Origin of the sequence: Phreatobacter sp. (assembly GCF_030691135.1) — a bacterium.
Classification (GTDB): domain Bacteria; phylum Pseudomonadota; class Alphaproteobacteria; order Rhizobiales; family Phreatobacteraceae; genus Phreatobacter.
The window spans coordinates 1-54,538 of sequence record NZ_JAUYFA010000107.1 but is presented as its reverse complement, the minus strand read 5'-3'; the positions used below and the strand labels follow the sequence as shown (position 1 = coordinate 54,538).

Sequence of the window (54,538 nt, the reverse complement as noted above, 5' to 3'; positions counted from 1 at the left end):
TTCGTCTCCCGGGCGGATCACGGCACGTTCGGTGTAGTCGCTGCGGATCTGGAGCATCGAAGCCTCCTCTTGTCGTGGATCAGTTGTATGCGTTGCGACCGGCCATCACGCCGCCGTCGACATCCCAGACAACACCGGTAACCCAACCGGCCTTGGACGAAAGCAGGAAGGCGATGACCTCAGCGACATCCGTAGCGGTGCCGATCCGCCCGATGGGGTGGAAGCCATTGAAACCCTGGAGTGCTGTATGGACTTGATCCTTCGGGATGAAACCTTCGTAGATCGGTGTTTCGACCACGGCCGGAGAAACCCCATTGACCCGAATGCCATGGCTCGCCAGCTCCATGGCGAGATGCTGCGTCAGCGAATGGAGGCCTGCCTTCGCCATCGAATAGGCCGAAGAGGGTGTTGCCTGAACCGCCTGCTTTGCCCACATCGAGCCGATATTGACGACCGCGCCGCCCTGACCACGCGCAGCCATGGCGCGTGCGACAGCCTGCGTAAGGAAGAACGTGCCGCGGTTGAGGTCGTGATAGAGGTCGTAATCCTCCTTGTTGTGTTCAAGGAACGGCTTGGGCAGGAACACTCCGGCACCGTTTACAAGGCCCGTTAAGTCCGCGAATTCCGTTGGGATGCGCGCTGCAAACGTTTGGACAACCGCCTCATCCGTGATGTCGAGCACTTCGATGTCCACGCGGCCAAGCGGCATTAGCTCCTTGCGGGCCTCCTCCAGCTTGGCTCTCTGCCGTCCGAGCAGCACGACCGCTCCGCCAGCGTCAAGCATGAGGTGGGCCGCCGACTTGCTCATGCCGCTCGCTCCGCCGATGAACAATGTCCGGGTCTGGTCTTGCGCTTTCATGGTGATTCATCCTTCTAGTTGGTAGTTTCGAGTTGCAAAAAAATGGTTCAGTTCTTGAGCGTCGCGATCATATCTGTTGCGGCTCGCGCCACGACGCCGGGATCGCTCATACCCCAAGCCACAAGGGTTGCCCCTTCCAATGCCGAGAGTATGCGTTCGGCAGCCGTTTCCGGCTTTCCGACCATCCTTAGTTCACCGCGCGCAGCACCTTCCGATAGCACCCGTGTAAGCCACGCCAATTGCTGGGCGAAGAAGCGACGGACACCGGCCCGTACCTCTTCAGGAAGAACTTGGATTTCCGTCACAAGCATTCCGCAAAGACACAGCATGCCATCCCGCACGCTCGCCTCATATATCGACGCATACGCCCCGATCCGCGCGAGCGCGTCTGGCTCGCCCTCGTCTATTCGATCAAGAAGCGCGTCAAAGCGGTTCATGTATTCGGCCGTCAAGGCCACCCCGAGATCGGCTTTCCCAGGAAAATGGTGATGTATGCTTGCCTTGCGGATGCCGACAGCTTCGGCGAGATCGGCATAGCTGATCGCACTATATCCGCGCGTCCGCACCAAGCGCTCGGCGGTCGCCATCAACTGTTCTCGGGTGGTTCCTTGGTTCATAGCACTAGTCTGCCTATCAGTTGGTAGATTGTCAAGGCTCGATTTCTAACCTGGAGAACATTCTGCGGCGGAGGAGAATCATTCTCAACCTTGATCATGTCCGTCAGTGCGCCACTGATCACAGACTGGCAGACACTGATCCCCGGTCAGGGACATGAACCCTTAAGCACCCACATAAGGTGCAAGTGGCCGAACGATAGCAGGCGTGTGAACGGCTGCTTTCGTCTCGTCGTGCATAATTCAAGACTTATGGGCTGCCCGCATGCGCCAACTGACCCAAGGGCTTGGCCGTTGCGCCAGTCCGGTGCCCTACCGCTTCACCACCATGCCCTGGCCCGTGGGCAGTTCCAGCACGCCATAGCCGCGGTCGGCGAAGAAGGCGTCCTCGGCGTCCTTCTGGGCGCGGTAGCCGAGCCAGCCGTAATCGTCCAGCAGGATGAGCCCGCCGGGCACCACGCGGTCGAAGAGCTTTTCCAGGCAGGCGATCTCGGGCTTCGGCGCGTTGAGGTCGAGATGCAGGAAGGCAATGCGCTGGGGCGGCTCCACGGCGTCGAAGGCCTCGGGCAGGAAGCCCTTGACGACGGTGACATAGGGCTTGTCGGCGAAGCGGGCGACGACGCCCTCGTAGAGCCCGGGCTTGCGGTAATGGGCGTTCGCCATGGCGATATAGCCGGGCATGGTGGGGAAGTCGGCCTCCGACGAGAGCTCGGGGTGGAAGCCCTCGAAACTGTCATAGGCGAAGTAGCGGCGGCGGGCGGCGGCGATGTCGGTCGCCTCGCAGATCACCGCGGCCATGTCGCCTTGGAAGACGCCGCATTCGACGAAATCGCCCTGGGGCAGGGAGAGGGCCTGTTTGGCCGCCCAGACCAGGGTGTGCAGGCGCCAGGCGATGCTGTGGGGCGTGACATACTGGTCATAGGTGTGGGCGCCGCGGATGCGGTCATAGGCGGCGCGGAAGCGCGGCTCGTCGAGGAAGCCGGCGCTCTTGTCGAGGGTGACCATGCGGTCGCCCCAGAAGACCGAGCGGTGGTCGCGGGCCATCAGCTTCGTCACGGTGAAGTCGACGAAGCGGGCCATGGGCTCGATGCCGACGAGACCATGCCAGGATTGCAGAAATCAATGCGCCAGCCCGCGGATGAGTGGGAAGGGGGCCAATGACCTTGTACGTAGGCGGCACCAATTCTAACCTGTCTCGACGTGAGCGGCGATGGAGGAAAGAGCATGGATTGCAAGGTTCTGGCCGGCGCTATCGCCTCCTCCATTCTGGCCACCGGGCTTGCCGTGGCCCAGCCCACCGAGCGTCAGGTGACGTTCCGACCGGGTGCCATCTCGGCTGAGCTGCGCGGCGTCATCCGGGGTGACGCCGATGTCACGTACCGTCTGACGACGGTTCCCGGTTAAATCATGCAGGTCTTGTTCAAGCCCTCCAACCGATCCTGCTATTTCAATGCGTTTGAGCCGGGGCGCGCTGACGCGGCGCATATGGGCTCTTCGCCTGGAAACGAATTCTCGCGAAGCTTGACGCTGGCGGGAGACTACCGCGTGCAGATTTATCTCATGCGCAATGCAGCCCGGCGCAACGAAGCCTGCCGCTATCGGATTTCCTTCGAGGTCACGGGCGTGCCCGGCGGCGTCAGCGCCGTAGTGTCTGATGTTCGGATGCGTGATCAATGCCGGGCGCGCGCTGCCGCGATGTACGCCGTTCGCAGTCCTCGCATCAGGATGGGTGCAATCCAGGCAGGACCGGACGGACTGCGCATCGATGGAACGGCGAACAAGGGGCCTGAAAGTCTCAAGAAATTCCGCTGCCTGTTAACGCCAGCCCGTCAGCTGCGCGACGTCATGGCGATGACCCCCGACGGCGGGTAGTACAAGCGGTCGCTATCCGCTGCCTCGTGAACTTTTGAGGCTCTCAACTATGCTGGCAAAGATGGTGCGCCTTTCCTCATGACACCCAGGCAGGCTTTTCGACAGAACGCCGATACACCGCTCTCTGAAGTCGTCGAGCGTTACGCAAGCCAGTGTCCGGGAGCGCCGAAGGGCCGAAACCTTTCGCCCCATCTGAGGCGCCTTGAAGCCGAGTCCATGGAGATCATGCGGGAAGTTGTCGCGGAATTCCGCAATCCGGTCTTCCTCTATTCGATGGGCAAGGACTCGACAACGATGCTCCATATCGCGCGGAAGGCGTTTTATCCTGCCCGTCCGCCGTTTCCTTTTCTGCATATTGCTACGACCTGGGATTTCCAGGACATGATCGTGTACCGCGATTTGCTGGTGCAGGCCCTCGGCATCGAATTGCGGGTCCATACAAATCAGGAAGGGCTGGCGCGGGGCATCAACCCCTTCGCCTCCGGCTCCTCAATGCATGCCCAAGTCATGAGCACGGAAGGCCTGAAGCAGGCTCTAGATAAATGGAAATTTGACGCGGCTTTCGGCGGCGGCCGGCGCGATGAAGAAAAAAGCCGGGCGAAGGAACGCATTTTCTCATTCCGGACACCGCAACACACCTGGGATCCGCGCAATCAGCGCCCCGAACTATGGAACCTCTACAACACGCGAGTCTCCCGCGGCGAATCCATACGCGTATTTCCGTTATCGAACTGGACGGAGGTCGACATTTGGTCATACATCCGGGCCGAGGAGATTCCGGTCGTACCGCTTTATTTCTCCAAGCCGAGGCCCGTGGTGGATCGCAACGGAGCGATCATACTCGTCGATGACGAGCGCATGCCGGTGGAGCCTACCGAAGTCCAGACTAAGCTTGTCCGCTTCAGGACGCTCGGCTGCTACCCTCTGACAGGCGGTATGGAATCATCTTCGAGAGACGTCGACGACATTGTGGCCGAGATGCTTTCTTCAAGAAAGTCAGAGCGACAGGGCCGGCTGATCGACCATGACGAAGCCGCGTCGATGGAACGTAAGAAGCGCGAAGGTTATTTCTGATGACGACCTCAGAGACGCTCGCCCCTTCCAGCGAACTGACGAAGAGCTTGCTGCGCTTCATCACCTGCGGATCGGTCGACGATGGAAAATCGACGCTGATCGGTAGGTTGCTCTACGACGCAAAGATGATTTTCGACGATCAGCTCTCGACCCTCGAACGCGACAGCCGAAAGCATGGGACCGTCGGCGACGAAATTGATCTAGCACTCTTGGTCGATGGCCTTGAGGCAGAGCGGGAGCAAGGCATAACAATCGATGTCGCCTACCGGTTCTTCACCACCGATCGGCGCTCCTTCATCGTCGCTGACACTCCCGGCCACGAGCAGTACACTCGCAACATGGCGACCGGTGCCTCGACTGCGGATGCCGCCATAATCCTCGTCGATGCAAGAAAGGGCATTCTGACGCAGACCAAGCGCCACACTTACATCTGTTCCCTGCTCGGCATCCAGAATATCGTCTTGGCTATCAACAAGATGGACTTGGTTGATTTCGCCGGTGAACGCTTCTTCAAAATCGTGTCGGAGTATATCGGATTCGCGCAGAGCCTCGGATTCGGCAACATCCGCCCGGTGCCGATCTCCGCCCGGTTCGGCGACAACGTAGCAAACAAATCGCAACGGATGTCATGGTACGACGGACCGTCAATCCTTGCGCATCTCGAAAAAATACCGATCGCCGACCGTGAAGGAACCGGACCGTTTCGCTTCCCGGTGCAATGGGTGAACCGGCCGAACCTCGATTTCCGCGGCTTGGCTGGAACCGTCGCGTCCGGCCGCATCGAGGTCGGCGAGGAAGTCCAGGTAGTGAGCTCATCCAAACGTTCGAGGGTTAGCCGCATCGTGACGTTCGACGGCGACCTAACCGTCGCTGAAGCGGGCCAAGCGGTGACGCTGATGCTTGAAAAGGACGTTGACGTGACCCGCGGCGACCTACTTTGCCGTCCAGACGCGACTCCGGACATTGCCGACCAGTTCCAGGGACACCTGCTCTGGATGGGCGATGATCCGATGCTGCAGGGCCGTTCGTATTTTTTACGTTTGGGTACGGCGACGGTTCCCGTCCGCGTAACCACGCTCAAGACGAAGATCGACATCAATACGCTGGAGGCGCGACCGGGGCGGACCCTAGCATTGAACGAAATCGGTGTCTGCACATTCGCGGCTGCGCATCCTCTGCCCATCGAGAGCTATGCGGACCACCGTCGGACCGGCTCTTTCATCCTGATCGACCGCGCGACAAACGCCACCGTCGGAGCAGGCATGGTCCAGTATGCCCTGCGGCGAGCGACCAATATCCAACGCCAGCTTCATACCATTGACAAAGGCGCGAGGGCGCGGCTGAGCGGCCAGAAACCCGTCATTCTATGGTTCACGGGCCTGTCTGGCTCCGGAAAGTCCACCATCGCCGACATGGTTGAGTCGGGCCTGCATCGACGCGGCGTGCAGACAATGCTGCTCGACGGCGACAATATGCGCCATGGCCTGAACAGCGATCTGGGCTTCACGACCGCTGATCGGGTCGAGAACATCCGGCGGGTCGGCGAGGTAGCGAAGCTTTTCGTCGACGCCGGCTTGGTGTTGCTTTGCTGCTTCATTTCGCCCTTCGCGCAAGATCGAGCTTCCATCCGCGAACTCGTTGGTGTTGACGAGTTCATTGAGATCTTCGTGGACGTACCAATCGAGGAATGCCGCAAGCGCGATCCCAAAGGGCTGTACAAAAAGGCCGACGCAGGCGAGATCACGAACTTCACCGGCATCGACAGCGCGTATGAACCGCCGATCGACCCCGAAATTCGGGTGGACGGCATGCGGGAGACCGCCAAAGCCGCATCGGACCGCATCATTTCTTGGCTGATGTCGCGCGGGGGGGGAGTCGACGATGGTGGCATCTAATGAAGCTGGTACTTGGATACCGAAGTCCACTTAGATATCCGACACTTGATCATTTGCGGGAGGTGCGATTGCCGCTGCACGATCAGCGGCGGTCGATTTCAATCATGCTGGCCTTTGGCTTAGGGCGTGGATTATCCCAGAGGGGCAACGTCATGCGGAAAGGATCGTGCTCAGCCGGGGAGGCTCGTCCCTAGATGGCAGGACGGGTCTGGTAGACGTTGAGGAAACTGTCGCGCCATGATATTCTTCAGCGGGAGCTAGTAGAAAAAATTCACGTGGACTGAGCATGATATCGGATAAGCGTATAGATACGACAAAGCCTCTTATTCACGTCGGCTTTGCCCATACAGGTACGACGTCCTTGCAGGAGAACATTTTTCAGAGACTCCCAAACGTGTTTTATGCCGGGATTCCCTACAGCACCCTTGGAGGAATTTTTTCTTATATCAAATATCTCGACTTTGACGATTATCGTTTTGATCTGACCCACAAACTCTGTTTCGATTACATCTTCGACAAGATGGTGCCCGGCCAACGTCTGGTATTGTCGGACGAGACATTCGTCGATCAGCCGGCAACCTATTTCACGCCAGCCATGATGCCTGTCCGAATGGTGGCAGAAAGGCTGAAGTATCATTTCGGCAATGCGACAATCCTCTTCACGATCCGATCGCAGTATGCCTCAGTTTTGTCGAATTATCAGGTCTATCGCAGTAGGAGCCGTAGTCTATCGGGTCTGGAAGTTGAGTCGTTTAATGCCTGGCTTGCGGGTAACACAACTCAGATGCGGAATCTGTATCTTCGGAATCTCGACATCAGTCATGCGATCCAAATCTATGCGGATGTTTTCGGCGTGGAATCGGTGAAGGTGCTGCCGCTGAAAATACTTATGGTCCATGGGTTCGATGTGTATCGCGATCGTCTGTCGGAGGCGACGGGACTGGAGCTGTCATCCTTCAGCGCAGACGCCTATGTCGCTCGCAACAAGTCCGATGATGCCTCTTTAAACCTGAACGATCATCAGCGGCAGGTGATTTGGGAGCGTGCCAAGGAAGGCAACAAGCGGATCGCCCGTGCCTTCGGCCTTCCGTTAGCCGAATTCGGCTATCCCTTTCCGTGACCGGAACGCCTTGAACGCGCTTGTTCGCCGGCGTCGGAGGCCGCGGCCATAACGCCTGCGCTAACAAGCCTGGTGCTTTGCACTTGGCGCCTTCCGCCCCGGTATGGTAGCGCAGACTTGGGAGCGATCGTGCTCGGGATTGTGAATAAATTTTTCAGGCGGTGACGACGATGGCGACCAAAGACCCGGTCAATCAGCATGGTTTCGAGACCCAGGCGCGGATTGGCGAGACCAAGCTCGGCGTCCTCAAGAACTGGGAATGGTACGACGACCCCAAGCGTCTCTTGTTCTCCATGTCGCGCTATAAATTCGTCTCCAAGATGCTGGACGGGCGCGAGAACGTGTTGGAACTGGGCTGCGGCGATGCCTTCAACGCGCCGATCGTGCGGCAGACGGTGAAGAAGCTGACGGTCACCGATTTCGATCCGGTGTTCATCGCCGACGCCAAGGCCCGCATGCGCGACCGCTGGGCCTATGACGCGGTCGTCGTCGATGCGATGGCCGACGACCTGCCCAATGCCGGCAGCTATGACGCGATCTATTCGCTCGACGTTCTGGAGCATATTCCCGCCTCGGAAGAGCACGGCGTCATCGCCAAGGTGGCGCGCGCCTTGACCGCGGACGGCGTCGCGATCTTCGGCATGCCCTCGCTGGAATCGCAGACCTATGCCAATGCCGCCAGCAAGGCCGGCCACGTCAACTGCAAGACCGCGCCGGATCTGAAGGCGCTGATGCAGACCTATTTCCACACCGTCTTCATGTTCTCGATGAACGACGAAGTGGTGCATACCGGCTACCACAAGATGGCGCACTACATCATCGCCATGGCGGCCCACAAGCGCTGAGGCGGCTTCAGGCCGGGATCATGACGGCGGCTCACGGGTCGCCGTGATGCGGAACGCCTGGCCGTCCTGCCAGGCGACGGGCCGTCCCGTCAGCACCGACATCGCCGACAGCAGCGCGCGTCCGACGACGCGCGGCGCCAGCGCCAGGAGCGGCCCCCAGGCCCGCGCCCAGACCAGCCGGCCGAGCCTTTCGAGATCGTCCCGGCGCGCCTCGTCGGCCCGGCGGCCGAGCGCCGTGACGGCGGCGATGCGCCAGTCCGGCAGTTCTGCGGCGAGTGCGGTCGCGAGGGCGGCGCGGTCCGGCGCGGCGGCGGTGCTGCTGGCGGTCAGGATCAGGTCGAGGCGTTGCAGCCCGGCGGGAAGGTTCGCGGTCAGGCCGGGATCGTTCACCGCTCCACAGCGAACAAGGTGGTCGTTGGTTCCGTCGACCGCGGGGCCGGTCAGTCCGGCGTGGCGGGCGAGCCAGAGACGGCTGTCGTCGACGGCGACCGGGTGCCGGCGGAGGTCGGTGAGATCGCGTTCGAGCCTCGCGTCGATCTGCCAGGGCCAGCGCCGCCCGGCCCGTCCGTAGAGCAGGCGCCGCAGGGCCTCGCGCAGGCGCTCGCCGCGGCGCAGGGGCGCTTCGGTCCAGCCGGCGAGTTCGGCGGGTGGCGGCAGGCGCGCCGCCTCCGCCGCCTCGCGCCAGCGCCTGAGCCCGGTGCGCCAGTAGGGATGCTGGCGGATCAGCAGGGGCGGCGGCAGCGGTCCGGTCACGGCGGCGATGAAACGGTCGAGGGCGGCGACGGCGCCAGCCTCGGGCTGTGTTTCCGCCGGGCCGCTGCGGATCGTCACCAAGGTGTCGGCCTGGGCCCGCTGTGGCGCTGTCGACCATTGGGCCAGACCGGCCGTGATGGCAGCGGGATCATGGGGGCCGGGCCGGATGAAGCTCGCCTGCTGCGCGGGGTCGCCGAGTTCCAGCGCGAACCAGTCGGCGCTGTCGGACAGGGTCACGATCCGGGCCGCAGGTGCCCAGAGGTCGAAGAGCCCATAGTCGCAGAAGGCCTCGGCCACCAGCGGCTCCGGCCCCGGCCGGACGGCAAGCGGGAAGAGCTGCATCGAGCGCGAGATCACCAGACCGGGGCCAGCATGGTGGTAGAACTCATAGGCGCCCTCGGAGGTCAGGGCGTCCTGGTCGACGAAACAGGCCTGGGCCGTCGGGTGCGGGTGGGCGAGGGCGAGGCCGGCCAGCCGGGGCGCGGCGAGGGGCATGGCGCCGTCGGGATCCGCCGCCGGCAGGCGCGCCAGCACCGCATCGCTGTCGGTCCTCAGGCTCGGGGCGAGGACTATGTCGGCTTCTGGTACGACGGCGGCCAGCGCCGCGAGCGAGCCGTCGGCCAGGATGAAATCGGCGTTCAGGAAGGCGGCCATGGTGCCGGGGCCGCGGGCCTGCGCCATGCGCGCGCCGCGCACGAAGGCGAGCGTCAGCGTCACCGCGCTCATCGTGCCGGTGACGAGATCTTCGATGGCGCCGATCGTCACGGCATGGCTGGCGATCAGCCTCGCGCCGGCGGGATGGGCGGCGATCTCCTCGGCATCGCAGCCCCGGGTCAGCAGCACGACCGCGAGATCGCAGCGCGCGGCCAGGGCAGGCAGGTTGCCGGGCGAGAACCACGAGGGCAGAACATGGTCGAGCCAGGTCGCGACATGGCTCCGGCCCCAGACCGGCACGCAGAGGCTGAGCTTCGGCCGCGTGCTCAATCCTGCTGTCCCGACATCTGGAGCCGCGACGGGTCACGCGCGGCCCGCAGCCGCTGCATGGCGCGGGTCAGGAAGAGGCGCGGCAGCGACATCGGGCGAAGCGACAGGGTCAGCGCGGCCATGGCGGCCTGGCGGCCGACAACCGGCAGGCGCCCCAGCGCGGCGAGCCGCGTCTCGGCAACACCGGACAGGCGGGCGGCGAGCCCGGCATCGGGCAAAGCTAGCCGCGCGGCATTGAAGCTCGCCCGGCGAGCGAACATGTCGCCGTAACCGTCCGGATAGAGCCCGCTGCGATCGGCCTCGATGCGTCGTCTCGCTTCGGCGATATAGGCGATGGTCAGGTCGGCGTCGCGCGCCAGCGAGCGGCTGATGCCTTGCATCGAACGGTGCCATTCGCCGAGCACTTCCGGCACGAAGACGACGCCGTGGGCGAGGGCGATCCGCCGGACCAGGAAACTGTCGCAATAGGGACCGAGAGCGAGGTCATAGCCGCCTTCGGCCAGCATCGGCTCGCGGCGGGCGAGGCAGGCCACGCCGACGCAGAGATTGTCCGAACCGCGCAGCCAGTCCCTGAAGCCGGTCGGGTCGAGATAGGTGGCGCGCAGCGGCGCGGCCGCAGGGCGGATCGCCCGGCCCGTGCCCTCGTCGTCGATCACCAGCGCCTCGGCGCAGAACACCCCCGCCTCGGGGTGCCGGTCGAAGGCGGCGAGGGCGGTGGAAAACAGGGCGGGTTTCGCTGCGTCGTCGGCTGCGGCGGCGTAGACCAGGTCTCCGGTCGCCTGCGCGAGGCCGAGATTGAGGGCGCCGACCACGCCGCGATGCTCGGCCAGCGCCGTCAGCTTGAGCCCCGGCAGCCGGTCACGCCAGCTCTCGATGACGGCGATGCTGTCGTCGCTCGAGGCGTCGTCGATGACGATGATCTCGTCTGCGAGGCGCGACTGGCGCGCCAGAGCACCGAGCGCGCGGGGAAGAAAGTGCGCATGGTTGCGGTTGGGCAGGATGACTGAGATCGTCCTCGCCGGCCGCAGCGCGCCTGAAATCGACATTGTCAGGAGTCCGGCAGGGATACAGGCGACTGCCTTAGACGCCGCCGGCCGGCCCGACAATCTATTTCCGCCAGTCGGGCATCGGCATCAGGTGGGAGGGAGTGCTCACAACGCCTTCTCGGACGTGGCGGCATCGGTCGGCGCCCGCGGCTCCCCATGATGGCCGGGCTCCTCGGCCCTGGCCTCGCCGCCGGTGGTCACCAGCGCCGCGACCGGCATTCCGACGGGGGGGCCTAGACCGAGTTCCTTCGGGCGGGCGATCGCCTGGTCGAGCGACACGTCATCGGCCAAGGGCTCCGGCGAGATGGCCGCCGAATCCACCGCGACGGCCATGTCGGACAATGTACGCCGATGCCGATCGATCTGCGCGGCCTCGGCCGTCTTCGGTCGTTCAGTGACGAGATCCGTCGCAATCGCCGTCGGCGCGACGCTCATCCGCCCGAGCAGTTCAGGATGCAATGCGGCGAAGCTCGTGCTCAGCATGCTGCCGACGTAGCCGCCGTTCTCCACGACGATGCTGGTGAAGAGGCGTGCGGTGTCGGGGGCAACGAGCTTCTGCTGCGCAGTCGAGGGCCGCTTGCCGCTCGGTTTCAGCTGCGCCGCCGCTTCCGGATGGACTTCCCGCAGCATTTCGACCACGGCCGCGGTTATCTCCGCGGGCTCATTGTCGCGGATTTCGTAGTGGGTGCCGTCGAAATCGCGCTGGAACTGCGACCAGCCGGTGAAGGAGCGGTACATCTCCTCGATCGACAAATAGCGCCCCGCCTTATGGTCCCAGATCCGCTTGGGCACGAGCTTGTCGTGGGTGATCCAGTTGGGCGTGCCGATCGGCGACCAGTTGGTGAGGAGGCAGCGGACGCCGAACAGCGAAGGGACGAGGCTGTAGCCGGAATTGGTGCCGATCACGAAACGCGCTGCCGCGCACAGGAAGATGTCGAGATCCGGCCGCCGCATGTCCGACGTGGCGTAGTCGATGACCTCGGGGCGCGGCTTGAACGGCTTCATCGACGGATCGCCAAGCCTGACGACATAGCCCCCAGCCTGGATGATGGCGTCGACCGCCTCTCCGTAGCTGTCGATGTCGGCATTGCGCGTTCCTGGCATGGCGTTGTGCCAGTTGCCGTGGAACCCTGGCTCGCGCACATGCAGCCCGACGAACCATGCATCGCGCGGTAGTCCGTAAAGGCGCTCGAGCAGGATGCGGCGCTGGCGGGTTTCCTCTTCGGTGTAGGAGAGAGCCGGTCCGAGGCCCTGCGCCCGCGCCGCCGCGTCGATGGCGGCGCCTGCGGGACCGTACCAGGAGATCGATCCATCCAGATCCGGGGCGTACCAGAAATCCTCGGTATGCCCGATCACCACCTCGACGGCGCGCTCATAGTCGTAATTCGCACCGCCGGAGATCATCTTCCACTTGTACTCGATGGCGTCGCCGTCGATCTCGTGGACCTCGATGATGTGGCTCAACAGGCGAATGATCTCCATGCCGGCCGGTGGCTTGCGCCGCTGGTAGACGAGGACGGGTCGGATGTCGCCGTAGAGCCCCATCCGCATGGCCTGGATGAAGGTCCCCAGTGTCGCGACATGGCCGATGGCCATCAGCCATGTGTCGCCGAGAAAGCGGATGCGGCGGTCGAGGCCGGAATACTTGTTGCGCACGAGATCGCGCTGGTGGGCCACCAGCATCCAGTGCTTGCGCGCCTCGTTGTAGCGCCCGCACAGGAATTCGGTATTGGCGATCTGGTTGCGCAACAGCACGTCGTCGGGGCGGGAGCGCGCCGCTTCCTGATAGAGCAGCGATGCCGGGTTCGAGATGCCGAGGCCCAGGCAGTCATTGGCAATGTTGACGAGATCGTCGGCCGGCAGTCGGGGCAGCAGCGGCTGCATCTCGCGGTAGTCGAAATCCTTGATGTACAGCGCGACATTGACGACATGCCTGTAGAGATCAGTCACGTCGATATCCGTTCGCCCGCAGAGCCAGCGGACGAGTTTGCTCAGGTCGGTCGGGGTGAAGGTCTTGTAGTTCAGGTAATCGACGATCGCCTGGGCGACATGGAACCGAGAGTCACCGCCATGACCGAGGGCATCGCCGCACAGGATCAGTGCATCCTCCAGGCGGTTCCTGCCGAAGAAACGCCTCGCGCCGGCGACCAACTGATCTTCATGAGCGGTCCGGCAGTGTCGCCGAATCTGCTCTCTCAACCGGGTGAACTCATCGGTCATCCCGGCTTCAATCTGGTCAAGGCGGGAAACCGCCTCCAAAGCGGCGGTGCGTGCGGCCAGTGCGGCTCTGTGTTCGGCGTCCGTGAACACCACGCGCGAGCGCAGCAGGGCAAACACCCGCTCTGGCAGTGGGCCAAGAGTGCGCCTGACCGTGCTTCTCAGAAAACCCCGCATTGGCCGGCGCCCTTACCTGTCCGCGCGGCAGTGCCGGCGAAGTGACCAACAGCCGCGCGCCGCCCCCCAAAAGCCGTTGGGCAAGTAGCGAACCTTAAAGACGCTGCATTGCACCAATCAAGCACGGTGACTAAGGGTAATGCAAGAATATACCGATAAATCAGTTAAAAAGGATCGTGAACTCCATGCTGACCCGCGTGAGGTTGCCCTTATTCACCGACCCCACGTGCAACGTGTGGTAGTTGAAGAAGACGGGCTGACCTGCTGGACCCGGAAAACGGACGATGTCCAGGTCATCGGGATTGAAGCGGGGATTGAAGGCGAGCTTGTTACCGACCTGCTCGGCGTCGAAATCGAAGGTTCCCGTGTGGGACTCGGGAACGAGGCCGAGGCCGTTGCGGCCGGCGTCGACCACCAGACCGACCCAGCACTTGGCGCGCTTCTTTCCGGCCGGTACCGGCCAGTTGTTGTACTGCCAGAACCAGTCGTCCTTGTGCAGGAAGCCTACATCCTGGGCGACGTTCGGGCGCACGAAGCGGAATGAGATCTGCTCCCAGCCCACACCCTCCTCGTCGGACAGCGTGTAGTCGCCGAACATGTCGCGCACGGTGTCAAAGAGCGAGGTCTCGCGGATCGCCTTGACGTCCGCATCGGACAGGATGCGCCCGGCCTTGGAGAACATCTTGGCATGTTCGATCCGGTCGGCGACGGTATGGTACTGCTCGATCGAGGTGCCCGAGACGAGCTTGCCATGCTCGGGATCGATGGCGGCCGCATTGGTGGCGACCTTGCGGTGGAGGATGGATTTCACGTGGGCGAGTTCGTCGGCGGCCAGCGCCTTCGCCGTGCCGTAGCCGAGCGTGCCACCGAAATTGGCCTCGGTCCGCTCCCTGCCCTCGAAGGCATTGGCGGCATTGAGCACCGGGAAGTCATGGCCTTCAGCATCGCTGAACTTGTAATTTGGCAGCGCGGACATGCGACCCTCATTTTGAATGATTCAAGACAACACCGCCTGTCCGACAGTGTTTATCGCGCACGCCGGCTCTATGCACTATTCCGGCCAAGCTGGCAATCCGCGGAATCTTCTGCCCTGGAGCCTTTACTCGGACCAGGCGGTACCGCGATAGCGGGCCATCGATGCAAATTGCCGCTATGGCGACTGGCCTCGATGATGACGTCACTTGGCCGGCTCAACGACTGTTTCGCAACGGTTTCACTTCTTTGCGGTGACCATGGGAGAGCCGGACCCACGCGGTTGCCGGCGCCGGTGCGGCGGGCGCCGGGGGGTCGCCGAGAGCGACGCCGTGAGCGAATCAGTATCGTGCCGACCGGATCGAGCATCGTGGCGGGGGCCCAGGGGTCGATGAGCATGGCCGAGCCGTGCTCCCACGCCTTCGCCGGCTCGCTCCGGGAGGTTCAGGTATTAGCGGGACGCCGGGCCGACAGGGACCGTTCCAGCGTCGCGGCGATCTGTGCCTGCGAGGCTTTTTCGGCGAAGCTGATGAGGGTCTGTGGAGGCAGCCGCGGTGCGAGGGCCGTGACGAGATCGACGAGGTCGGAGAGCGTCGCCTCAAAGTGGAGGCGGAGTTCGCCGTCCATGGCGGCCGGGAACTTAAAATAGAGATCCCGCGCCATCTGGACCGCCGCTTGGTCCAGCCGCATGCCCGACGCGACGACGCTGCTGACGCAGAGACGGACAAAGAAGGGCAGGCAGCGTTCGACTTCGTCGGCGACCGATCGCATGTTGAACCACACTCGATCTCAGGCTCAAATGGAGGATGGGGCTTGACGCCGCAGTCCGGCTGGCCGGTGTTGTCTCACCGGGGCGAGGCAAAGGCAAGGACGGGGATGGTCATCGATGCAGGCGGCGCGGCCGCAACGCCGGAGCCGCTGGCGGGTCGAGTACAGCCCGCCGCCGGCCATGTTCTCTGCCTGATCAACGAGGCCTGGTTCTTCCGATCGCATTTCCTGCCCTGGGCTCTGGCGGCCCGGGCTGCGGGCTTCGACGTCAGCGTTCTCGGTGCCCCCGAAGCGGGTGCCGGCGGTACGGATGACGGCGGCGTCAGCTTCCTGCCGAGCAGCGCCAGGCGGGCCGGCTGGCGCCCGCAGGGTCTATGGGCGGCGGCGCGCGAACTCCGTGACCTGGCGGACAGGCTCGACGTGTCGGTCGTCCATGTCTTCGGACTGCACGGCATGGCGATCGCCGCTCTGGCGCGACTGGCCGGGCTGCGCCTGCCGCTCGTCGTCAGCGTCACGGGAACCGGCTTCCTGGCGACGACACGCGGGCCGGTGCGCTTCGCCGCCCGCGCCGGCGCCGCGCTGACGGCGCGGCTGCTCGATGCCGGCGGTCCCGTCTGGCTCTGCGAGAACCGCGACGATGCCGCGGTCCTGAGGCTCGGCCGGGCGAATCGCGAGGGGCGCGTCACCATATTGACCGGCGCCGGCGTCGATACCGCCCGGTTCGTGCCGGCGCCGCTGCCCGAGCGCCCGCCGCTCAAGCTGATCCTCGTTGCCCGCATGGTGCGCTCCAAGGGCGTCGACCTCGCGGTGGCTGCGGTGACGCGCGCGCGGGGCGGGGGGCTCGACGTCACCCTGTCCCTCGTCGGATCGCCCGATCCGGCCAATCCGCGGGCGCTCGGGGCGGAGGAACTCGCCGCCTTCGCGCGGACCGAAGGCGTCAGCCATCTCGGCCGTCGCTCCGACATCGAGCAGCTGCTGGGGACGCATCACGCCTTCATCCTGCCTTCACGCGGCGGCGAGGGGCTGCCGAAGGCGCTGCTGGAAGCGGCGGCTGCCGGGCGCCCCGCCATCGTCACGGATGTGCCGGGGTGCCGTGATTTCGTCGTCGACGGCGAAGGCGGCTTCGTCGTTCCCGCCGAGGATGTCGAGGCGCTGGCGGTCGCGATCGAGCGCGCGGGCCGCTCCGATCTCGCCGCCATGGGGGCGAAGGCAAGGGCGGCGGTGGAACGCAGCGCCACGGTCGCCCAGGTCTCGGCGGCGGTGGTCGAGGTCTATCGCCGGCTCGCCGGACGGGCGGGCGCGCCGATCACCTAGGCCTGCTTCTCCGAGCCGCCTTCCGACGCTTCCTTCAGCGGGATGACCCTGGCCGGGACGCGGAGGTCCGGCACCAGTTCGGCGATGATCTCGCGCGAGCGGACGTCGTCGCCACCCATGGCAGCCGTCTGCAGGCGCTTGAAGATCGGCTGCAACTGGGACAGCGTCGGAGCGCGGGCTTCCGCCGCAACGATCCCGCGAATGCCGATGTCGAGGCGCGGCTCGGTTTCCTCGAAGAGGATCTCCGACATCCGCTCGCCGGGGCGGCTGCCGGTATAGACGATGTCGACGCCCTTGCCGGGTTCGAAGCCCGCCAGCTTGATCATCCGCTCGGCGAGGTCGGCGATCCGTACCGGCTGCCCCATGTTGAGGACGAGGATGGCGGAGCGGCCGATGGACGTCGCCTCGGCGGTGATGCGGGCGGCGGTCCACAACAGGTCGGTCGATTCCCGCCGCGTCATGAAATAGCGGACCATGGCGGGGTCGGTGACGGTGACCGGGCCGCCGGCCTCGATCTGCGCCCGGAATCGCGGGACCACCGAACCGGCCGTGCCGAGCACATTGCCGAACCGGACGGCCACCAGCCGGGTCCGCGCCTTGGCGCTGTCGACACTCAGAAGCTGGGCGGCGTCGAGGGCCTGGATATACATCTCGGCGAGCCGCTTGGTCGCGCCGAGGATGGAGACGGGCTCGGTCGCCTTGTCCGTCGAGATCAGCACGAAGGCCGCGGCGCCCGCCGCGACCGCGGCGTCGGCCGTGTTCACCGTGCCCAGCACGTTGGTGCGCACGGCGTCGGAGACTTCGCGCTCGAGGTGCGGAACATGCTTGAGCGCTGCCGCGTGGAAGACGACGTCGGGCGCGAATTCCGCCATGAGGTTCATCAGGCGGGCCCGGTCGCGGATGTCGCAGAGACGGCCTTCGACCGGTGCGTCGCCCGGTCGCTTTTCGAGCTCGATCCGGTCGAGGACCGCATGAAGGGCCGCCTCGGAATGTTCGAGAACGAGCACGCCGGCGGCGCCGAACTGCGCACTGCGCGACACGAGCTCCGAACCGATCGAGCCGCCGCCGCCGGTCACGACGACCCGCTTGCCGCTGACGAAGGCCTTCAACGGCCCTTCCGCCACCTCGACCAGCGGGCGGATGAGGAGATCGTCGTCGATCACGGCGTGCAGGCGCAGCGGCTTGGCGAGGTCCATGGAATGGGCGACGTCGAGACGGATGGTCGGGATGCCCATCCGGCGGAAGGCGCCGATGACGTCCTCCATCAGCGGCCCTGTATGCAGGGCTTCCGGCGCGATGATCGCCCTCTGCAGCGTGATGCCGCGTTCGGCGGCCGTGCGGACGATGGTTTCGAGCTGATCCGTGGTTCCCCAGACCGGAACACCGCGCACGGCCTGGCCGGATTCCTGGCTGACGGGAGAGATGATGCCGAAAACGCGGATCGGGCCGGCGACCCCCGCCTCGACGGCGCGGATGACGGAATCGGCATCGGCGGCGCGGCCGATGACGACGGCGGAGAGAGGGTCGCGGTTATGGGCGGTCTGCCGCCGCCAGGCGCGATAGGCCCGGTACGCGATGCGCGGACCGCCGAGCAGAATGATCTGCACGCACCAGTAGATCGCCAGCGTGCGCCCGCCGAGCAACTTTGCCCCCTCGCCCAGACGCGGCGAGAGCATGTAGTCGGCCAGCAGCAGAACGGCGGTCAGGATACAGACGGCCTTGAAGATGCCGAAGAGGTCGAACAACGAGGCGAACCGCCAGCGCGCCGCATAGAGTGAGCAGGCGACATAGATCAGAAGGGCAAATGCAGCAAAGCCCAAGGCAATAAGCCACGGGTTTGCCGCAAGGTTATCAGGGATCGCCGGCTCGCCGCGCAGGCCCAGGGCCAACACGAGAGCAAGGAACGTCATCGCGAAATCGTGCAACATCACGCTCGCTTGCTTGGAGCGTGCGATCATCGACTGTTTTCGGGATTCTGCCCGCACCGGGATTGCCTTCAATGTTCGACGCCTGAGCGCAGGCTAAACCAATCGCGCGTTCGTGTCATTTCACAGTTTGCAACGATTAAACGATGGCATTCGAGGGGGATGTCCGGCGGGATCGGCGCGGCATGCCACTTTCCCGCGTCCGCCGCCGAACTGCAACCCTCTTCCGTGGCCGTTGCTCCGACGGCAGCGCCTCGTGCGGCGGCCGCGGCCGCCTCAGCGGCGCCCGACATCGCCGTTTGCGAGGCGCCTTTCCCAGGCATAGGCGGCCTCGACGATTTCGGTGAGGTCGTCATGCGACGGCGTCCAGCCGAGGCGGGTGCGGGCGCGCGTCGCATCCGCGACGACGGCGGCGGCATCGCCCGGCCTGCGCGGGGCATAGTCGGCACGGAAATCGACCTTGGTGACGGCGCGGACCGTGTCGATGACCTCCTTGACACTGTAGCCGTGACCATAGCCGCAATTGGCCACCATGCTCTCGCCACCGGCGCGCAGATGGGCGAGGGCGGCGAGATGGGCGCGCACCAGATCGGTGACGTGGATGTAGTCGCGCAGGCAGGTGCCGTCCGGCGTCGGATAGTCGGTGCCGAAGACGTCCATCTTCGCCCTCAGGCCGAGGGCGGTCTGCACCGCCACCTTGATGAGATGGGTGGCGTTCGGCGTCGACTGGCCGGTGCGGCCTTGCGGGTCGGCGCCGGCTACGTTGAAGTAGCGCAGCACGACATAGGTCAGGTCGTGGGCGGCGGCGGCGTCGCGCAGCATCCATTCGGTGATCAGCTTGGATGTCCCGTAGGGGCTCTCCGGCAGGGTCGGGACTTCCTCCTTCACCGGCATGACCTCCGGCGAGCCGTAGACCGCGGCCGTGGAGGAGAAGATGAAGCGCCGGACGCCGGTGGCGACGGCCGCCGCCATGACGGCGCGGGTCTTCACGGTGTTGGCGAGATAATAACCGAGCGGATCGGCGACCGAATCCGGCACGACGATGCGGGCGGCGAAATGGATGACGGCGTCGACCCCGTGCAGCCGCATCAGCGTCTCGACGAGGCCCTGGTCGCCCATGTCGCCGACGATCAGGGTGGCGCGCTGGTCGACGGCCCAGGCGAAGCCGGTGGACAGGTTGTCGAGCACGACGACGCTTTCGCCGGCATCGAGAAGTTCGAGAACCATGTGGCTGCCGATATAGCCGGCGCCGCCGGTGACGAGAACGGTCATGGCATTTCCCCGTGGGCGCGCCTCCGGCACGCCTGATGTCCCACGAGAGCGTTAGCGCAAAGAGGTCAAGAAAATCCCAAGGCGGCGATGGCGCGCCTATTCGGCGGCCTGAGCGGCGAACAGGCCCCAGGCGGCGTCGCGGGCTGTGTCGTCGCGCACCGTCCGCCCGACCGATCGATAGGTGAAGCCGGCCTGTGCCGCCGCGGCGGGGTCGAGCAGGTTGCGCAGGTCGACGAGGACCGGCGCCCGCATGATCCGGGCGGCGCTCTCGATGTCGAGCGCGGCGAATTCCGGCCATTCGGTGAGGATGACGGCGAGGTCGGCGCCAGCGAGCGCGGCCATGGTGCTGTCCGCCATGGCGACGCCGGGCAGCAGCGCGGCGGCATGGGCCATGCCGGCGGGATCATGGGCGACGATGCGGGCGCCCTGTTTCTGCAGTTGCGGCAGGATGACGAGCGAGGCGGCGGAGCGCATGTCGTCGGTGCCGGCCTTGAAGGTGAGGCCGAGGACGGCGATGGTCTTGCCCGCCACCGAGCCGCCGGCGGCGCGGACGATCTTGCGCACCATCTCGCCCTTGCGAGCGTCGTTGACGGCGACAGCGGTCTCGACCGAGCGCAGCGGCACGCCGTGGTCCTGCCCGGTCTTCATCAGGGCCAGCATGTCTTTCGGGAAGCAGGAGCCGCCGAAGCCCGGGCCGGCCTTGAGGAATCTCTCGCCGATCCGCGGGTCGAGCCCGATGCCGCGGGCGACATCCTCGACATCGGCGCCGATCTCCTCGCAGAGATTGGCGATCTCGTTGATGTAGGTGATCTTCAGCGCAAGGAAGGCGTTGGCGGCGTATTTGATGAGCTCGGACGCCCGCCGGTTGGTGACGACGAGCGGCGCGCCGGCCTCGGTCAGCGGTCGGTAGATCGCCGCCATCAGGGCTGCGGCGCGGGCATCGTCCGTGCCGACGACGATGCGGTCGGGCCGCATGAAGTCGGCGATCGCGACGCCTTCGCGCAGGAATTCCGGGTTCGACACGACGGCGACGTCGGCCGCCGGATCGAGGGCACGCACCAGCGCCTCGACCTCGTCGCCGGTGCCGACCGGCACGGTCGACTTCACGACGATGACGGTGAAGGCGGAGAGGCTGGCGGCAATCTCGCCGGCCGCCGCCATGACCTGCGCCATGTCGGCATGGCCGTCGGAAGGGCGGGGCGGGGTGCCGACGCAGATGAAGACGGCCGAAGCTCCCGGCACCGCCGCGGCGAGATCGGTGGTGAAGGCGAGCCTGCCGGCGGCGATCTCGCCTGCGACGAGAGCGGCGAGACCCGCCTCGTAGATCGGCATGAGGCCGGCGCGGATGCCGTCGATGCGGCCCTGGTCGCGATCAACCACCACGATCTCGTGGCCGATGGCGGCGAGACAGGCTCCTGTGACGAGGCCGACATAGCCGGCGCCGACGACGGTGATGCGCTTCGGGCGGTGCTGCATGGCGGGTGCCTCGCCGTGCGGAGACGGTGATTCCCGTCCGTCTCCGTTTCGCCCTCCGAAAAGCACCGCAAGGTGACAGGGGGACGACAGGGGCTGCCGCCTGGCCTCACGTCACCGGTGGCGGGTTGCGGGTCATCATGGTGCGGCGCTGGTGCCAGTAGGGATAGGCCGGCGGGATGGCACTGGCGGCGTCGAGGGCCGCGGTCTGTTCGGGCGTCAGTTTGAGCGTGCAGGCGGCGAGATTGTCGCGCAATTGCTGCTCGTTGCGGGCGCCGATGATGATGGAGGAGATCGTCGGGCGGGCGAGGAGCCAGGCGAGCGCCACCTGCGGGATGGAGCGGCCGACCTCGGCGGAGACCTTTTCCAGCGCGTCGGTGACGGCGAAGAGCCGATCCTCCGGCACGGGCCAGCTGGCATCGGTCGCCAGGCGGCTGTCCTGCGGCGGGCGCTTCGTCCGCCCGATCTTGCCGGAGAGCTTGGCTCCCGAGAGCGGCGACCAGACCAGCGTGCCGACATTCTGGTCGAGGCCGAGCGGCATCAGTTCCCATTCGAAGTCGCGCGCCACCAGGGTGTAGTAGGCCTGATGGATGACCGGCCGCGGCAGGCCGTGGCGGTCCGCCAGCGCCAGCATCTTCATCAGATGCCAGCCGGAATAGTTGGAGACGCCGAAATAGCGGATCTTGCCGGCGCGGATCAGCGCGTCGAGGGCGGCGAGCATCTCCTCGATGGGGGTGAGCGCGTCGAAGGCGTGCAGCTGGTAGAGGTCGACATAGTCGGTGCCGAGGCGCTTCAGGCTCGCTTCGCAGGAGGCCATGATCTTTGCACGCGAGGTGCCGATCTCGTTGGGACCGGGGCCCATGGGCATGCCGGTCTTGGTGGCGAGGATGACGGCGTCGCGGCGGCCCTTGATCGCCTGACCCAGGATCTCCTCCGACAGGCCGGCGGAATAGCCGTCGGCGGTGTCGAACATGGTGCAGCCGAGTTCGAGGCAGATGTCGACGAGGCGGGTGGCCTCGGCGACGTCGGTCGCGCCCCATTTGCGCAGGAATTCGCTGCCGCCGCCGAAGGTGGCGGTGCCGAGGGTCAGGGCGGGGATCTTGAGGCCGGAGCCTCCGAGCGTGCGGTAGTCCATGGCCTTGCCTCCGCGGGGCGATCGGGCGTCGCCGTCAGGGGAGGGAGTGTCGGGAGGCGTCGGCGATCGCGATAGGGTGCTGGCAGACGGGCAGGCATGCCCAATCGGTGCTAATCACCCGCCAGGGTGGCGCTATCCCCGAATAGAACGAGTGTTGCATGTTATTTCGGCAGACCCCAGATTACCGGCGTCCGGCCCGCGATCGTCCTGCCTCGCCGAGACAGTCTGGGCGTGTCGCGTGACCGGGTTGCGTAGTGAAAACGAGTTGCCGGGCTTCAGCCTGGCCTGGGGGAAAACGACCGGCGAGGCGGCGTTCCAGGAATGGTCCGATACAGTGTCGACCATCTTCGACCTCGACGCGACGGCAGACAGCATCGCCCAGTTCCGGTTCGGCTTCTCGGCGTGGCATCTGGGATCGCTGGTGCTCGGCGTCAGCCAGAGCGACCGGATACGGTTCGAGCGCAGTTCCTCGACCATCGCGCGCAGTTCGATCGACCACTATCTCGTGCAGGTCTACCAGACCGGCGGCCCGGTCGGTGAGGTCGAAGGGAGCCCGGTCGAAGTCGCGCCGCGCGACGTCTGGATCCTCGATCTCGCACGCGAGGCCAGCATCCGGGAAATCGATTTTCGCAGCATCAACCTGGCGATTCCCCGCAACCTCCTGGCGCCCTTCGTCAAGGATCCGGACGGATTGCACGGGCTGAAGATTTCCGAGACCACGCCTCTGGGAGGGATGCTGTCGCGCTATCTGATCGATCTTGCCGGGCAGGCCGCGCAGATGAGCCAGGCGGAAGCCGCCTCCATCGCGGAATCGACGATCCATCTCGTCGCCGGCTGTGCCGGTCCCAGCCGCGATGCGACCGAGGTCGTGCGGACAGGCGTCACGACCATCTCGCTGACCGCGATCCGCCGGTATATCGACGGAAATCTCGGCAATCCTGCCCTCGATGTCGACCTGATCTGCCGGCAGTTCGGGCTTTCGCGTGCCACGCTCTATCGTCTTTGCGAACCGCTCGGCGGGGTTCACGCCCATATCCGGCGGCGCAGGCTGGCCCGCTGCTTCAAGGATCTGGTGTCGCCGGGCGAGAATTCCCTGCGCATCTCGCAGATCGCGTTCCGCTATGGCTTTTCCGACGAAGCCACGTTCAGCCGCGCGTTCCGGTCGACCTACGGCCTGTCACCGAGCGAGGCACGGGCGGAGGGATATCGGCACTTCGCCCGGGTGATGGCCGGTGACCAGGGCACCGGGGCGAACGAGGCCGATCTGAGCAAATGGATCGTCGAGCTGATGAAGCTCTAGGCCGGACAGGCGCTCGCGCGTCGCCCACCGCCGGCTTCCCGAGGCGCGCGGGCAAGGTCCCGGCGATTCGGTGAGGCCGGCAGGATCGCGCCGGCCCTCCGCCGCCGCAGAAGCGACCATCGGCATCGCCCGTGCGGCCATTCCATCTCAAATTTTTGGCGTGCTGTCTCATCCTGCTGGATCTGCGGGCCGGGGCAATTGTCCGCCCTTCGATGCCGGGCATAGAAGGCAGGGAGATGCCGGCTCACATCCCCCGCTGCCGGTCATGAGGATCATGATGTCGCGTTTCGCCATCGCTCTCTGCGCATTGATCGGGCTGACCTGGACGGCGTCGGCACAGAATTACAATTTCACTCTGCACAACGAGTCGGACGGCTGGGTGATCAGCGGCTTCCAGACCAATGTGGGCGGGGTGTGGAGCCGCAACTGGCTGACCTCCAACCTCGCGCCGGGCCGTTCGCGCAACATGGTCTGGTCGAGCCAGAGCGGCGCCTGCGTCGTCGATATCCGGGTGATCTGGCAGGACTGGGGTTCACAGGAATACACGTTCAACTGGTGCACCGAGAACCCGCGGAACATCCGCATGCAGAACGAAGGCCTCAAATTCGACTGAGCTGTCCCCGCTTCCCGAGACCCGGCGGGGGGAATGGTATCGCTCCGGAGTTACGCCCCTTCCTTCCGGGGCGGCCACTTTCCTCCGCTGGACCTATCGCCATGACCAGACGTTGTGCCCTCGCTTTCGCCGCGCTCACGGCCATCGCCTTGTCGGGCGAAAGCGCCGCGGCACAACAGGCGGTCACCTGTCCGCTGCGGATGACAACCACGGCGGCGAGGGTCGCCGATCCTGCCGCTGTCGCCGGCTTTGATCGCCTGATCGGTCACGAAGGCGATTCCCAGTCCTGGCTCAACGGCGTCGCCGTCTATGCCGGCACGGTCACTGCGGAAGGGCTCATCGCCGGAACGCCGCGCGGGCGGCGCCAGCTCGACTGGGCGCTCGACGGTCAGCGCGAGGTCTTCGTCGCCTGTCTCTACGAGGGGGGCATCGTCCTCTCCCGGGGGGTCGGCAAGGCGAGGTCCTGTTCTGCAGCCTTCATCCGGTCGACCGAGCCCGGCGCGGCGCACTGGGGGCTGCAGAGTGGCCAGTTCAACTGCCGCTAGCCTCCTTCGCCCGTCTCACCCGCGTCTGATGGAAAGGAGCCAGGCGATGCCATGGAAGCGTTTTCGGGGTCTCTGCCTGTGCATCCCGGTCCTGTTGCCGGCCGCCCTGTCCGATGCGGCGGCTCAGCCGCGCCCGCCGGCGGCGACCTTCACCGCGACGTGCCCGCCGACCCTGACGGTGACGTACAGCGCCATCGCACAGCGCGGCACCGGTGATCCCGAGGACAATCTCAGCGGCTTCACCGCCTCCTTCACGCCCGACACGGTCGTCCGCCTCATCGTCGCGGCCGTCGGCCAGCGCTCCGGCCCCGGTGAAGGCATCAATGCGGACGAGCCGGAGAATGGGGAAACGGTTCGGCCCGGCCAGCCGTTGATCTACCGCTTCTGGGACGAGCGGGCCCGCAGGCCGCTTTATCCGGCGGCGATCAAGTGCGGTTACGAGGGCGGCTTCGCCATGCAGCAGCCCGTGCCGGCGAACATGCGTTCCTGCGCTTTGCTGGAAACCCGCCAGGAGCCGACGCAGACCGGCACCACAGCGCGTTCCATCATCACGCGAGCCGCGTTCACGTGCAGGTAAGGGCCTCCTGGTACCGGCAACCTGCTGCTAACAGCGCCGCCGGCGCCGCATGCGCGACTTCGATGTCAGGCGCGGCCGCCGGCCACCAGCTTCGGCTGCAGCACGGGAGCGGGACGCTCGCCGAGGCAGCGCATGGCGATGTCGAGGGAGGCGAGGCCGTCGGCACCGCCGGTGACCGGGGCCTTGCCGGTGCGGACACTGTCGATGAAGGCGACGAGTTCGGCGCGCAGCGGCTCGGCGTAGGCGACGGAGAGGTGGCGCATCGAATAGGAGCCGTCGGGCTTGTAGTCGAAGCATTCGGTGACCTGGCGGGTGATCAGGTCGCCGGAAATGTATTTGTTGCGGGTGGCGACATGGACGGTGCGCGCCTTGAACGGCGTCAGCCAGTTCGTGTTGATGTGGGCGAGCACGCCCGAGGCGGTGCGGAACTGCAGGAGCGCGATATCCTCGCGCTCCGCATGGACAGAATTGGTCTGCGGCTGGATCTCGGTGATCTCCGAGCCGGTGAACCAGCGGATCAGGTCGATGTCATGGACGGCGAGGTCGATGACGACGCCGATATCTGACATGCGCGGCGGGAAGGGGCCGACGCGGGTGATCTGGATGGAGAGGATGTCGTCGTCGGCGATGGCCTGGCGGATCGCCTGGACCGCCGGATTGAAGCGCTCGACATGGCCGATCATCAAGGTCACGCCGGCCCGGTCGGCAGCGTCGATGATGCGCCGGCCTTCCTCGACGGACTGGGCGATGGGCTTTTCCACCAGGACGTGGATGCCGCGGGCGATGGCGGCGAGCGCGATGGGCGTGTGAAGCTGGGTCGGCGCGGCGATGGTGAGGGCGTTGATGCCGGCATCCATGAGCGCATCGAGCGTGGCAAAGCCCGGGCAACCGAGGCGGGAGGTGACGAATTCGACCTGCGCCGCATCGGGATCGGCGACCCCGGCGAGGGTGACGCCCGGCAGTTCCGCCAGCACCCGCGCGTGGTTCTTGCCCATGACGCCGAGGCCGACGACACCGACACGCAGTGGTTTTGCCGCGGAGGTGGACTGGGTCATGAAGGGGCCTCGGGAATCACGCGGTGGCGGCGGCTCTGCCACCTGACCCGTCCCCTATACGATTTTGCCCGGGGGCAGCGCAAACCGGCGCCGTTCACGAAGGGTGACGGGTCGTGTCAGCGCCGCCAGCCGGCGAGGGCGGTCGCGGCGCCCTGGCTGCGGGCGAGGCCGGCGACATCGGAGGCGACGACGCGCTGGCCCAGCGGGAAGACCGAGGCGGCGGCGAGCTTCAGATGCGCCCAGCCGAAGGGAATGCCGATGATGGTGACGAAGCAGGCGAGCGCCGCGACGATGTGGATGACCATCAGCGAGAAGCCGATCGGCACGAACCAGATGATGTTGCCGAGGAAGCGCAGCACGCCCATGGCGCCGGCCGGCCGGCCGGTCAGTTCGCTGACCCAGACGACGTCACGGCCGAAGGGCCAGAGCGTATAGGAGCCGATGCGGAAACAGGCGAAGGCCCAGGGCAGGCCGACGATGGTGATTGCCGCGATGATGCCTGCGAGGAACCAGGCGAGGCCGGCGAGGAGCCCGCCGAGGACGAACCAGAGGATGTTGAGGATGAAGCGGACGGGTCCCATGGCATTTCGATCCGGACGGAGGACGAGGTGCCGGTGATATAGGAACCCGCCGGCGCCCGCGCATCGGCATGCCACCACCGGCGCGGCCATGATTGCGGATTGCAGGTATGGCTTCAGGCTGGCGGGTTCCCCTTGCCCGGCGCGAAGCGGGCGATGGCGGCCTCGATCTGCGGGCTATCGACGTCGAGGTCGCCGATGCCGATCATGAATTCGGTCCCGCCGCCGAACTCACGCAACCGACGGTCCCAATGGTTTCCGCGGGGGCCGTATGGCGACGGCTCCGGGATGTCCAGAACCAGCAGGTCGGTTCGTTCATGTGGCCTGACCACTCTGGCGCTGGTGATGGCCTGCCATGGCAGCCTGTGGACGAAATGCTCGGGCATAACCATGCCAGCCTCGTCGATGATCAGCTGTGGTCCGGGGGAGTTCTGGATCCGTCGCTGCTCGAAATGCAGCACGACCAGGATGACCGCGAAGGCGATCATGCCGATGATGAAATCCCCCGGTTCGGCGCTCCACCACGTGTAGATCAAAGCGAGGACCAGGACCGTGACGAAGACATAGGCCCCTTGCTCGGAGCGCTTGCGGGCGTACCGCGCGACAAGAGGGGCATCGGGGGCCTGCGGCATGGCGTCTCCGGCATCGGGAGGCAGCGCTGCTTGTCATCATGTTTGCCAGCGACAGGGCATACAAGCGGAAACGTCCGTTGGACACCCGTCGCCCGCGGCCCTAAAACCGGCAGCCTGAAACTCCGGGAGACGCAGCATGCCCGCCATCGCCGACCTGAAGGTCAAGCTCTACACCGACGGGGCCGAGAAGGCCTCCATCGTCGAGATGGCGAAGAAGCCGTGGATCCAGGGCTTCACCACCAATCCCTCGCTGCTGAAGAAGGCCGGCGTCTCCGACTATGCCGCCTATGCGAAGGACCTCGTCGCGGCGGTGCCCGACCATCACATCTCGTTCGAGGTCTTCTCCGACGACCTCCGGGAGATGGAGGCGCAGGCCCGCGTTATCGCCACCTGGGGGAAGAACGTGTACGTCAAGCTGCCGGTGACGAATTCCAAGGGCGAGCCGCTCTACGACCTGATCCACAAGCTCTCCCGCGAGGGCGTGAAGATCAATTTCACCGCGCTTTACAGCCAGGCGCAGATCAAGGCCTCGGTCGAGGCCCTGAATGGCGGCGCGCCCTCCATCGTCTCGGTCTTCGCCGGACGCCTGGGCGATGCCGGCCACGACTACATGCCGGTGATGACCTATGCGGTGGGCCTCGCCCGCGGCACCGACACGGTGGAGGTGATCTGGGCCTCGACTCGTGAGGTCTGGAACGTCATCGAGGCGGACCGGATCGGCTGCCACATCATCACCGCGCCCGCCGACATCCTGAAGAAGCTCGAGGGCCTCGGTCGTGCGCCGGAGGACATCTCGCTCGACACGGTGAAGGGCTTCGTCGCCGACGCCAAGGCGGCCGGGCTGACGCTCGCCACCTGAGGCGGCCGGCCGCCCGTCGCGGCCGTCTGAACCCACGCCGAATCGGTTCTCCTCCGCTAGACCTTGGATTCGTCGGAATGGGCGGCTAGCGCCTTCCGGCGAAATGGCGGGGCGGGCGCGCCTCGCCGCGGCACGCAGAGGGATCCCGTCGGTCGTGATCAGGAACATCTTCTCGGTCTCGGCCCTCACCCTGCTCAGCCGGCTCTTCGGCTTCGTGCGCGACCTCATGTTCGCCGCCATCCTCGGCGCGGGAGCGCTGGCGGACGCCTTCTTCGTCGCCTTCCGCATTCCCAACCAGTTCCGCGCCATCTTCGCCGAGGGTGCCTTCTCCGCCGCCTTCGTGCCGGGATTCGCCAAGGTTGCGGCCGAGCGCGGGCAGAACGCAGCCCTGGTCTTCGCCGACCGGATCTTCGCCTTTCTGATCCTCTCCCAGCTCGTGCTGCTCGCCGTCGCCTTCATCTTCATGCCGACGGTGGTGGGGCTGATGGCGCCGGGCTTCACCGACGATCCCGTGCGGTTTCCCGCCGCAGTGGAACTCACCCGCATCACCTTCCCCTACCTGGCGCTGGTGTCGCTGGTGATCCTCGTCAGCGGCGTGCTGAACGCCGTGGGGCGCTTTGCCGCCGCCGCGGCAACGCAGGTCATCCTCAGCCTCGGGATCATCGGCGGGCTCCTGCTCGCGCAGCATTTTCCCACCCCCGCCCATGCCGCCGCCTGGGGCATCATCGTCGCGGGCATCCTGCAGTTCCTCCTCGTCTCCGTCGATGCGCTCAGGGCCGACGTCATGGTGGAACTGCGCATGCCCCGGGTGACGCCGGAGGTGAAGCAGTTCTGGAAGACCTTCGTGCCGGCGACGCTGGGCTCGGCTGGGACGCAGATCGCGGTGCTCGCCGACACGGTGGTGGCGAGCTATCTCGTCGCCGGGTCGGTTTCCTGGCTCTATTATGCCGACCGCCTCAACCAGTTGCCGATGGGTGTCATCTCCATTGCGGTCGGCACGGTCCTGCTGTCCGAAATGAGCCGCCGGGTGTCGGCCGGCGACGAGGCGGGGGCGCGGACGGCGCAGCTGCGCGCCATCGAGCTCACCCTCGTCTTCACGCTGCCGGCGGTCGCCGCCTTCGTCATCGTGCCGGACATCCTGATGAAGGCGCTGTTCATGCGCGGCGCCTTCACCGAGAACGACGCCATCCAGTCGGCGCGGGCGCTCGCCGCTTATGGCGCGGGCCTCGCCGCCCTGGTGCTGATCCGGCCCCTGACGGTGACCTTCCATGCGCGTGGCGACACGACGACGCCGGTCATCGCCGTCGCCGTCGCCATCGCCGTCAACGTGGCGCTGAAATTCGCGCTGATGGGACCGCTCGGCCATGTCGGGCTTGCCACCGCCACCAGCGTCGGGGCCTGGATCAACGTGACGCTGCTCGTCGTTTTCGCGCGGCGGAAGGACCTCTTCACCCTGGACACGCGGGCCCGCACCGTGCTGCCGCAGATCGCCGTGGCCTTTGCCGTCCTGGTCCTGGCGCTGGTCGTCGGCAGTACGATCATGGCGAGCCTTCCCGGTCCCGGCCTCAACGACAAGGTCGCCCTGCTCATCCTCATGATGCTCGGCGGCCTGTCCTATTGCGCGGTGCTGGTCCTGCTCTTCGGCAAGCAGTTCATGGCGGATGTACGCCGGCTGCGACGCGGCATCGCCGGCTGAGGCCGGGTCCTGGCGCTCAGCCCTGCGGCGTCGTGACCTTGCGCTGGCCGGCGCGCTCGATGCCGAGCTGGTGCTCGCGCCAGATGACGAAAATGCCCGAGGCGACGACGATGGAGCCGCCGGTGATCACATAGGCGCTCGGCAGGTCGGCGAAGACGATGTAGCCGAAGATGACCGCCCAGATCATCGAGAAATAGTCGAAGGGCGCGATCAGCGAGGTGTCCGCATAGCGGTAGCTCAGCGTCAGGAAGATCTGGCCGAGCCCGCCGGTGACGCCGACCATCACCAGGATGAGCGCCTTCCACGGGCTCGGCACGACCCATTGGCCGATGGCCGGCAGGACATGCCCCAGCGGCCAGGTGAGGAGCGCCAGCGTGGCGCAGAGCGCCATGAAGGAGAAGACGATGGCGGCCGTCGTCTCGGTGTTGACCAGGCGGCGGACCTGGATGGTGGCGAAGGCGGCGCAGATCGCCCCGCCAAGGGCGAACATGGCGCCGGTGCGCTGGCTGTCCGGGCGGTCACCGAGGGTGCCGACATCGAGATGGGGCCAGAGGATGACGATGACGCCGACGAAACCGATGGCCACCGCCGACCAGCGGTAGATGCGGACCTGTTCGCCGAGGATGAAATAGGCGAGCGGCACGACCATGAGCGGAGCGGCATAGCCGATGGCGGTGGAATCGGCGAGCGGCAGCAGGGTCAGGCCGACGAAGCCGGAAAACATGCCGATGGCGCCGATGACGCCGCGCTTCATGTGGGAGCGGAAGCTGACAAAGCGGAAGGCGTCCATGACCTCATGGCGCCAGGCGAGCATCATGAAGAGCGGGATCAGCGCGAAGAAGGAGCGGCAGAAGACGATCTCGCCGACCGGAATCTCCTGGCCCGCCACGCGCGCCAGCGTCGACATGGAGGTGAAGGCCACCGTCGACATCAGCTTGAAAAGGATCCCCGTGGCGGCGCGGGAGAGAACGGGCATGAAGCGGGGAGGGGTCAGGAGGGATAGTCTCCCGTCCCTTGAACCATGACCGGCCGGATTCTGGCAGGGCCAATGCTGCACGCATGCCCTGCGACCGTGACCCGGCTCCGACCCTGCAGGGCCATGGCGGCGCCGTCTTTGCGGTGCCGCCCGCCCGGAGGGAACGGTTGCGCCACACCAGTCACCCGATATGGTCGCGCCACCGCCCTGCAAGAGGCGGTGCCACTCACTTCGTCACCATACGGGATCTTCTCATGGACAGCCTCAATCCGACCCTCAATGCCTGGGCGCCGCGCATGCTCTCGGTGCTCCGCATCATGTTCGCGCTCGTGCTGTTGCAGCACGCCTTCGTGAAGCTTTTCGGCTTCCCGATGGCCGTCAATTTCGCGCCCGTCGGCTCGATGCCCTGGATCGCGGCCTGTATCGAACTCGTCACGGGCCTGCTGATTTTGTTCGGCTTTTTCACCCGCCCGGCCGCATTCGTGCTCGCCGGCACCATGGCTGCGGCCTATTTCATCGGTCATGCCGGCCGCGGCTTCTATCCGATCCAGAACGGCGGCAACCTCGCCATCATGTACTGCTTCACGGCGCTCTATCTGGTTTTCGCCGGTCCCGGCCCGCTGAGTGCCGACGCTCAGCGCTCCAGCAATCCCTGACACTGATCCGTCACCACGCGTGAAGGTCCAGGCCGCGAGTCGCCCCGTCCGGCTCGCGGCTTTTTCGTCTTTTTATCCAGGGGGTTACCTCAAGGTGACCGGCGCGTTCCGCCGCTTTTCCGCACACAAGATCACCGGCCGGGGTCACGGCTGCGTGATGGGTTCCGAACGATCTCAGCGACGGGGAGGGGCCCGGCCCTCCCGCGCCGGCAGGGCCTTGAGATAGGCCGCCATGGCCGCGCGGTCGTCATTGCTGAGCTGGGCGGTGTTGCGGATGACCGAGGCCATGGCCCCGCCGGCCGAGTCACCGGAGGGCGTGAAGCCGTCGGCGAGGTAGCTGGCGATATCGTCCGCCGCCCACGAGGCGATGCCGTCGCGATGCGGGGTGATGTTGGGAACCCAGCCCGCGCCTTCGGGATTGGGGCCGCCCGCATAACGGCGTTCGGCGGTGATGGCGCCGGTGAAGGCGCGCGGAGAATGGCATTCGGCGCAGTGGCCGGGGCCCTCGACGAGATAGGCGCCACGGTTCCAGACGGCCGATTTCGACGGATCGGGGCGGAACGGCTGGCCGTCCAGGAAGGCGAGCTTCCAAAGGCCGAGGCCGCGGCGGACCGTGAACGGGAAGGGCAGGTCGTGCGGTCGGTTGGCCGTCGGATCGGCCGGCAGCGTCTTCATGTAGGCAAAGAGGTCACGGACGTCCCCGACCGTCATGCGCTGGTAGGAGGTATAGGGAAAGGCCGGATAATAGTGCTCGCCGGCCGGCGATACGCCCTTGATCATCGCATTGGCGAAGTCGGCCTCCGACCACCGGCCGATGCCGCGCTCCGGATGGGGCGAGATGTTGGGGGCGTAGAAGGTGCCGAAGGGCGATTTCAGCCCGTGCCCGCCGCCCATCCGGGTACGGTCGGTCTGGCCCTCGGTGACGTGGCAGGAGACGCAGCCGGCGGCGGCGAAGACCAGCCTGCCGTTCTCGGCATTGGGCGCGGGGCCGGCCAATGCGGCCGGAGCCAGGCGTGAGGGCATGGTCAGCCACCAGAAAACGGCCCCTCCGGCGATCCCGAGGACCGCCAGCACCATCACGAGCCGCCTGATCATGCCTTACCTCGTTCGTTGGCGCGACGCGCAGGCCCGCAAGACCGGCGCGTCGCGTTGGCTGGCGCCGCTCAGTTGCGACGGGCGCGGTAGGTCTCGTGGCAGGTGCCGCAATTCTTGGCCACCTCGCCGAAAGCGGCCTGGAAGGTGGCGAGATCGGTCACCTTGGCGCCCTCGGTGCGCGCATCAGCGCCCCACTTGACGACGGCGGCGTTGAAGGCGGCCCGGTTCGCCCAGATCGTCGGCAGAGCCGCGGTCTCGCCGCCGGTCTGGCTCCCCTCGGGGAAGAAATTGGCATAGGTTGCGGCCGACTGCTCGTAGGCGGCGAAGATGGCCCGCGCCTGGGCGAGATCGAAGGGCGCCTGGCCGCGCGCCATGCGGGCGCCGGCGCCGGTCTGCTCGCCGACGGCCTTCATCGATGCCTTGCGGGCGGCGATCGGGTCCGCGCCTTGGGCCGAGACGGCCAGGGTGCCGATGGCGATGGCCGCCGCGGCGATGATCAAACGCTTCATGTGAAGTTTCCCCCTTGATGTCCTGCGCGAGTGACCCCCGGCGCGAGGACGAGACCGTCGGCCACGGGCCGACTGGAATCATTCCACACCAGAGAGGGCGTCCGCGGGTATCCCAATGTTGCAGGTGAGCGATCACGCCTGCGTTATCTGGCCGCATGTCCTTGCATTTGCGCATATTCACAATTGCCGCCGTGCAACCGGCAGCGGCCGGGCGGGGGAGGAGGCCCGCCCGGTCGGCTTCAGGCGGCCTTCGCCGCCTTGGCATCCTGGATCGTCTGCCAGACGAGGGCCGGGGTCGCCGGCATGTCGATCTCCCTGATGCCGTAGGCGCGCCATAGCGCATCGACGATGGCGTTCATCACCGACGGGCATGCGCCGATCGTCCCGGCCTCGCCGGCCCCCTTGATGCCGAGGAGATTGGTGACGCAGGGCACGTTGCGCGTCTCGAAGTGGAAGTTCGGGATGTGGTCGGCCCGCGGCATGGCGTAGTCCATGAACGAGGCGGTGAGCAGCTGGCCACTCTCCTTGTCGTAGACGGTGCGCTCCAGCAGCGCCTGGCCGATGCCCTGGACGATCCCGCCATGGACCTGACCGGCCAGCAGGGTGGGGTTGATGGTGACGCCGAAATCGTCGACGACGGTATAGGCGACGATCTCGGTGACACCCGTCTCGGGGTCGATCTCGACCTCGCAGATATGGGTGCCGTTCGGAAAGGTCGGCTCGGGGGGGCGCCAGGTGCCGTGGCTCTTCAGCTTGTCCTCGGCGCCGGGAAGACTGGCGATCTTCTCGTAGGAGATCGCCTTGTCGGTGCCGACGACGCGCACCGCACCGCCGACGATCTCGACGTCGCCGACGCCGACCTCCATCTCGGTTGCCGCCATGTCGCGGATGACGTCGGCCAGCGCCCGCGCGCCGACATCGACGGCAGCGCCGCCGACGGGCAGCGAACGCGAACCGCCGGTGCCGGTGCCGGTGGGGATCTGCGCGGTGTCGCCCTGGATGACGTTGATCTTGTCGATGGGGATGTCGAGGTGCTGGGAGGCGAGCTGGGCATAGGCCGTCTTGTGGCCCTGGCCGTTGGACTGGGTGCCGATCTTGATGGTGACCGTGCCGTCCTTCTCGAGGCTCATCCAGGCGTTCTCGGGTGCTCCGCCACCGCAGGCCTCGACATAGGTCGCCATGCCGATGCCGCGGATCTTGCCGGCCTTCTTCGCCGTTTTCAGGCGATCCTTGAAGACATCCCAGCCGGCGACGTCCATGGCGCGCGTCATGTGGCCGTCGAACTCGCCGGAATCATAGGTCCGGCCGACCGGCGTCTTCCACGGGAACTGGTCGGGCTGGATGAAGTTGCGGCGGCGCACCTCGGCCGGGCTCATGCCGGTCTCGATGGCGATGCGGTCCATCAGGCGCTCTATGAGATAGGCCGCCTCCGGCCGGCCGGCGCCGCGGTAGGCATCCACCGGGACGGTGTTGGTATAGGCATATTTCAGCCGGACATGCATGGCGGGGAAGGCATAGACGCCAGCCAGCATGAGGGCGCCGACATAGGGGATGAAGGTCGCGTACTGGGAGAGATAAGCGCCCATGTCGGCGACCGTATCGACCTTCACGGCCAGGACCTTGCCGCGCTTGTCCAGCGCCGCCGTGGCGGTGGAGACGTTGTCGCGTCCCTGGCTGCAGTTGACGAAATGGTCGCTGCGGTCCTGCACCCAGGCGACCGGCTTCTTCAGCCTGCGGGCGGCGAGCATGCAGAGCGGATATTCGCGGAACATGAAGGTCTTGGTGCCGAAGCCGCCGCCGACGTCGGGCGTGATCACGCGGATCTGCTCCTTCGGCATGTTGAAGATGCGGGTCGCCAGCGTCGCCTGGATGCTGTGGCTGCCCTGGCTGCCGAGGGTCAGCGTGAAGCTCTTCGCCTTGGAATCATATTCGGCGAGACAACCGCGCGTCTCCATGTAGTTGGTGACCAGGCGGTTGTTGACGATGGTCAGCGACACCGTGCGGTGGGCTTTCGCGAAGGCCTTCTCGGTCGCCTCCGCCTCGCCGAGATGCACCTCGCCGCAGAGATTGCCGGGAATGTCGGGCCAAACCTGGGGAGCGCCCTTCTGCAGGGCATCGACAGCGTCGATGATCGGCGCGCGGGACGTCCAGTCGACGGCGATGGCCTCGGCGGCGTCCTTGGCCCGGTCGAGCGTATCGGCGACCACGAAGGCGATGCCGTCACCGACGTGGCGGACGGTCTTCGAGCAGAGCACTTCCCAGGGCGGATTGGGGATCGGGGTCACCGAGGGGATCTGCGACAGGCAGGGCAGGTTGCCGATGCCCTCGAGGTCCGCATGGGTGAAGACCGCCTTGACGCCCTTCATGGCACGCGCCGCCTCGACATCGGTGATGACGAAGTCGGCAAAGGCGAAGGGCGAGCGGAGGACATAGCCGACCAGCGCCCCGTCCGGCACGAGGTCAGAAACGAACCGTCCCTCGCCCTTGATCAGGGGGGCGTCCTCGACCCGGCTCAATGCCTGGCCCATTCCGAATTTCGTCGGCGTCATGTCACGTGCTCCGGGATCTCGACGACAGAATGGAACGCTTCGCAGTTGCGAGGCAAGCCTTGCCCTTCGCAAGGGCGCAATGCGGGTGCGGCTGGCCTTGCCGCGGAGAACTCGCGTAAATGCAGCAGGATCCTGCAACCAGAGCAATGAATCGATGGCGCCGAACGATAAACAGACGTCGACCCCGCCGACGGTCTATCTCGGCATCGCCTTCTGCCTTGTCTCGGTCGTCTGGTGGTTCGTCTACTACGCCCAGTATGGCGGCGCCTTCGGCCTGATCGGGCTGAAGCTCGCCTGCATCGGCTTCGCGACGCCGGAATGCGCCTTCTTCCAGGCGAATATCCGCGGGGCGATTCCGCGCTACGTGCCGGTGCTCTGGTATGCCGGCATGGTGACGCTGGCCTTCGGCGTCTTCCAGATCTGGCGGCAGCGCCAGCCCTGATCGGCGCGGTCAGAACGCCTTGAAGGTGATGATCGTATGGGTGTCCTGGATGCCCGGGATCAGCTGCACCTTCTCGTTGACGAAGTGGCCGATATCGGTGCCCGGCTCGACGTAGAACTTCACCAGCAGGTCGAAATTGCCGGCGGTCGAATAGATCTCCGAGGCGATCTCGCGGTCGGCGAGGGCGGCGGCGACCTGATAGGCCTTGCCGAGCTGGCATTTGATCTGGACGAAGAAGGCGATCATGGGAACCCTCGCGGCGCGCAAGGCCTCTCCCATGCCATCAAAGGGCGCGCGCGTCATCCCCCTGGTGCTTGCGCCGGCCGGTTCCTTGGCCTAACTGTCGCTCATTGTCTCGTCGGGGTGCCCTCATCGGGCTGAGAGGTCGCAAGGCCAACCCGTCGTACCTGAACCGGGTCATGCCGGCGGAGGAAACCGAGATGGACAGCCTGCCCCCACGCGGGGATTCCGACTTCAGCGCCCTCGTCCTGCGCAGCGCCCGCGATGGTCTCGCCGCGATCCGGACCCGGCGCCCGCGCGTTCATTGCATCACCAACACGGTGGCGCAGGCCTTCACCGCCAATGCGCTGCTCGCCCTCGGTGCGGTGCCGTCGATGACGACGGCGACGGACGAGATCGCCGCCTTCGCCGGCAGCGCCGATGCGCTCCTCGTCAATCTCGGCACGCTGGAGCCGGAGCGGCGCGCCGTCATCCGCACGGCGATCGAGGCGGCGAGCGAAGCCGGCCGACCCTGGCTCCTCGACCCGGTCTTCATCGACCGTTCGGCCGGGCGGGCGGCTTTCGCGCGCGATCTCGCGGCGCTGGCGCCGGCGGCGATCCGCGGCAATGGCGCGGAGATCGCGGTGCTCGGTCCGGACGAGGACCTCGCCATGCTGGCCCGCCGCCTCGCCACGGTCGTGGCCGCGACCGGCGAGACCGACGTCGTGACCGACGGTCAACGCCTCGCCGCCATCGCCAACGGCCATCCGCTGATGGCGCGGGTCACCGCCATGGGCTGCGCCGGTGCGGCGATCACCGCCGCCTTTCTCGCGGTCGGCGAAGACGCATGTGCGGCGAGCGGTGCCGCCATGCTCGTGCTCGGGATCGCCGGGGAGAGCGCCGCCGAGACGTCGCGGGGGCCGGGCAGCTTCGCGGCCGCCTATCTCGACGCCCTCTACGGAATGGATCCGGCCGATATCGCCCCCCGTGCGCGCATCGCGCCACCCCCTGCAGGAGAGGCGCCATGACGGCCATCGCGGTGACCATCGCGGGCTCTGATTCCGGCGGCGGCGCCGGCATCCAGGCCGACCTGAAGACCTTTTCGGCGCTCGGGGTCTACGGCGCCAGCGTCGTCACGGCGCTGACGGCCCAGAACACCCGCGGCGTCCAGGCCATCCACGACGTGCCCGCGGCCTTCGTCGCAGCGCAGATGGATTCGGTCTTCTCGGACCTGAAAGTCGGCGCCGCCAAGATCGGCATGCTGTCGCAGGTGCCGGTGATCGAGGCGGTGGCGGCGGGGCTCGACCGGCACCGGGTCGGCCAGGTCGTGCTCGATCCGGTCATGGTCGCGACTTCCGGCGACCGGCTGCTCAATCCCGACGCGGTCTCGGCGCTGCGGCGCTTGCTCTTCCCGCGCGCCGTTCTCGTCACGCCCAACCTGCTGGAGGCGGCGGCGCTGCTCGAACAGCCGGTGTCGCGGGGCGAGGATGACATGCTGGCCCAGGGACAGGCATTGATCGCGCAGGGGGCCCAGGCGGTGCTGATGAAGGGTGGCCACGGCACCGGTGACACCAGCGTCGATCTCCTGGTGACGCCGGCCGGAACGGTACGGCTGGAGGCGCCGCGGGTCGCCACCCGCAACACCCACGGCACCGGCTGCACGCTCTCCTCGGCCATCGCCGCCGGCCTTGCCAAGGGCTTTCCCCTCGGACAGGCGGTCAGCGAGGCCAAGGACTATGTGACGGCCGCCATCGCCGCATCGGAGCGGCTCCGTGTCGGCAGCGGCCATGGGCCGACCCATCATTTCCACGCCTGGTGGTGACATGACCCTCAATCGTCGAACCACGCTCGCCGCCGGCGCGGCCGGGCTCATCGCTGCCCCCGGGATCGCCCGGGCCCAATCCGTCCTGCGCTGGCGCCTCGTCACATCCTGGCCGCGCAACCTGCCGGGTCCGGCCTTCTCGGCCCAGCGCATCGCCGACCGGATCAAGCTCCTGTCCGGCGGGCGGATCGAGGTCCAGGTCCTCGCCGCTGGCGAGGTGGTGCCGGCCTTCGCCGTCCACGAGGCGGTGGGCAATGGGACCGTCGAGTGCGGCCACACCGCCTCCTTCTTCGCCATCGGGCGGGAGCCGGCTCTCGCCTTCTTCACCACGATCCCCTTCGGTCTGACGCCGCCGGAGCACAATGCCTGGGTGCTGAAGGGCGGCGGGCAGGCGCTGTGGGACGAGGCTGCGGCGCGGTTCGGGGTGAAGCCCTTCCTCGGTGGCAATACCGGCGTGTCGATGGGCGGCTGGTTCCGCCGCGAGCTGCAGTCGGCCGACGACGTGAAGGGCCTGACCATCCGCATGGTCGGCCTCGGGGCGGAGCTGTTCCAGCGCCTCGGCGCCACCGCCATCGCCATCCCCCCGGGCGACATTTACCCGGCGCTGGAGCGTGGGGCGATCGACGGGGCGGAGTTCACCTCGCCCGGGTCCGACATCCAGCTGGGACTGTGGCGGGTGGCGCCGTTCTACTATGCGCCCGGCTTCAACAAGCCAAACGGATCGAGCGAACTCGTCGTCAACAAGGCGCTGTGGGACGGATTGCCGGCCGACCTGAAGGGCGTCGTGCAGGCGGCGAGCGAGGCGGAGCAGGCCATCGCCCTCGCCGAGATCGAGATCCTGAACATGGACGCGCTGGCGACGATGGTCTCGACCCACGGGGTCAGGCTGCGCGGCTTCCCGACGCCGCTGGTGCAGATCGCCCGCCGTCACGCCGCCGACCTGGTCGGCGAACTCGCCGGGCGAAGCGCCATGGCGGGCAAGATCGCCGCGCATTACACCGCCTTCCAGGGGCGCATCGGGCCCTGGACGCGGGTCTCGACCCACGCCGCTCTCGGTGCGCGCGAGGTGTGACGGGTCGCCCGCGGCGGGGCATGGCGGGCTGCAATCCTTGCACCCGGAGCAGGCAGGGCATAAGATCGTTTGGACGAACGATTGTTCGAAACAACGTACGAGACGCCTTGCCGCCGATGGCCGACCGCGACCCGAAAAAGATCGAGATGGACGCCGGAGCCCATGTGCTGTCCGGCAATCTCGGCAAGACCGTGCAACGTCTGCGCAAGGCCTACAACCTGTCGCTGTCGGAGCTTTCGGAACAGTCGGGTGTCGCCAAGTCGATCATCAGCCAGATCGAGCGCAACGAGACCAATCCGACGCTGGCCACCATCTGGCGCCTCAGCCAGGCGCTCGACGTGTCGATCGAGCGCGTGCTGGCGACGGCGACCGAGGAGCCGTTTCTCGAGAAGCTGTCGCGGGCCGATACGCCGCTGCTGGTGTCCGACGACGGCAAGTGCCGGCTGTCGATCATCGGCTGGATCAAGACCGTCGAATGGCTGCAATGGTACGATTTCCAGTGCGACCCCGGCGGGGTCCTGGAGAGCGAGGGGCACCAGCGCGGCTCGATCGAGAGCCTCTCCGTGCTGTCCGGCGAATTGCAGATCGAGGTCGGCGACCGGGTCGAGACGGTGGGGACGGGCGAGAGCGCCCGCTACCGCTGCGACGGCCGCCACATGATCCGCAATGTCGGCGAGGGGCCGGCGCACGCGGTGATGGTCTGCATCCTGAAAGCGGCCGTGATGGAGTGAGGGCGGCGCCCGCCTGCCTCTCCTCCCGCTTCCGCGCCTACCCGCAAGTGTCTGGGTGTGAACCGCAATCCGCCCTCGTGTTGAGGTGGAGAGTCCGGGTCTTCACACGGTGATTCAGCCGCCCCGGCGCCGCCCTTCGCCCGCCAGGATGACGAGCGCGATCCCGGCGAGGATCGCCAGCGAGGCCGCGACCATGCGCATCGTCAGTGCCTCGCCGATGAAGACGACCGCTCCCGCCGCGGCGATGGCCGGGACGGTGAGCTGGACCGAGGCCGCGGTGACGCGGGAAAGCGACGGCAGCACCGCATACCAGACGGCGTAGCCGAGGCCGGACGCGACCGCTCCCGAGGCCACCGCATAGGCGAGGCCCGCTACGTCCGGCGGATGGACGTGCCAGCCCCAGGCCATGAGCAGCAGCGCCACCGGCAGGCAGCGCAGGAAATTGCCGGCGGTGTCGGCGAGCGGATCGATCGAGCCGCGTCCCAGCAGCGAATAGACCGCCCAGCAGAGCCCGGCGCAGGCCATCAGCAGGACGCCGAGGGGCGAGGGGGCGGCGACGCCCGGCGCGACCAGCCAGACCAGCGCGGCGAAGGCGATGGCGAGGCCGGCGCTCTCGATCGGACCGGGCCGGTCTCCCGCGGCGATGGCGCGGGCGATCATGCCGAACTGCACGGCGCCGAAGAGGACGATGGCGCCCACCGCCGCGCCGAGCCAGAGATAGGCGATGGAGAAGGCGAGGGCATAGCCGAACAGCGCGGCGGCCTGCGGCCAGCTGCCGGCAACGGCGTGTGTGCCGTCACGGCGCCCGACGATGCGCGACAGCACGAACAGCACGACGGCGCCCGAGGCGAGGCGCCAGCCGGTATAGCCCATGCCGTCGATGGCCCCGCCGGCGAGGGCGAGGCGCGCCAGGATGGAATTGGCCGCGAAGGCGACCATCGCCGTCGCGGTGAGGGCGATGGTTCTCAGCATTGCAGATGCCTTCATGTCCGGCGCGGGCGCGGCGGTCGAGCGGTGTCGCGCCCGCCGCACCGGTTCACTGCCAGGCGATGACCTTCTGTTTCTGCTCGCCGAGGCCGTCGATGCCGAGCGCCATGACGTCGCCGGCCCGGAGGAATTTCGGCGGCTTCATGCCGAGGCCGACGCCGGGCGGCGTGCCGGTGGTGATGACGTCGCCGGGTTCCAGCACCATGAATTCGGAGATGTAGGAGACGATCGTCCTGACGTCGAAGATCATGGTCTTGGTCGAGCCGGTCTGCATGCGCTCGCCGTTGAGGTCGAGCCACATCCCGAGCTTCTGCACGTCCTTGATCTCGTCGGTGGTGACGAGCCAGGGGCCAAGCGGGCCGAAGGTCTCGCAGCCCTTGCCCTTCATCCACTGTCCGCCGCGCTCGATCTGGTACTCGCGTTCGGAGACGTCGTTGCAGACACAGAAGCCGGCGACGACGGAGAGGGCGTCCTTCTTCGAGACGTAGCGGGCGCGCTCGCCGATGACGATGGCGAGCTCGATCTCCCAGTCGGTCTTCACCGACTTCTTCGGCAGCATGACGTCGTCGTTCGGCCCGACGATGCAGGAGCGCGCCTTGTTGAAGAGGATCGGCTCGGTCGGGATGGCGGCGCCGGTCTCCGCGGCATGGTCGGCGTAGTTGAGGCCGACGGCGATGAAGTTGCCGACGTCGCCGACACAGGCGCCGAGCCGGGGCTTGCCCTTGACGAGCGGGAGCTTGTCCCACTTGGTCTTGGCGATCTTGGCGAGGCCCTTCTTGCTCAGGGCGGCGCCGGCGATGTCGGGAACGATGTCCGACAGATCGCGGATCTTGCCGTCTGGATCAATCAGGCCGGGTTTTTCCTTGCCCTTGGCGCCATAGCGAACGAGTTTCACGACTTTCCCTCCCGTTGTTGTTGAAGCGTCGTTGCCGGAATGATGCCGGCGTCTTCAACCGTTTCGCAAGGGCGGGGCATGCATGGAAGGGCGGCGCGCGGGAGGGGCGGGCAGGCCGTCACCCCCGACCCGCATCGCTGCGGGCGGGGGGCGTCTTGCCGGCGCTACTGACCCTGGCCGAGCGTGTAGCCGGGCACCCCGTCGAAGGTGAAGAGGTGCTCGGTCTTGATGAAGTCGATGCCGGCGCGGGCGAGGGCGGCGAGCAATTCGGCCACCATCGCCTTGTTGAACTGCCGGGGCGCCGGCATCTCGAAGCGGCACCGCCAGTGATCGGTGAGGAAGGTCTGTGGCTGGCCGGTCGGCCAGACCTTGACGCCGCGGTTGCTGACCATGGTCAGGGCGAGTTCGCCCGGAGCACCGGCCTTCATCCGGGCCGCGAGGGCGGCGGGCGAGACATCCGCTGCGTGGACGAAGATGTCGATGCCGACCAGCCGCTTGTCGGCGGGGGGCTTGCGCTGCGGGGTGAAGGGGATGATGGCGGTCGCCGCCGCGTAGTCCGGCCGCGGCAGGGTCCGCGGCGCCTGTCCAAGCCGCGCGATCACCGCGTCTGCGAAGGCCTGGGTGCCGACCTTCCGCGCCGAGACACCCTCGCGGAAGATGTCGCCGGTATGGATGCCGTCCTCGATCGTCTTCAGCCAGGCGAGGTGCAGCCGCGCGGCGACGTCGGCCTGGCCGATATGGACCAGCATCATGATGCCGGAGAGCAGCAGGCCGGAGGGGTTGGCGACGCCCTGGCCGGCGATCTGCGGGGCCGATCCGTGCACCGCCTCGAACATGGCGCCGTTGGCGCCGATGTTCGACGAGCCGCCGAGGCCCACCGATCCGGTGATCTCGGCGGCGATGTCGGAGACGATGTCGCCGTAGAGGTTGAGGGTGACGACGACGTCGAACTGCTCCGGCCGGGCGGCCAGGCGGGCGGCGCCGATGTCGATGATCATGTGTTCGTTCTCGATGCCGGGATAATCGGCCGCCACCTCGTCGAAGACCTGCCGGAACAGGCCGTCGGTCATCTTCATGATGTTGTCCTTGGTGAAACAGGTCACCTTCCGCCGGCCGTTGGCGAGGGCATAGTCGAAGGCGTAGCGGACGATCTTCTCGCAACCGGGCCTGCTGACGAGCTTCAGGCACTGGACGACATCGTCGGTCTGCCGGTGCTCGATGCCGGCATAGAGGTCCTCCTCGTTCTCCCGGACGATCACCACGTCCATGACCGGATGCTTGGTGGCGACGAAGGGGCTGTAGGAGATGCAGGGCCGGGTGTTGGCGAAGAGGCCGAGGCTCTTGCGCAGCGTCACGTTGAGGCTCTTGTAGCCGCCGCCCTGGGGCGTGGTGATCGGCGCCTTGAAGAGCAGGCCGGTGCGCTGGATGCTGGCCCAGGCCTCAGGGGGGATGCCGGAACTGTGCCCGCCGCGATAGGCCGTCTCGCCGATGACGATGGGCTCGACCGCCAGCCGCGCGCCGGCGGCGAGCATCATCTGCAGCGCGGCGTTCATGATCTCGGGGCCGACGCCGTCGCCATAGGCGATGGTCACCGGCGTCGAACCGGGCGGGGTAAGAGCCTCGAAGGTGGTGGCGGGGGTGTGGATGGTCATGGCCTTGTCTCCTGTGTGAGGACCTGACCCCTCCCTTGCGCCGCCGGTCATGATTTGTGAAATTGATTGTTCCTGTTTCAATTATTGAGAATTCAAATGCCGCAGATCGCCAACCTCGACCTCGATCTCCTGCGCGCCTTCCTGGCTGTGGCGCGAACGCAGAGCTTCTCGCGCGCCGGTGCGGAGCTCCACCGCACCCAGTCGACTGTCTCGCTGCAGATCAAGCGTCTGGAGGAGGGTCTCGGCTACCGCCTTCTCGACCGCACGCCCCGCTCGGTGGCGCTGACGCTGCGGGGCGAGGCGTTCCGTGAGGCGGCGCAGCGGATGGTGGCGCTGAACGACGAGATCGTCGCGCGGATCAATGAACCGGACCTCGCCGGCACGGTGCGTCTCGGCACGCCGGAGGATTTCGCCACCAGCCATCTGCCCGATGTTCTCGCCCGTTTCGCCGAGGTCCATCCCAGGGTCAATCTGGAGGTGACATGCGACCTGACGCTCAATCTTCTCGACGGGTTTCGCGACGGCGCCTTCGACATGGTGCTGGTGAAGCGGGAGCAGGGTCGGCGCAACGACGGGACCCGCGTCTGGCGCGAGCCGCTGGTCTGGGTCGGCAACGGGTCGGCCGTCGCGCTGCGCGAGACGCTGCCGCTCGTCGTCTCGCCGACCCCTTGCGTCTACCGCAAGCGCGCGACGGATGCCCTGGCGGCCGCCGGGCGGGCCTGGCGGATCGCCTATACATGCGGCTCGCTGGCCGGCTCCATCGCCGCGGTCCGGGCGGGCCTCGGCATCACCGTGCTGCCGAAGGAGATGGTGCCGCCCGGCCTGTCGCGCCTGGACGGGGTCGGCCTGCCGGACCTGCCCGATACCGAGATCGCGCTCCTGACGTCACCGACGCTGGCGACGCCGGCGGGACGGCTGCGCGACCACATCACGCGGTCCCTGGAACAGGGCGGCGCCTGAGGCGCCGCCGCAGGCCTCACCGCACCAGTTCCTTCATCGCCTTGTCGAGGCCGGTGAGGGTGAGCGGGAACATGCGCTGCTCCATGATGTCGCGCATCATGCCGATCGAGTGGGTGTAGTCCCAGTGCTTCTCCTTCACCGGGTTCAGCCAGATCATCGAGGGGTAGATGGAGGCGATGCGCTTCATCCAGGTGACGCCGGCCTCCTCGTTGAAATGCTCCACCGAGCCGCCGGGCTGGGCTATCTCGTAGGGGGACATGGAGGCGTCGCCGACGAAGATCACCTTGTAGTCGTTGCCGTATTTGTGCAGCACGTCCCAGGTCGGCATGGTCTCGTCGAAACGGCGCTGGTTCTTCTTCCACACCTTCTCGTAGAGGCAGTTGTGGAAGTAGAAATATTCCATGTGCTTGAACTCGGCCTTGGCGGCGGAGAACAGCTCCTCGCAGAGCTGGATGTGCCAGTCCATCGAGCCGCCGACGTCGAAGAAGATCAGCACCTTGATGGCGTTGCGGCGCTCCGGGCGCATCTGCACGTCGAGGAAGCCGTTGCGGGCCGTCTCGCGGATCGTGCCGTCGAGATCGAGCTCGTCGGGCGAACCGGTGCGGGCGAACTTGCGCAGGCGGCGCAGCGCCACCTTGATGTTGCGGGTGCCGAGCTCGACCGTGTCGTCGTAGTCCCTGAACTCGCGCTTGTCCCAGACCTTCACGGCGCGGAAGTTGCGGTTGCCGTCCTGGCCGATGCGCACGCCTTCCGGATTGTAGCCATAGGCGCCGAAGGGGGAGGTGCCGCCGGTGCCGATCCATTTCGAGCCGCCCTGGTGGCGGCCTTTCTGCTCCTCGAGGCGCTGCTTCAGCGTCTCCATCAGCTTGTCCCAGCCGCCGAGCGCCTCGATCTGCGCCTTTTCCTCCTCGGTGAGGAACTTCTCGGTGAGCTTCTTCAGCCATTCCTCGGGAACATTGACCTCGAGGCCTTCGGCCAGGGTCTCGAAGCCCTTGAAGGTGGCGCCGAAGACCTTGTCGAACTTGTCGATGTTGCGCTCGTCCTTCACCAGCGTCGCCCGCGACAGGTAGTAGAAGTCCGTCGGCGCGCGCTCGATGATGTCGGCGTCCAGCGCCTCCATGAGCGTCAGATATTCGCGCACCGTGACCGGTACGCCCGCCTTCTTCAGGTCGTGGAAGAAATTGATGAACATGGCGCTCGAGTCTAGCGTCTCTCGCGCGCTTCGTCACCGGGGTCCGGATGGCCTATTCGCCGCCATCGCCGGAAAAATCGGGGCCGTCGCCGCCGGATGACCCGGCCGGGCGCGGCACGCCGTTCTGATCGCACCAGCGATTGTACCAGATGCTGCCGGTGACGATGCAGGCAAGCAGGGCGGCGGAGGCGAGATGCCAGAGTTCCATGCACCATCATCACCATGATCCGATTGGCAAATCGTGAACCCCGCGTGGTGTCCGGCCAAAGCGTCGTGGCACAGAGGCGAAACATGGCACGGGCAGGGTTGGGTGCATGATCACTGTTCCCGCTGCCGCTCCTGCGCCCCGAGAATCTCGTCCCTGGCTACTGGCTCTCGGCTGGCTCCTGAGCCTGCCGGGACTTTGGGTCATCCTCTCCGTCGTCCTGCTGGCGCCGGTCTCGGGCCTTGCCGGCTGTGCCGCGCCCTCGGGCCTGAGCTTCCCGCCCTGTCCACCGGGTCCCTGGGCGGCGCTGGCCGATGGCATGCGCCTGACGGTGGCGCTGACTGCGATCATGTCGTTTGTCGGGATCGGCATCGTGCCGCCGCTCTATTCGGCGATCTTCGTCGTGACCCGGCTGGCGCTCTGGATTGGCCGGCGTGGCAGCGGCAGTGACGAGGTGCGCGGACCCTTGTTCGGCTTCCTGATGGTGTTCGGTCTGGTCATTGTCGGGAGCATGGTGACGACGCTGGCGAGCAGTTCACCGCAGCCTGGCGACGTCGCCAGCGGTCTCCTCGGCCTGGGCGCGATGGTCGGCGTGCTCTATGGCGGCTATCGGCTCATTCGCTGGGGAATCCGCCGGTTGACCAGCGCCTAGAGTGCGACGGCAGCCTGGGCGATGCGCGGGTCGTCATCCGGGACAAATTCGAGGAGATCGCCGGGCTGGCAGTCGAGTGCACTGCAGATCGCATCCAGCGTGTCGAAGCGGATGCCCTTCACCTTGCCGGATTTCAGCAGCGAAAGATTCGCCTCGGTGATGCCGACAATGGCCGCAAGCTCCTTCGACCGCATCTTGCGGCGCGCCAGCATCACGTCGAGGTTCACCAGGATCGGCATCACACGAAGCTCGCATTTTCCTCGGCGATTCGGGCCGCTTCGCGCAATGTCCAGCCGATCGCCACGAGCAGCGCGCCGACAATGGCCCAGAGCACGTCGTCCGAGCTGATCGAGATTGCGAGGATCTTCTGCCCCGGCGGATTGCCCAGGGTCAGGACCACACCGGCGGCTGCCCGCCACAGGGGCGCCAGCAGTCCCTTGGCGACCAGAATGAGGCCGATGCGCGAGACGCGGGTTGCCACCAGGTCGGTGAAGCGCATTCCGACAGCGAAGCCCCGGAACACCGCGCGGGCCTGAAGCAGCATGTAGATCAGCAGCGCGAGCGGCGGGGCGGAGAGCGCCAGGCCGGCCAGCTGCACCATGGGTGTCACGGTCACGGCCCGCCCGGCAAGGCCGAATTGCGGGGCGAGCAGGGTTTCGACCAGGGCCCGGTCGGTCCAGACCCAGAGCGTGCCGGCAACCGCGAAGACGATCCCGGCGAGTGTGACCAGCGCCATAATTCGGGCCAGCCGGGATTGACGAGCCTCGCTGCCTTGCGGTCCGGCGACAATGTGCGTCATGACGTTTTCCTCTTGTGTCGATATTGAATTTCTGTAAAACAATAATTTATCATCGTCAAATGGAATGTGTCATGAGCCTGTCCCGTCTGGTTTCCCGCCTTGCCTTCGTCGCTGCCTGCTCCGTAGGAATAGGCGGCTGCCTGTCGACGCCGATCTCGAGCCTGCCACGGCTGATGCGGCTCGATCTCGCCACCATGGACATGAATGAGGTGCGTGCCGCGCTGCGGCTGCCCGCCATGCTGCGCGTGAGGCCAGGCGATACGGTGATGACGATCAAGACCCGGGTGGAGGGCGGGAGCCCGACCGAGGATCGCTTCCTGCTGGTGGAAACCTCGGTCGAACGCGAGCGCGTCGAGATGGCCGGCGAGGCCAGGCCGGGGGATGCCATAACCATCTGGCGGATCGCTCCCGACGATGTGCCACGCGTCGAAGCGATCCAGCGACGCGTGCGGGCCTCCCTTGTCCAGGGACCACGTGTGCGCGGCAGTCTGGAAATTCAGGTCTCCGGCGGATGCCGGACCGCGCCGATCCCCGATGGCGCCGTGGCCATGTCGAGTTTCCTCAAGCCGGCCCGTGGCGAAACCTATATCACGCTGGTGAGCGACCTTGACCTTAGGCGCGTGATCCCGCTTGCCAATTGGCAGTCGACAATTCCGGATTGCTCCGGCTGATCGGGTCAGTCGCCGCCGTCGCCATCGCCGCAGGCGATGCCGTCGGCCGAGGTCGAGCCGGAGGGGCGCGGGACGCCGTTGCGGTCGCACCATCGATCATACCAGTAGTGGGCGGCGGCGAGCGTGAGGAGTGCGGCCGTCGCCGCGATGGTGATCAGATCGAGGCCGGCGAACAGCTCCATGACCGCGATACTACCGCGTAAACCTTGCCGCTTCGCGAAGACGAAGCTCGCAATCCGCAGTTCCTCAGTCGCCGCCACCACCGCCACCACCGCCATCGCCGCCACCACCGCCATCGCCGCCGCCGTCGCCGCCACCGCCGTCGCCGCCACTGTCGGACTCGTCGGTCTTCGCGGAGGCCGGCTCCGTGCCGCTATCGTCTCCTGTGGAACCGTTGCCGCCTGACAGGCTGCCGACGGCCCAGACGAGAAGGCCAACCCCGACGCCCGCGGCCAGGATCATGAAAAGCGTCGATGCCATTCAGGGGGCCTCCATTTGCTGCGGTTCGGCACAGCTGTGCCAGATTTCAGCCGTATCCCGGTGCGCCGGGGCCATGGCGTCGCCGTCTCAGGCCGGCTCCCAGGGGCCGGCAGGCGAGCGGCAGAAGCGCTGTTCGTCGAGCGGTACCGGCGGCGGGGCGCCGACGAGCGCCTCGGGTGCGGGGCCGTAGACGGTGAGGGTCGCGGCGACGATGCGGCAGGGGCGGCCGCGGCTCGCCTCGGCGGGATAGACCGAGAGTACGATCTCGCGGCGGGCGCCGGCGCGGCTCTGCCAGTTGGTCTCCATGCCGCGGGCGCTGGCGGCAGCGGCGAGCGCAAGGGTCCGGATCTCGCCGACGTCCTCGTCGGTGAGTGCGAGGACGGAGGGGCAGTCCTCGGCATTGCCGGTGCGGGAGACGGCGGTGACGGCGCCGAAGACGACGAGGCCGCCGCCGCCGGCCATGCCCGCCCGGGTGCCGCCGGACTGGGTGGCCCGGCAGCGCGCGACCTGGCGATCAATGGCCCAGGCCGCCGTCTCCGGCCGGCCCGGCGGGCTGGCGTCGAGCCCCGCCGAACAGCCGGCGAGAAGGACGAGGGCCGGCAGCACGGCTGTGCGGGCGCCCAGGGACATCACCGTCGTCATCTCTTCCGATCCAGGCGGTTCGTCGCGCTGTCGCCCGGCCGCACCATGCCTCAGCCCCTCCGGGCGAGGAAGGCCAGACGCTCGAACAGATGGACATCCTGCTCGTTCTTGAGCAGGGCGCCGTGCAGCGGCGGAATGGCCTTGCGCGGGTCCTTCTCGCGCAGGGTCTCCAGCGAGATGTCCTCGACCATCAGCAGTTTCAGCCAGTCGAGCAGTTCGGAGGTGGAGGGCTTCTTCTTCAGGCCGGGCACGTCGCGGACGTCGTAGAAGATGCGAAGCGCCTCGGCGACCAGCTTCTGCTTGATGCCGGGGAAGTGGACGTCGACGATGGCCTGCATGGTCTCGGTGTCGGGGAACTTGATGTAGTGGAAGAAGCAGCGGCGCAGGAAGGCGTCCGGCAGCTCCTTCTCGTTGTTCGAGGTGATGATGACGATCGGGCGCTGGGCCGCCTTCACCGTCTCGCCGGTCTCGTAGACGAAGAACTCCATGCGATCGAGTTCCTGCAGGAGGTCGTTCGGGAACTCGATATCGGCCTTGTCGATCTCGTCGATCAGCAGGACCGGCCGCTTCGACGCGGTGAAGCCCTCCCAGAGCTTGCCGCGGCGGATGTAGTTGCCGATGTCCTTGACCCGCTCGTCGCCGAGCTGGCTGTCGCGCAGGCGCGAGACGGCGTCGTATTCGTAAAGGCCCTGCTGCGCCTTGGTGGTCGACTTCACGTGCCACTCGATCAGCTGGGCGTCGATCGCCTTGGCGATCTCGATCGCCAGCACGGTTTTGCCGGTGCCGGGTTCGCCCTTCACCAGTAGAGGGCGCTGCAGGGTGATCGCGGCATTGACCGCCACCTTCAGATCGTCGGTCGCGACATAGCCGCTCGTCCCCTCGAAACGCCCGGACGCCATGTGATGTGCCTCATGTGCTGATGCGTGGAGGATGCTCCGACCTCCATCGTCTGCTCGCAGGGTAGGGGCCGCGGCGGGCGCCTGCAACACCCGGCAGAATATGCCGATCGGCACAGGCGATTGTGCCGGTGGCGCGCTGTAAACCCTTTGTAAACCATGCAAGTCACTGGATTTGCAGGCTTTCGTCCAGCGTACGGTTTGGCATGGCGACTGCACAGGAGGATCGCATGGTGCGGCGGTGTTCCGTCGTGATCGCGTTCTGCCGGCATCGGCGAAGGGAAGTTCGATGGGTATCTTCGGTGCAATGACGACGGCGGTCAGCGGCCTCGCGGCGCAGGCCTATGCCCTGGAAAACATTTCCGGCAACATCGCCAATTCGCAAACGACGGCCTTCAAGCGGATCGAGACGAGCTTCGTCGACCTCATCCCGGATTCCGGCCCGAAGCGTGAGCTTTCCGGTTCGGTCACCGGCTATTCGCGCGCCACCAACACGATCCAGGGCCAGATTTCGGCGACCTCGATCACGACAAACCTCGCCGTCAACGGCGACGGCTATTTCGTCGTCCAGCAGCCGTCCGGCTTCGTCGACGGCAACCCGACGTTCTCCACGTCCAATGCATTCACACGCCGCGGCGACTTCACGGTGGATGCCAACGGCTACATGGTCAACGGTGCCGGCTATTATCTGCGCGGCCTGCCGCTCGACCGCAACACCGGCAACCCGATCGGCTCCTCGCCTGTGCCGATCCAGATCACCAACGACGTCATTCCGGCGCGTGCCACCGACAGTCTGAAGTACCGCGCCAGCCTTCCCCCCAAGCCGAACACCGCCAATGCCACCAACGTCGCCGGCAGCGAGCTGATGCAGGCCTCGCTGATCGGTCAGGCGACCATAGGCCCGACGGGTGCGGCGAACTTCGTCGCGACCTCCATCGCCGGCGGTTCGCAGACGGCCTATGATGCGCTCGGCAACGAGGTGAACGTCCAGGTTCGCTGGGCGAAGACGGCGAATGCGGCCGCCGGCCCGCCGGCCGTGTCTGACACCTGGAGCGCCTATTATCAGTCCGCCTCGGCGTCGGGAGCCGAGACATGGACCCGGATCGGCGGCAACTTCACCTTCTCCGCGACGGGTCAGCTGACCTCGCCGACCGCAAATCCGACCATCCCCAACCTGACCGTCAACGGCACCAATGTCGGCAATGTCACGCTCGACATCGGCACCAACGGCCTGTCGCAATATGCCCGCACCGACGGCACCGTGCAGGTCACCGACATCGGCCAGAACGGCTATTCGGTCGGCGAGTTGATGGCCGTGTCGATCACCGATGCCGGGCGCGTGCGTGGCAACTATTCCAACGGCCAGTCGGTCGATCTGTTCTCCATCCCGCTCGCCAGCTTCAACGGCGACAACATGCTGAAGCGCCTCGACGGCGGCGCCTTCGCCGAGACCTCGGGCTCCGGCGCGGCGATCCTCGGTGCTTCGGGCCGCATCGTGTCGCAGAGCCTCGAGAGTTCGAACGTCGACATCTCCGAAGAGTTCACCAAGCTCATCATCACCCAGCAGGCCTATGCGGCCAACACGCGGATCGTCACGACGTCCAACTCGATGCTGCAGGAAACGATCAACATGATCCGCTGAAGCGGATCATGACGCACGGCAAGGAGTGACCGGGCATGACTTTGACCAGCGCGCTAAGCAATTCGCTCTCGGGACTGAGGTTCGTTTCGACGGCGACGGCGCTGACAAGCGCCAACATCGCCAATGCAGGGAACCCCAGCTATACCCGCAAGCTGATCGACCCCGTCGACGCGCTGGCCGGCGACCAGATCGCCGGTGTCAAGGTCGGCTCGATCCGGCGCGAGTACGACGCCTTCGTGCAGCGCCAACTGGTCGGCGAACGCTCCAACGCCGGCTATGCGGCGACGCGCTCGCAGTTCCTCTCCCGGCTCGACCAGATGATGGGCGCCCCCGGCTCGGCGCGCGCCCTCGACACGGTGCTCAACACGTTCTCCTCGTCGTTCCAGACGCTGCTGACCTCACCGGAAAGCGATACGGCCAGGTCCGGCGTGATCAATTCCGCCACGGTGGTGGCGCAAACGCTGCGCAGTCTTTCGAGCACGACGCAGGACATGCGCCTCGACGCGGAGGGCGGCCTCGCCGATGCCACCGCCCGTCTCAACACGCTGCTGACCGATCTTTCGAAGATCAACGGCCGCCTGTCCGTTGCCTTCACCGACGAGAGCCGCGTCGGCCTTCTCGATCAGCGCGACGCCATGGTGGCCGAGATCGCCGATTATGTGCAGGTCCGGACCGTCTATGACGACAGCGGCGCTGTGCAGCTCTATGGCGGGGCGGGCTTCGTGCTGCTCTCCACCAGCCGGTCGGAACTGTCCTTCGATGCCCGCGACATCATCGGACCCACCAACGTCTACGACGAGGACCCCACCAAGCGCACGGTCGGCACCATTACCGCCTCCACGACGTCCGGCTCCGTCGATCTTATCGCTGCCGGCGTCTTCACCTCGGGCAGGATCGCCGCCCTGATCGAGCTGCGCGACAAGGCACTGCCGGCGGCCCAGGCCCAGTTCGACCAGATCGCCGCGAACCTCGCGCAGGCGCTCGGCAACACGTCGACCTCGACGCCCGCGACCGTGGCGGGACCGGGCCCGACGACCGGCTTCGACACGGCGCTTCGCAGCGGCCTCGTCGACGGCGACACGGTGACCCTCGAACTGACGGCGAACGGCGTCACGCAGAAGATCACCTTCAAGCGGGTCGACGATACGACCTTGCCGATGTCCGACACCATGACCGCCGACCCGAACGACATCGTCTTCCGCCTCACCGGCACTTCGGCAGCGGGCCATGCGACCCAGATGCAGGCGGCGATCGATACCTGGGCGGCCGGGGCCGGCGCACCCGCGGGGGCATTCGGCATTTCCATCAACGGCGGCAACCTCCGGGTCCTCGCCGATCCGACCGTCGCCGGCGGGGCGGCGGTCGGCCGTGCCGCCGCCAACGTCACCGCGCGCACGCTCGCCGACGGTGGAAGCGCTCTGCCCTTCTTCGTCGACCCCGCGGGTGCCGGCGGCCTCTACAGCGACCGGATGACGGCAGCCGGGTCCCAGTATGTCGGCCTGGCCGCCCGCATCGACGTCAACGGCGCGTTGAAGGCCGATCCCGGCGCGCTGGTGAAGATCAATGCGACGACGCTCGAGTCGGACGAGACGCGCCCCTCGTTCCTCGTAGCTGCCCTGTCGAGCTCGAACCGCTTCTTCGCGCCGGCAGGCGGCCTCGGCACGGCGACCAATCCCTTCCAGGGATCGATCCTGTCCTATGGGCGCTCCGTCATCGTCACGCAGACCAACGAGGCCGCCAGCGCCCTGCAGGTCGCGCAGGGACAGGAGGCCCTTGTCACGCAATTGCAAGCCCGGTTCGACAGCGTGGCGGCGGTCAATATCGACGAAGAGATGACCCTTTTGATCCAGCTCCAGACGGCCTACGGCGCCAATGCGCGTATCATGAGTGCCGTCCGTGAAATGCTGGATTCTCTCCAGAGGATGTAAGGGGCGTCATGTCCATCCGCACGTCAGGAATCCTGTCCGGCCTCAACGCCAGTGACTTCATGCGCATGAAGTCGCAGCTGTCCGATCTGCAGCGCCAGCTCGGCTCGGGCCAGAAGTCCGAAACCTATGGCGGCCTCGGCCCCGAACGTGGCTTCTCGCTGGCCTTCCGCGCCTCGATGAGCCAGATCGACGCCTGGCAGCAGAGCATCTCGCTGGTGACCACCCGCATCTCGGTCATCGACACGTCGCTGACCGGGATCGCCAAGACCGTCTCCTCGACCAAGACGTCGTTCCAGCCGAACGAGTACAAGCTTTCCTCGGGCCGCACCATCGGCCAGGTCGCGGCCGGCGACGGGTTGAATGCCGTCGTTTCCATGCTCAATGCCAACGATGGAACCCGCTACGTCTTCGGCGGCCGCAAGTCGGCGACGCCGCCGGTGCTCGAGCCCTCGATCTTCCTCAACGGCGACAATTCCAAGGACGGGTTCAAGACGGTCCTGCTGCAGAGGATGCAGGCCGATCTCGGCGTCGCCTCGGCCAATCCGGAGAGCAATCCGGCCGCTACCGGCCGGCTGACGGTCACGGCGGCGGGAACGCAGCCGGTGGCGCTGGCGGAAGACGGCACCCATGCTTTCGGCCTGAAGATCGGTCTCGTCTCGGGCGCCGTCGACGGACTCACGGCGACCCGGACGGCGG

Annotated in this window: 56 protein-coding genes, 1 pseudogene and 1 riboswitch (1 of these 58 cut by a window edge); of the genes and pseudogenes, 25 read left to right on the top strand and 32 right to left on the bottom strand. The window is 66.5% G+C overall.

Annotated elements, in window-relative coordinates; all coding sequences use genetic code 11:
• The 4 genes from Q8O26_RS19535 to Q8O26_RS19520 all read right to left on the bottom strand — a co-directional run.
• A protein-coding gene (locus Q8O26_RS19535) for a cupin domain-containing protein (protein WP_305578682.1) crosses the window boundary here: on the bottom strand, window positions 1–57 show its 5' end (the start). 603 nt of this gene lie to the left of the window's left edge; only the first 57 of its 660 coding nucleotides appear in the window; its start codon is at window positions 55–57; its stop codon lies beyond the left edge, outside the window.
• 22 nt (window positions 58–79) lie between these two features.
• The gene (locus Q8O26_RS19530) at window positions 80–859 is read right to left on the bottom strand and encodes an SDR family NAD(P)-dependent oxidoreductase (RefSeq protein WP_305578680.1); all 780 of its coding nucleotides are present in this window, start codon (window positions 857–859) and stop codon (window positions 80–82) included.
• Window positions 860–906: 47 nt separating this feature from the next.
• Entirely contained in the window at window positions 907–1,446 is a 540-nt protein-coding gene (locus tag Q8O26_RS19525; protein ID WP_305578678.1) for a TetR/AcrR family transcriptional regulator, read from the bottom strand.
• A gap of 339 nt (window positions 1,447–1,785) precedes the next feature.
• Window positions 1,786–2,553 (bottom strand): TylF/MycF/NovP-related O-methyltransferase, encoded by a 768-nt coding sequence (locus tag Q8O26_RS19520; RefSeq protein WP_305578676.1) that lies wholly within the window; start codon window positions 2,551–2,553, stop codon window positions 1,786–1,788.
• Window positions 2,554–2,697: 144 nt separating this feature from the next.
• On the opposite strand from Q8O26_RS19520, the gene Q8O26_RS19515 reads away from it, so the two are divergent.
• The 6 genes from Q8O26_RS19515 (at window position 2,698) to Q8O26_RS19490 (ending at window position 8,279) form a co-directional block, all read left to right on the top strand.
• Entirely contained in the window at window positions 2,698–2,877 is a 180-nt protein-coding gene (locus Q8O26_RS19515; RefSeq protein ID WP_305578675.1) for a hypothetical protein, read from the top strand.
• 3 nt (window positions 2,878–2,880) lie between these two features.
• Window positions 2,881–3,345, top strand: coding sequence for a hypothetical protein (locus tag Q8O26_RS19510; protein ID WP_305578673.1), 465 nt, complete (start codon window positions 2,881–2,883; stop codon window positions 3,343–3,345).
• Window positions 3,346–3,561: 216 nt separating this feature from the next.
• The gene (gene cysD, locus Q8O26_RS19505) at window positions 3,562–4,419 is read left to right on the top strand and encodes a sulfate adenylyltransferase subunit CysD (protein ID WP_305578671.1); all 858 of its coding nucleotides are present in this window, start codon (window positions 3,562–3,564) and stop codon (window positions 4,417–4,419) included.
• Window positions 4,419–6,314, top strand: coding sequence for a sulfate adenylyltransferase subunit CysN (cysN, locus tag Q8O26_RS19500; protein WP_305578669.1), 1,896 nt, complete (start codon window positions 4,419–4,421; stop codon window positions 6,312–6,314). The genes cysD and cysN overlap by 1 nt, the downstream gene beginning before the upstream one ends.
• Window positions 6,315–6,600: 286 nt before the next feature.
• On the top strand, window positions 6,601–7,434 hold the full coding sequence (locus Q8O26_RS19495) for a hypothetical protein (protein ID WP_305578667.1): 834 nt from the start codon (window positions 6,601–6,603) through the stop codon (window positions 7,432–7,434).
• 170 nt (window positions 7,435–7,604) lie between these two features.
• The gene (locus Q8O26_RS19490) at window positions 7,605–8,279 is read left to right on the top strand and encodes a bifunctional 2-polyprenyl-6-hydroxyphenol methylase/3-demethylubiquinol 3-O-methyltransferase UbiG (RefSeq protein ID WP_305578665.1); all 675 of its coding nucleotides are present in this window, start codon (window positions 7,605–7,607) and stop codon (window positions 8,277–8,279) included.
• 18 nt (window positions 8,280–8,297) lie between these two features.
• Here the strand turns inward: Q8O26_RS19490 and Q8O26_RS19485 are convergent, their stop codons facing one another.
• From Q8O26_RS19485 to Q8O26_RS19465, 5 genes are all read right to left on the bottom strand, one after another.
• Entirely contained in the window at window positions 8,298–10,016 is a 1,719-nt protein-coding gene (locus Q8O26_RS19485; protein WP_305578663.1) for a hypothetical protein, read from the bottom strand.
• Window positions 10,013–11,062 carry a glycosyltransferase gene (locus tag Q8O26_RS19480; RefSeq protein WP_305578661.1) on the bottom strand — a complete coding sequence of 350 codons (1,050 nt, stop codon included), beginning with the start codon at window positions 11,060–11,062 and terminating at the stop codon, window positions 10,013–10,015. The genes Q8O26_RS19485 and Q8O26_RS19480 overlap by 4 nt, the downstream gene beginning before the upstream one ends.
• A gap of 105 nt (window positions 11,063–11,167) precedes the next feature.
• Window positions 11,168–13,399, bottom strand: a complete 2,232-nt coding sequence (locus tag Q8O26_RS19475; RefSeq protein WP_305578659.1) for a TIGR04372 family glycosyltransferase — start codon at window positions 13,397–13,399, stop codon at window positions 11,168–11,170.
• A 217-nt stretch (window positions 13,400–13,616) separates the two neighbouring features.
• The gene (locus Q8O26_RS19470) at window positions 13,617–14,432 is read right to left on the bottom strand and encodes a phytanoyl-CoA dioxygenase family protein (protein WP_305578657.1); all 816 of its coding nucleotides are present in this window, start codon (window positions 14,430–14,432) and stop codon (window positions 13,617–13,619) included.
• A gap of 440 nt (window positions 14,433–14,872) precedes the next feature.
• Complete coding sequence (locus Q8O26_RS19465) at window positions 14,873–15,199, bottom strand: hypothetical protein (protein WP_305578655.1); 327 nt, start codon at window positions 15,197–15,199, stop codon at window positions 14,873–14,875.
• A 105-nt stretch (window positions 15,200–15,304) separates the two neighbouring features.
• Here Q8O26_RS19465 and Q8O26_RS19460 point away from each other — a divergent pair, with 105 nt between their 5' ends.
• Complete coding sequence (locus tag Q8O26_RS19460; RefSeq protein WP_305578653.1) at window positions 15,305–16,510, top strand: glycosyltransferase; 1,206 nt, start codon at window positions 15,305–15,307, stop codon at window positions 16,508–16,510.
• Here Q8O26_RS19460 and Q8O26_RS19455 read toward each other — a convergent pair.
• The 4 genes from Q8O26_RS19455 to Q8O26_RS19440 all read right to left on the bottom strand — a co-directional run bounded on the left by Q8O26_RS19455 (window position 16,507) and on the right by Q8O26_RS19440 (window position 22,315).
• Window positions 16,507–18,330: an SDR family NAD(P)-dependent oxidoreductase gene (locus Q8O26_RS19455; protein WP_305578651.1), complete on the bottom strand. Its 1,824-nt coding sequence runs from the start codon at window positions 18,328–18,330 to the stop codon at window positions 16,507–16,509. The two genes, Q8O26_RS19460 and Q8O26_RS19455, sit on opposite strands and share 4 nt — an antisense overlap.
• Before the next feature lie 381 nt (window positions 18,331–18,711).
• A complete protein-coding gene (gene galE / locus Q8O26_RS19450; RefSeq protein ID WP_305578649.1) occupies window positions 18,712–19,707 on the bottom strand; it encodes a UDP-glucose 4-epimerase GalE in 996 nt (331 codons plus the stop codon).
• A gap of 96 nt (window positions 19,708–19,803) precedes the next feature.
• Window positions 19,804–21,183, bottom strand: a complete 1,380-nt coding sequence (locus Q8O26_RS19445; protein WP_305578647.1) for a UDP-glucose/GDP-mannose dehydrogenase family protein — start codon at window positions 21,181–21,183, stop codon at window positions 19,804–19,806.
• 106 nt (window positions 21,184–21,289) lie between these two features.
• The gene (locus Q8O26_RS19440) at window positions 21,290–22,315 is read right to left on the bottom strand and encodes an aldo/keto reductase (protein WP_305578645.1); all 1,026 of its coding nucleotides are present in this window, start codon (window positions 22,313–22,315) and stop codon (window positions 21,290–21,292) included.
• A 46-nt stretch (window positions 22,316–22,361) separates the two neighbouring features.
• On the opposite strand from Q8O26_RS19440, the gene Q8O26_RS19435 reads away from it, so the two are divergent.
• From Q8O26_RS19435 to Q8O26_RS19420, 4 genes are all read left to right on the top strand, one after another.
• Complete coding sequence (locus tag Q8O26_RS19435) at window positions 22,362–23,615, top strand: helix-turn-helix domain-containing protein (RefSeq protein ID WP_305578643.1); 1,254 nt, start codon at window positions 22,362–22,364, stop codon at window positions 23,613–23,615.
• 274 nt (window positions 23,616–23,889) lie between these two features.
• On the top strand, window positions 23,890–24,228 hold the full coding sequence (locus Q8O26_RS19430) for a hypothetical protein (RefSeq protein WP_305578641.1): 339 nt from the start codon (window positions 23,890–23,892) through the stop codon (window positions 24,226–24,228).
• A gap of 101 nt (window positions 24,229–24,329) precedes the next feature.
• Window positions 24,330–24,773, top strand: a complete 444-nt coding sequence (locus Q8O26_RS19425; protein WP_305578639.1) for an STY0301 family protein — start codon at window positions 24,330–24,332, stop codon at window positions 24,771–24,773.
• A gap of 94 nt (window positions 24,774–24,867) precedes the next feature.
• Window positions 24,868–25,350: a hypothetical protein gene (locus Q8O26_RS19420; protein WP_305578637.1), complete on the top strand. Its 483-nt coding sequence runs from the start codon at window positions 24,868–24,870 to the stop codon at window positions 25,348–25,350.
• A 65-nt stretch (window positions 25,351–25,415) separates the two neighbouring features.
• On the opposite strand, the gene Q8O26_RS19415 is transcribed toward Q8O26_RS19420, so the two are convergent.
• From Q8O26_RS19415 to Q8O26_RS19405, 3 genes are all read right to left on the bottom strand, one after another.
• Window positions 25,416–26,405 (bottom strand): Gfo/Idh/MocA family protein, encoded by a 990-nt coding sequence (locus Q8O26_RS19415; RefSeq protein ID WP_305578635.1) that lies wholly within the window; start codon window positions 26,403–26,405, stop codon window positions 25,416–25,418.
• A 116-nt stretch (window positions 26,406–26,521) separates the two neighbouring features.
• On the bottom strand, window positions 26,522–26,986 hold the full coding sequence (locus tag Q8O26_RS19410; protein ID WP_305578633.1) for a YccF domain-containing protein: 465 nt from the start codon (window positions 26,984–26,986) through the stop codon (window positions 26,522–26,524).
• Window positions 26,987–27,099: 113 nt separating this feature from the next.
• Window positions 27,100–27,615, bottom strand: a complete 516-nt coding sequence (locus tag Q8O26_RS19405; RefSeq protein ID WP_305578631.1) for a hypothetical protein — start codon at window positions 27,613–27,615, stop codon at window positions 27,100–27,102.
• A gap of 136 nt (window positions 27,616–27,751) precedes the next feature.
• Between Q8O26_RS19405 and Q8O26_RS19400 the strand changes: the two genes are divergently transcribed.
• Both Q8O26_RS19400 and murJ read left to right on the top strand, forming a co-directional pair.
• Window positions 27,752–28,474, top strand: a complete 723-nt coding sequence (locus Q8O26_RS19400) for a transaldolase (protein ID WP_305578629.1) — start codon at window positions 27,752–27,754, stop codon at window positions 28,472–28,474.
• A gap of 154 nt (window positions 28,475–28,628) precedes the next feature.
• Window positions 28,629–30,170, top strand: coding sequence for a murein biosynthesis integral membrane protein MurJ (murJ, locus tag Q8O26_RS19395; protein WP_305578627.1), 1,542 nt, complete (start codon window positions 28,629–28,631; stop codon window positions 30,168–30,170).
• A 16-nt stretch (window positions 30,171–30,186) separates the two neighbouring features.
• Here the strand turns inward: murJ and Q8O26_RS19390 are convergent, their stop codons facing one another.
• Entirely contained in the window at window positions 30,187–31,146 is a 960-nt protein-coding gene (locus tag Q8O26_RS19390) for a DMT family transporter (RefSeq protein ID WP_305578625.1), read from the bottom strand.
• A gap of 254 nt (window positions 31,147–31,400) precedes the next feature.
• Between Q8O26_RS19390 and Q8O26_RS19385 the strand changes: the two genes are divergently transcribed.
• Window positions 31,401–31,802, top strand: coding sequence for a DoxX family protein (locus Q8O26_RS19385; RefSeq protein WP_305578623.1), 402 nt, complete (start codon window positions 31,401–31,403; stop codon window positions 31,800–31,802).
• A gap of 174 nt (window positions 31,803–31,976) precedes the next feature.
• Here the strand turns inward: Q8O26_RS19385 and Q8O26_RS19380 are convergent, their stop codons facing one another.
• The 3 genes from Q8O26_RS19380 to Q8O26_RS19370 all read right to left on the bottom strand — a co-directional run bounded on the left by Q8O26_RS19380 (window position 31,977) and on the right by Q8O26_RS19370 (window position 35,955).
• Window positions 31,977–32,897, bottom strand: coding sequence for a cytochrome c (locus Q8O26_RS19380; protein ID WP_305578621.1), 921 nt, complete (start codon window positions 32,895–32,897; stop codon window positions 31,977–31,979).
• Between the two features lie 68 nt (window positions 32,898–32,965).
• Entirely contained in the window at window positions 32,966–33,406 is a 441-nt protein-coding gene (locus Q8O26_RS19375; RefSeq protein WP_305578619.1) for a cytochrome c, read from the bottom strand.
• A gap of 239 nt (window positions 33,407–33,645) precedes the next feature.
• The gene (locus tag Q8O26_RS19370; RefSeq protein ID WP_305578617.1) at window positions 33,646–35,955 is read right to left on the bottom strand and encodes a xanthine dehydrogenase family protein molybdopterin-binding subunit; all 2,310 of its coding nucleotides are present in this window, start codon (window positions 35,953–35,955) and stop codon (window positions 33,646–33,648) included.
• Window positions 35,956–36,109: 154 nt separating this feature from the next.
• Between Q8O26_RS19370 and Q8O26_RS19365 the strand changes: the two genes are divergently transcribed.
• Window positions 36,110–36,397: a hypothetical protein gene (locus tag Q8O26_RS19365; RefSeq protein ID WP_305578615.1), complete on the top strand. Its 288-nt coding sequence runs from the start codon at window positions 36,110–36,112 to the stop codon at window positions 36,395–36,397.
• 9 nt (window positions 36,398–36,406) lie between these two features.
• Here Q8O26_RS19365 and Q8O26_RS19360 read toward each other — a convergent pair whose 3' ends face one another.
• On the bottom strand, window positions 36,407–36,643 hold the full coding sequence (locus Q8O26_RS19360) for an Lrp/AsnC ligand binding domain-containing protein (RefSeq protein WP_296577064.1): 237 nt from the start codon (window positions 36,641–36,643) through the stop codon (window positions 36,407–36,409).
• Window positions 36,644–36,746: 103 nt separating this feature from the next.
• Window positions 36,747–36,849, top strand: a riboswitch (TPP riboswitch).
• Between Q8O26_RS19360 and Q8O26_RS19355 the strand changes: the two genes are divergently transcribed.
• From Q8O26_RS19355 to Q8O26_RS19340, 4 genes are all read left to right on the top strand, one after another.
• Window positions 36,838–37,644 carry a hydroxyethylthiazole kinase gene (locus Q8O26_RS19355; protein WP_305578613.1) on the top strand — a complete coding sequence of 269 codons (807 nt, stop codon included), beginning with the start codon at window positions 36,838–36,840 and terminating at the stop codon, window positions 37,642–37,644. Its footprint overlaps the riboswitch before it by 12 nt.
• Complete coding sequence (thiD, locus tag Q8O26_RS19350) at window positions 37,641–38,438, top strand: bifunctional hydroxymethylpyrimidine kinase/phosphomethylpyrimidine kinase (RefSeq protein WP_305578611.1); 798 nt, start codon at window positions 37,641–37,643, stop codon at window positions 38,436–38,438. The genes Q8O26_RS19355 and thiD overlap by 4 nt, the downstream gene beginning before the upstream one ends.
• 1 nt (window position 38,439) lies before the next feature.
• The gene (locus Q8O26_RS19345) at window positions 38,440–39,510 is read left to right on the top strand and encodes a TRAP transporter substrate-binding protein (RefSeq protein ID WP_305578609.1); all 1,071 of its coding nucleotides are present in this window, start codon (window positions 38,440–38,442) and stop codon (window positions 39,508–39,510) included.
• 116 nt (window positions 39,511–39,626) lie between these two features.
• On the top strand, window positions 39,627–40,241 hold the full coding sequence (locus tag Q8O26_RS19340; RefSeq protein ID WP_305578690.1) for a helix-turn-helix domain-containing protein: 615 nt from the start codon (window positions 39,627–39,629) through the stop codon (window positions 40,239–40,241).
• Window positions 40,242–40,355: 114 nt separating this feature from the next.
• On the opposite strand, the gene Q8O26_RS19335 is transcribed toward Q8O26_RS19340, so the two are convergent.
• The 3 genes from Q8O26_RS19335 to Q8O26_RS19325 all read right to left on the bottom strand — a co-directional run bounded on the left by Q8O26_RS19335 (window position 40,356) and on the right by Q8O26_RS19325 (window position 43,775).
• Window positions 40,356–41,213, bottom strand: a complete 858-nt coding sequence (locus Q8O26_RS19335) for a DMT family transporter (RefSeq protein ID WP_305578607.1) — start codon at window positions 41,211–41,213, stop codon at window positions 40,356–40,358.
• A gap of 64 nt (window positions 41,214–41,277) precedes the next feature.
• Window positions 41,278–42,123, bottom strand: a complete 846-nt coding sequence (locus Q8O26_RS19330) for a fumarylacetoacetate hydrolase family protein (protein WP_305578605.1) — start codon at window positions 42,121–42,123, stop codon at window positions 41,278–41,280.
• Window positions 42,124–42,287: 164 nt separating this feature from the next.
• Window positions 42,288–43,775, bottom strand: a complete 1,488-nt coding sequence (locus Q8O26_RS19325) for an NADP-dependent isocitrate dehydrogenase (RefSeq protein ID WP_305578603.1) — start codon at window positions 43,773–43,775, stop codon at window positions 42,288–42,290.
• A 96-nt stretch (window positions 43,776–43,871) separates the two neighbouring features.
• On the opposite strand from Q8O26_RS19325, the gene Q8O26_RS19320 reads away from it, so the two are divergent.
• A complete protein-coding gene (locus Q8O26_RS19320) occupies window positions 43,872–44,735 on the top strand; it encodes a LysR substrate-binding domain-containing protein (RefSeq protein WP_305578601.1) in 864 nt (287 codons plus the stop codon).
• A 16-nt stretch (window positions 44,736–44,751) separates the two neighbouring features.
• Here the strand turns inward: Q8O26_RS19320 and Q8O26_RS19315 are convergent, their stop codons facing one another.
• Window positions 44,752–45,927, bottom strand: a complete 1,176-nt coding sequence (locus tag Q8O26_RS19315) for a VWA domain-containing protein (RefSeq protein WP_305578599.1) — start codon at window positions 45,925–45,927, stop codon at window positions 44,752–44,754.
• Window positions 45,928–45,979: 52 nt separating this feature from the next.
• Window positions 45,980–46,135: a hypothetical protein gene (locus tag Q8O26_RS19310; protein WP_305578597.1), complete on the bottom strand. Its 156-nt coding sequence runs from the start codon at window positions 46,133–46,135 to the stop codon at window positions 45,980–45,982.
• Between the two features lie 106 nt (window positions 46,136–46,241).
• Here Q8O26_RS19310 and Q8O26_RS19305 point away from each other — a divergent pair, with 106 nt between their 5' ends.
• Window positions 46,242–46,784, top strand: a complete 543-nt coding sequence (locus tag Q8O26_RS19305) for a hypothetical protein (protein WP_305578595.1) — start codon at window positions 46,242–46,244, stop codon at window positions 46,782–46,784.
• Here the strand turns inward: Q8O26_RS19305 and Q8O26_RS19300 are convergent.
• Together Q8O26_RS19300 and Q8O26_RS19295 are read right to left on the bottom strand one after the other, a co-directional pair.
• A complete protein-coding gene (locus tag Q8O26_RS19300; protein ID WP_305578594.1) occupies window positions 46,781–47,023 on the bottom strand; it encodes a helix-turn-helix transcriptional regulator in 243 nt (80 codons plus the stop codon). The two genes, Q8O26_RS19305 and Q8O26_RS19300, sit on opposite strands and share 4 nt — an antisense overlap.
• On the bottom strand, window positions 47,023–47,583 hold the full coding sequence (locus Q8O26_RS19295) for a DUF2975 domain-containing protein (protein ID WP_305578592.1): 561 nt from the start codon (window positions 47,581–47,583) through the stop codon (window positions 47,023–47,025). The genes Q8O26_RS19300 and Q8O26_RS19295 overlap by 1 nt, the downstream gene beginning before the upstream one ends.
• A 71-nt stretch (window positions 47,584–47,654) precedes the next feature.
• Between Q8O26_RS19295 and Q8O26_RS19290 the strand changes: the two genes are divergently transcribed.
• A complete protein-coding gene (locus tag Q8O26_RS19290; RefSeq protein WP_305578590.1) occupies window positions 47,655–48,254 on the top strand; it encodes a hypothetical protein in 600 nt (199 codons plus the stop codon).
• A gap of 5 nt (window positions 48,255–48,259) precedes the next feature.
• On the opposite strand, the gene Q8O26_RS19285 is transcribed toward Q8O26_RS19290, so the two are convergent.
• The 4 genes from Q8O26_RS19285 to Q8O26_RS19270 all read right to left on the bottom strand — a co-directional run bounded on the left by Q8O26_RS19285 (window position 48,260) and on the right by Q8O26_RS19270 (window position 50,275).
• Window positions 48,260–48,586, bottom strand: a complete 327-nt coding sequence (locus Q8O26_RS19285; RefSeq protein WP_305578588.1) for a hypothetical protein — start codon at window positions 48,584–48,586, stop codon at window positions 48,260–48,262.
• A complete protein-coding gene (locus Q8O26_RS19280; protein ID WP_305578586.1) occupies window positions 48,501–48,734 on the bottom strand; it encodes a hypothetical protein in 234 nt (77 codons plus the stop codon). Before Q8O26_RS19280 ends, Q8O26_RS19285 begins: the two co-directional genes overlap by 86 nt.
• A gap of 87 nt (window positions 48,735–48,821) precedes the next feature.
• On the bottom strand, window positions 48,822–49,376 hold the full coding sequence (locus Q8O26_RS19275) for a hypothetical protein (protein WP_305578584.1): 555 nt from the start codon (window positions 49,374–49,376) through the stop codon (window positions 48,822–48,824).
• Between the two features lie 50 nt (window positions 49,377–49,426).
• Window positions 49,427–50,275 carry a MoxR family ATPase gene (locus tag Q8O26_RS19270; protein ID WP_305578582.1) on the bottom strand — a complete coding sequence of 283 codons (849 nt, stop codon included), beginning with the start codon at window positions 50,273–50,275 and terminating at the stop codon, window positions 49,427–49,429.
• 286 nt (window positions 50,276–50,561) lie between these two features.
• Between Q8O26_RS19270 and Q8O26_RS19265 the strand changes: the two genes are divergently transcribed.
• The 3 genes and pseudogenes from Q8O26_RS19265 to Q8O26_RS19255 all read left to right on the top strand — a co-directional run.
• Window positions 50,562–51,914 carry a flagellar hook protein FlgE gene (locus Q8O26_RS19265; protein ID WP_305578580.1) on the top strand — a complete coding sequence of 451 codons (1,353 nt, stop codon included), beginning with the start codon at window positions 50,562–50,564 and terminating at the stop codon, window positions 51,912–51,914.
• 35 nt (window positions 51,915–51,949) lie between these two features.
• Window positions 51,950–53,842, top strand: coding sequence for a flagellar hook-associated protein FlgK (gene flgK / locus Q8O26_RS19260; RefSeq protein WP_305578578.1), 1,893 nt, complete (start codon window positions 51,950–51,952; stop codon window positions 53,840–53,842).
• A gap of 8 nt (window positions 53,843–53,850) precedes the next feature.
• Window positions 53,851–54,538: pseudogene (locus Q8O26_RS19255) on the top strand (hypothetical protein); the annotation flags it as partial.

Excerpts from the sequence above, each read along its gene's own strand:
- thiD (WP_305578611.1), top strand. The coding sequence starts at position 37,641 with ATGACGGCCATCGCGGTGACCATCGCGGGCTCTGATTCCGGCGGCGGC.
- Q8O26_RS19390 (WP_305578625.1), bottom strand. The coding sequence starts at position 31,146 with ATGCCCGTTCTCTCCCGCGCCGCCACGGGGATCCTTTTCAAGCTGATG.
- Q8O26_RS19370 (WP_305578617.1), bottom strand. The coding sequence starts at position 35,955 with ATGACGCCGACGAAATTCGGAATGGGCCAGGCATTGAGCCGGGTCGAG.
- Q8O26_RS19440 (WP_305578645.1), bottom strand. The coding sequence starts at position 22,315 with ATGGACTACCGCACGCTCGGAGGCTCCGGCCTCAAGATCCCCGCCCTG.
- Q8O26_RS19495 (WP_305578667.1), top strand. The coding sequence starts at position 6,601 with ATGATATCGGATAAGCGTATAGATACGACAAAGCCTCTTATTCACGTC.
- Q8O26_RS19365 (WP_305578615.1), top strand. The coding sequence starts at position 36,110 with ATGGCGCCGAACGATAAACAGACGTCGACCCCGCCGACGGTCTATCTC.
- Q8O26_RS19300 (WP_305578594.1), bottom strand. The coding sequence starts at position 47,023 with ATGCCGATCCTGGTGAACCTCGACGTGATGCTGGCGCGCCGCAAGATG.
- galE (WP_305578649.1), bottom strand. The coding sequence starts at position 19,707 with ATGACCGTTCTCGTCACCGGCGGCGCCGGCTATATCGGCAGCCACATG.
- Q8O26_RS19470 (WP_305578657.1), bottom strand. The coding sequence starts at position 14,432 with ATGTCCGCGCTGCCAAATTACAAGTTCAGCGATGCTGAAGGCCATGAC.
- Q8O26_RS19480 (WP_305578661.1), bottom strand. The coding sequence starts at position 11,062 with ATGTCGATTTCAGGCGCGCTGCGGCCGGCGAGGACGATCTCAGTCATC.
- cysD (WP_305578671.1), top strand. The coding sequence starts at position 3,562 with ATGGAGATCATGCGGGAAGTTGTCGCGGAATTCCGCAATCCGGTCTTC.
- Q8O26_RS19385 (WP_305578623.1), top strand. The coding sequence starts at position 31,401 with ATGGACAGCCTCAATCCGACCCTCAATGCCTGGGCGCCGCGCATGCTC.
- Q8O26_RS19400 (WP_305578629.1), top strand. The coding sequence starts at position 27,752 with ATGCCCGCCATCGCCGACCTGAAGGTCAAGCTCTACACCGACGGGGCC.
- Q8O26_RS19445 (WP_305578647.1), bottom strand. The coding sequence starts at position 21,183 with ATGCAGCACCGCCCGAAGCGCATCACCGTCGTCGGCGCCGGCTATGTC.
- Q8O26_RS19360 (WP_296577064.1), bottom strand. The coding sequence starts at position 36,643 with ATGATCGCCTTCTTCGTCCAGATCAAATGCCAGCTCGGCAAGGCCTAT.
- Q8O26_RS19490 (WP_305578665.1), top strand. The coding sequence starts at position 7,605 with ATGGCGACCAAAGACCCGGTCAATCAGCATGGTTTCGAGACCCAGGCG.
- Q8O26_RS19310 (WP_305578597.1), bottom strand. The coding sequence starts at position 46,135 with ATGGAACTCTGGCATCTCGCCTCCGCCGCCCTGCTTGCCTGCATCGTC.
- Q8O26_RS19460 (WP_305578653.1), top strand. The coding sequence starts at position 15,305 with ATGGTCATCGATGCAGGCGGCGCGGCCGCAACGCCGGAGCCGCTGGCG.
- Q8O26_RS19405 (WP_305578631.1), bottom strand. The coding sequence starts at position 27,615 with ATGCCGCAGGCCCCCGATGCCCCTCTTGTCGCGCGGTACGCCCGCAAG.
- Q8O26_RS19280 (WP_305578586.1), bottom strand. The coding sequence starts at position 48,734 with ATGGCATCGACGCTTTTCATGATCCTGGCCGCGGGCGTCGGGGTTGGC.
- Q8O26_RS19465 (WP_305578655.1), bottom strand. The coding sequence starts at position 15,199 with ATGCGATCGGTCGCCGACGAAGTCGAACGCTGCCTGCCCTTCTTTGTC.
- Q8O26_RS19355 (WP_305578613.1), top strand. The coding sequence starts at position 36,838 with ATGGACAGCCTGCCCCCACGCGGGGATTCCGACTTCAGCGCCCTCGTC.
- flgK (WP_305578578.1), top strand. The coding sequence starts at position 51,950 with ATGACTTTGACCAGCGCGCTAAGCAATTCGCTCTCGGGACTGAGGTTC.
- Q8O26_RS19375 (WP_305578619.1), bottom strand. The coding sequence starts at position 33,406 with ATGAAGCGTTTGATCATCGCCGCGGCGGCCATCGCCATCGGCACCCTG.
- Q8O26_RS19530 (WP_305578680.1), bottom strand. The coding sequence starts at position 859 with ATGAAAGCGCAAGACCAGACCCGGACATTGTTCATCGGCGGAGCGAGC.
- cysN (WP_305578669.1), top strand. The coding sequence starts at position 4,419 with ATGACGACCTCAGAGACGCTCGCCCCTTCCAGCGAACTGACGAAGAGC.
- Q8O26_RS19425 (WP_305578639.1), top strand. The coding sequence starts at position 24,330 with ATGACCAGACGTTGTGCCCTCGCTTTCGCCGCGCTCACGGCCATCGCC.
- Q8O26_RS19315 (WP_305578599.1), bottom strand. The coding sequence starts at position 45,927 with ATGTTCATCAATTTCTTCCACGACCTGAAGAAGGCGGGCGTACCGGTC.
- Q8O26_RS19525 (WP_305578678.1), bottom strand. The coding sequence starts at position 1,446 with ATGGCGACCGCCGAGCGCTTGGTGCGGACGCGCGGATATAGTGCGATC.
- Q8O26_RS19520 (WP_305578676.1), bottom strand. The coding sequence starts at position 2,553 with ATGGCCCGCTTCGTCGACTTCACCGTGACGAAGCTGATGGCCCGCGAC.
- Q8O26_RS19515 (WP_305578675.1), top strand. The coding sequence starts at position 2,698 with ATGGATTGCAAGGTTCTGGCCGGCGCTATCGCCTCCTCCATTCTGGCC.
- Q8O26_RS19415 (WP_305578635.1), bottom strand. The coding sequence starts at position 26,405 with ATGACCCAGTCCACCTCCGCGGCAAAACCACTGCGTGTCGGTGTCGTC.
- Q8O26_RS19295 (WP_305578592.1), bottom strand. The coding sequence starts at position 47,583 with ATGACGCACATTGTCGCCGGACCGCAAGGCAGCGAGGCTCGTCAATCC.
- Q8O26_RS19430 (WP_305578641.1), top strand. The coding sequence starts at position 23,890 with ATGATGTCGCGTTTCGCCATCGCTCTCTGCGCATTGATCGGGCTGACC.
- Q8O26_RS19380 (WP_305578621.1), bottom strand. The coding sequence starts at position 32,897 with ATGATCAGGCGGCTCGTGATGGTGCTGGCGGTCCTCGGGATCGCCGGA.
- Q8O26_RS19510 (WP_305578673.1), top strand. The coding sequence starts at position 2,881 with ATGCAGGTCTTGTTCAAGCCCTCCAACCGATCCTGCTATTTCAATGCG.
- Q8O26_RS19320 (WP_305578601.1), top strand. The coding sequence starts at position 43,872 with ATGCCGCAGATCGCCAACCTCGACCTCGATCTCCTGCGCGCCTTCCTG.
- Q8O26_RS19275 (WP_305578584.1), bottom strand. The coding sequence starts at position 49,376 with ATGACGACGGTGATGTCCCTGGGCGCCCGCACAGCCGTGCTGCCGGCC.
- Q8O26_RS19270 (WP_305578582.1), bottom strand. The coding sequence starts at position 50,275 with ATGGCGTCCGGGCGTTTCGAGGGGACGAGCGGCTATGTCGCGACCGAC.
- Q8O26_RS19335 (WP_305578607.1), bottom strand. The coding sequence starts at position 41,213 with ATGCTGAGAACCATCGCCCTCACCGCGACGGCGATGGTCGCCTTCGCG.
- Q8O26_RS19340 (WP_305578690.1), top strand. The coding sequence starts at position 39,627 with ATGGCCGACCGCGACCCGAAAAAGATCGAGATGGACGCCGGAGCCCAT.
- Q8O26_RS19325 (WP_305578603.1), bottom strand. The coding sequence starts at position 43,775 with ATGACCATCCACACCCCCGCCACCACCTTCGAGGCTCTTACCCCGCCC.
- Q8O26_RS19305 (WP_305578595.1), top strand. The coding sequence starts at position 46,242 with ATGATCACTGTTCCCGCTGCCGCTCCTGCGCCCCGAGAATCTCGTCCC.
- Q8O26_RS19265 (WP_305578580.1), top strand. The coding sequence starts at position 50,562 with ATGGGTATCTTCGGTGCAATGACGACGGCGGTCAGCGGCCTCGCGGCG.
- Q8O26_RS19410 (WP_305578633.1), bottom strand. The coding sequence starts at position 26,986 with ATGGGACCCGTCCGCTTCATCCTCAACATCCTCTGGTTCGTCCTCGGC.
- Q8O26_RS19345 (WP_305578609.1), top strand. The coding sequence starts at position 38,440 with ATGACCCTCAATCGTCGAACCACGCTCGCCGCCGGCGCGGCCGGGCTC.
- Q8O26_RS19290 (WP_305578590.1), top strand. The coding sequence starts at position 47,655 with ATGAGCCTGTCCCGTCTGGTTTCCCGCCTTGCCTTCGTCGCTGCCTGC.